The following is a 40,889-nucleotide window of genomic DNA, read 5'->3' on the forward strand; positions in this document are numbered from 1 at the left end:
ATAATCGTGGCTGGACTTTCACCAGCTAGAAGTGCACCATGCCCGGTACACATCAAAAACGCTGATCCTGTGTGGACCAGCGTTTTTTTTGCATTCCGTCATGTCCCGACTGCAGCCATGCACAGGCACGCTGATCAGGACAGGCAGCAGGAATCAGCCGGCAACGGCATCATTCAGGAAGAACTGCACAGTCAGACAGCTTTGTTTCGGAAACTGAAACCGGTCTCTTGCACGCTTCGATGGGGCAGAAACCGTTGGCATTGGAGAGAATCTGCTGGTACAAGGGCCTATGCCAGTGCCTGAGACTCTGTCTGCCACCTGCACTCAGGCGCAATATGGTCGTTTCCGCGGACGCCAGCCAGGTTACAGCGGTTCGTCAGCTGTTACATCTCTGTGGAAAAAACTGCCAAAATGTAGGAATAATATAGGATTTCAGCCCGCTGAAAAGTGCATACAGCTCCCAGAACTGATTCCATATCCGCAAATGAAAGCGATTCCGGTTTCCAGGTATCAGTACTGCAGGCAGACTGCGCTGCTTCATTCACAGCAGGAGTGTCACATGCAAGGAATTTGCTTAGATTTCACACATTATTCCATAAAAAGGCAGACCCCCCTTTACCTAAAGGAGGTTAGACAAAACGAACGCCAAAAATTACAGGAAATTTGCCATTTCGTACTTTGTGAAAATTTGCCCTCGTTTCTTTTTTTTGTTATCTTGTCCTAGGTCAAAACGAAAACGACAAACATTGTTAAAAAAGACAACTAAAACACGCTATACAGACCAGTAAAGGAGAAACGAAATGAGAAACATGAAGATAGTTATCACAAAAGCTGCCCTGGCAGCAGCCATGATCCTGCCCTGTGTCCAGGCCGCTCCTGTACAGGCTGCAGAGACAGAGAAAACCCGGCTGATCGAGGTTGTGACCAGCTCCATGGCGACCGTTCAGGAAGAGGTAAAAAACGCTCAGAGCGAAACCAGAGAAAAGAAAGCTGCAGAATCCAGAAACTTCGGCCAGAAAATTGCCAACGCTGCCATTGCCCAGATCGGTGTCGGACAGGACTGCACCATGCTGGTCACCAATTCCCTGAAGGCTGTCGGCATCAATTTCCACGGTGCGCCGGCTGCCTATGCATCTCTTGGTGAATGGACCTCAGACCCTCAGCCCGGCGATGTCATCGTATATTCGGGTCATGTGGCGGTATACATTGGCAATGGCAAAGCCATTCACGGTGGCTGGAATGGCGGCACCACAATCGAATGGACCGTGGAATGTTCCAATCCCCTGGTTGGATATATCCGGGTAAACCGGGCGGCGTAATGATACGCCTTTTTTATTTCCTGTTTCCGTCTTCTCAGAAGGATTATTCCAGGTGTGTCTTCAGGCACTCCTGACATCAGTGATAAGATGAGAGCATGAAAAAGAAAAAGGAGCAGCGACTGATTCAACTGCGGAGCATTCTGCAGGAACAGGGGAAGGTGCGAACCAGGGACCTGGCAGCGATGCTGGCGGTCACACCGGAAACCATGCGCAGTGATCTGGATCTGCTGGAGAGTCAGGGCCTGATTGTCCGGGAACACGGGTTTGCCAGACTGAGTCTGAAGGACAAGGAAACACCGCTGGAATGGCGGATATCCGAAAACCGGGAAGAAAAAGTGCGCATCACCAACCGGGCTCTGGATGAAATCAAGGATGGTGACATTGTTTTCATCGATGCAGGAACCACCCTGCTCTCGGCGCTGGGAAATCTGGCCAGTCTGCGGGACCTGACCATCATCGTGAATTCTCTGCCTGCGGCTGAGGCCTGCCTGAAGATGGGATTCCGCTGTATATTCATTGGCGGGGAAATGCTGCGCAACGGACAGCACACTTATGGATACTTTGCCGAGGAGATGGTGGATCATATCTGCATCGATGTGAGCATTCTGGGTTCCACCGGCATTGAAGGGGCGGATGGCTTCTGTGTGTATTCCATGAAGGAAGTGGGAATCCGCCGGCATCTGATCCGGCAGTCCAGAAAACTTGTGATCATCATGGATGAACACAAGTTTTCTCAGCAGGGGTATTACCGGTTCTGCACGTTCCGGGAAGCCGATCTTCTGATCACCAACAAGCTCAGTCCGGAGCAGAAAGAGCGTCTGGCGGAAGTGAGACACATCATAGAGGTGTAAAACGGGAAACGCAGTCAGTTTCCCGTTTTTTCCCTGTTGCTGTCTTTGACTTCTCCGGTGATGAACCCCTGGCTTTTCAGCCATTCGCTCAGGCTGTTCTCCCGATGGTCCTTCAGAATGAAATCCGCAGCTGCCCGGGCATCCTGATCGGCCCAGGGCATGGCGGCGGAAATCCGGGCATCCCGGAGCATGCCTGCATCGATCTGAGTATCACCAAAAGCCAGATACGATTGCACCGGCAGATTCCAGTGCTCCATGAGCCTGTGTATCCCCTCCGGCTTGTCCAGTCCATCCGGCCGCATATCCACATTCACCGGGCCTCCTTTGACGAGCAGAAGACCGGGAATCTGCGAGAAAACGCGGATGGCATTGTCTGTATCCTCCGTGATGGTGGTCACCAGGGGTGTATGCTCCCCGTTCCAGGGGCGGACACCGTCAATGGAAATATGGTATTTCTCCAGAAATGCAGGAATCAGCGGAGTGGACGCGGTGATGAGGATATCGTCTCCGGCCATATACAGGGGGATATCGTTCTGCACAGCCAGACTGGTGATCTGGCGAAGCTGGGGGATGGAGAAAGACGCGTCATAAATCAGCTTCTGGTTTCCGTCATAGACCAGACCGCCGCTGGCGGTGACGTATCCATCCAGGTCCAGATCCAGCAAGCCGGGAATTTCGGCCATTGTCCGCCAGGGACGGCTGGTGGCGACTGCCACTTTCAGTCCCCTGGACTTCAGTTCCCTGATGGCACTGACTGTACTGGCTGACAGGCTGTGGGTTTCAAAATCCAGCAGCGTTCCGTCGATGTCGAAAAACACGGCGGAGACAGGAATTGTGTTGGCTGTTTTACTGTTGATCATGTCCCCAGTATAAACAGGCACTACGAACCGGTCATGAGGAAAAACGGTGTCTGGACAAAAACAAACGTGCAGCTTTCTGTTCGGAAATCAAAGGAAGCGGACTCAAAAAACCGCTGCCGCTGCGGTCTGCTGCCTTCTTATGCAGCGGATCCCGGCTCAGAATCTGCACCCGGCGGCGGTACTGTCATCAGGCAGGGAAAGAAACCCGGATGATGCCGCAGAGTTCAGCCAGACTGCAAGGCTGTTTCCAATACACATCAGCAGGATTGAAAATTTTCAGAAAACTGTTGAAATGAAAATGAGCAGGGTCTATAATCGGGACTATCAAATCGGTGATCGGAAGCAGTACCTGAATGCCAAAGCAAAGAGAACCGCCGGATGGTGCAAGGCGGTGTGCGGCAGGCAGGGAACGTGTCCGGGAGAGGAACTGCGAAGGAAACCAAGCGGCTCACGCGCCCCGCGTTACAGGGAAGGGCTCCTGTCATGCACAGGAGAATCAAGGTGGTACCGCGATCAAGTCGTCCTTATGCAGGACGGCTTTTTTTCTTGAAAGGGGTGATTCCATGTCCGAAGACCGACGATGCCTGCTGTCACAGCATTTGTATATGGATCATGCCTGTTCCGGGATCCTGTGATCACGGACTGTCCTTTCGGGGACCTGAGCAAGCAAAAAGAGCCGGCTGAAACCGGCAGAAATGAGAGGAATCGAATATGAGCAACCTGCACAATGAAAACAAACACTACAACAAAATTGTCCTGGCTTATTCTGGTGGACTGGATACATCTGTTCTCATTCCCTGGCTCAAGGAGCATTATGGAAACTGCGAAGTAATCGCAGTTTCCGGAAACGTCGGACAGGGAACCGAGCTGGATGGGCTGGAAGAAAAGGCACTGGCCACAGGCGCATCCAAACTGTATGTGGAAGATCTGACTGATACCTTTGTGGATGATTTCATTGTTCCTTCGATCAAAGCCGGTGCATCGTATGAGAAGTATCTGCTGGGGACCTCCTTTGCAAGACCCATCATCGCCAAGCGGATCGTGGAAATCGCCAAGGCGGAAGGCGCTGATGCCATCTGCCACGGCTGCACAGGAAAGGGAAACGACCAGGTGCGGTTTGAACTGGCCATCAAAGCCTTCGCGCCGGACATGGACATCATTGCTCCCTGGCGGTTCTGGGAGCTGGATTCCAGGGAAAAGGAAATTGAATATGCCGAAGCCCACAACATCCCTCTGAAGATCAGCAAGGAGACCAACTACTCCAAAGACAAGAACCTCTGGCACCTGTCCCATGAAGGTCTGGATCTGGAAGATCCCGCCAATGAGGCACCCATCAACCGGGAAGGATTCCTGGAACTCGGGGTTTCCCCGGAAAATGCACCGGACAAACCCACATATGTGACGATTCATTTTGAAAAAGGCATTCCCACAAAACTGGACGATGAGGAGCTGTCAGCCAAGGACATCATTCTGAAGCTGAATCAGATCGGCGGTGCCAACGGCATCGGCATTCTGGATATTGTGGAAAACAGACTGGTGGGCATGAAATCCCGGGGCGTGTACGAAACACCCGGCGGTGCGATTCTGTATGCAGCTCATGCCAAACTGGAGGAAATCACACTGGACAAGGACACGCAGCACTACAAGGAACAGGCGGCGCAGAAATTCGGGGAACTGGTCTATGACGGGAAATGGTTCACACCGCTGAGAAAGGCACTCTCCGCCTTTGTGGACAGCACCCAGGAAACCGTGACCGGCGATGTGACACTGAAACTGTACAAAGGAAACATCATTCCCGCTGCAGTAACCAGTCCCTTCTCTTTATACAATGCGGGCATGGCCACCTTCGATGCGGACGACTGCTATGACCAGAGCGATTCCGCCGGCTTCATCAACCTGTTCGGGCTGCCGATCAAAGTGCGGGCTCTGAACAGCGATGCACTGGAGAAAGAGACCGGCATGACTTTCTCCAGCGTGGAATAGCACGGAGGATCCCAGTCAATGGCCAAGCTCTGGGCGGGACGGTTTTCCAAAACCACCGATGAAACCGTCAATGATTTCAACTCTTCCATCCCCTTTGACAACCGGCTCTATCCTCAGGATATCGAAGGGTCGCTGGCTCACAGTGAAATGCTTGCCAGACAGGGCATCATCACACCGGTGGACCGTGACCAGATTCACAACGGGCTGAAGGAGATCCTGCAGTCCATGGACGCCGGAGAAGTGGAATTTGATCCGGCGCAGTATGAGGATATTCACATGTGTGTGGAACAGCTGCTGACCAAGCGGATCGGGCAGGCGGGAAAACGCCTGCATACCGGACGAAGCCGCAATGATCAGGTGGCGCTGGATATGCGGCTGTATGTCCGGCAGGAAATCCTGGAAGTCAGAGACCAGGTTCTCCATCTGATCGAAGTGCTGACAGATGTGGCTGAGAAGAACACCGCCACGATCATGCCGGGCTATACCCATCTGCAAAGGGCCCAGCCGGTGACTTTTGCCTATGTCCTGCTGGCGTATGTCTCCATGCTCAAGCGTGATGTACGCCGGCTGGAAAATACGCTGGATGGGCTGGACGAATGCCCCCTGGGATCCGGCGCTCTTGCCGGAACCACCTATGATCTGGACCGACATTTTACTGCGGAAGTGCTGGGGTTCTCGCAGCCCTGTGCCAATGCCATGGACGGAGTCAGTGACCGGGATTACTGTCTGGAGTTTCTGTCCGACCTGTCCATTCTGATGATGCACCTGTCCAGACTGTCCGAAGAAGTCATTTCCTGGTGCAGCTGGGAGTTCAAGTTCATCGAACTGGATGATGCCTTTTCCACCGGCAGTTCCATCATGCCTCAGAAGAAGAACCCGGATATCTGCGAACTGATCCGGGGGAAAACAGGACGCGTCTATGGAGATCTGATGACGCTGCTGACGGTCATGAAAGGACTGCCCCTGGCCTATGACAAGGACATGCAGGAAGACAAGGAATGCGTGTTTGATGCGATAGATACCGTCACGATGTGTCTGAAAGTCCTGCCGGATATGCTGTCGACGATGACTGTGCTCACAGAAAACATGGCAGCTGCAGGCAGAAAAGGATTCATCAACGCGACGGACTGTGCCGATTATCTGACCAAAAAAGGGATGCCCTTCCGGGATGCCTACAAACTCACCGGCGGTCTGGTGGCCCGCTGCATACAGGAAGGCCGTACACTGGAGCAGCTGACTCTGGAGGAACTGCGCGAAGAGAGCAAACTGTTTGATGAATCATTCTATGAAGCCGTGGATATGCTGAATGCGGTGAAACGCCGGAACACATTTGGCGGACCGGCGCCGGAGCAGACGGAAAAGCAGATTGCCATGGCCAGGGATTTCCTGCAGGAACACAGAAAGCAGGACGAATCATGACCAGACCAAAAATATACATAGACGGACAGTCCGGAACCACCGGTCTGGAGATAAGACAGAGACTGGCGGATCGAAGCGACATTGACCTGCTGATCATCCCGGAAGACAGGCGCCATGAAGAAGCTGCACGGAAACAGATGTTTGAAGAAGCCGATCTGGCATTTCTGTGCCTGCCGGATGAAGCTGCCAGAGAAGCTGTTCAGCTGGCGGAAGGCACCGGTGTCCGGCTCATTGATGCGAGCACAGCCCACCGTACAGCGTGGACTTACGGATTTCCGGAACTGGACCGGAACCAGGAAGAGCGGATCCGCCAGGCAGACAAGGTAGCCAACCCGGGCTGTCATGCCACAGGGTTCATTGCTGCTGTGGCACCGCTGAGCCGCAGCGGGCTGCTAGATCCGGAGACAGTGCTGACGGCTTTTTCTCTCACGGGATATACCGGCGGGGGAAAGAAAATGATTGCCGCGTATGAAACCGGAAAAACCCCGCAGATGGAGGCCCCGAAAGCCTACGGACTGGATTTGAACCACAAGCATCTGCCGGAGATGATGACCATCTGCCAGCTGAAACAGCCACCGCTGTTTGTGCCGGTGGTGGATGATTATCCCCGGGGCATGCTGGTGCTTGTGCCGGTATCGGCTTCCCAGCTGACACGGAAGCTGACTCTGGAAGAGCTGCAGTCTTATTTTTCCAGATGGTATGAAGGGACGGCTGTGCAGGTGCATCCTGGGAACCCCTCGCTGTTTGCTGCAGACAAGGCCGGTACTGATGATCTGGAACTCTTTGTCAGCGGTAATGATGACGGGACAGGTTTTGTCATCGCAGCACGGTTCGACAATCTGGGAAAAGGTGCCTGCGGGGCTGCCATACGGAACATGGAAATCATGCTAGGACTGCCCCGGCAGGCATAGAAAACACAGGCTGACAGCTTTCCTGCTGCAGGAAAGCCGGTACAGCCACAAAGGAAGGAAACAGCAGAATGAAAGGAATCGAGGGAGGAATCACAGCAGCTGCCGGGTACAGAACCGGTGCTGTGCACAGTGGAATCCGGGGGAACCAGGCCAAAAAGGACCTGGCCATCATCGTATCCGATGTCCCCTGCCAGGCAGCGGCTGTCTACACCAGCAATATTGTCAAAGCCGCGCCGCTGCACATCACGAAGCAGCACCTGGCGGATGGTCAGGCGCAGGCCATTGTGATCAATTCAGGCAATGCGAATGCCTGCGCCCCCAGAGGCGAGGAAAACGCGGAGCGTGAAGCAATAGCGGCAGCCCGGCTTCTGGGACTGAAACCGGAAGCTGTGCTGGTCGCGTCCACCGGGGTGATTGGCCAGGAGCTGCCAATCGAAGTGATTGAGTCTGCAGCCGGTCAGATTGTGCTGGGAACCGACTCGGCGGACACAGCCAGGGCAATCATGACCACGGACACGAAGATCAAGCAGGTGGCAGTGGAGTTTGAGCTGGATGGAAAAACCGTGCATCTTGGCGGCATTGCCAAGGGATCGGGCATGATTCATCCGAATATGGGAACGATGCTGTGCTTCGTGACAACTGATGCCGCCATCAGCCATGAGGCTCTGCAGGCTGCGCTGTCGAAGACGGTGAAAACCACGTTCAACCGGATCAGTGTGGATGGGGATACTTCCACCAACGACATGTGCATTGTCCTGGCCAATGGTCTGGCCGGCAACCGGGAAATCACGGGAACAGATCCTGTCTTTGATCAGGCGCTGGAAACTGTCATGCGGGAGCTGGCGGTGATGATTGCCTCTGACGGGGAAGGAGCCAGCCGGCTGATTGTTTCCACGGTGGTCAATGCCCGCGACGAACAACAGGCGGAAACCCTGGCAATGTCCGTGGCTTCCAGCTCTCTGTTCAAAGCCGCGATCTTCGGCAGTGATGCCAACTGGGGACGCGTTCTGTGCGCCATGGGCTATTCCGGTGCGGAATTCGATCCGGAGAAAGTGGATGTGACATTCCATTCGGAAGCTGGCAGCATCACCGTTGCCAGAGACGGCAGAGGTCTGCCGTTTGATGAAGATCTGGCCAAACAGATCCTGTCCCGGGATCAGGTGCAGGTCATCATGAACCTTCATGAGGGCAGTGCTTCGGTGACATGCTGGGGCTGTGACCTGACCTATGAGTATGTGAAAATCAACGGAGATTACCGGTCATGATAGCGCCGGAGACCAGGGCGAACATTCTGATTGAAGCCCTCCCCTACATCAAGGAATACAACGGAGAAATCATTGTCGTGAAATACGGCGGCAATGCAATGATTGATGAAAGTCTCAAGCAGGCAGTGATTCAGGACATCATGCTGCTGCACCTGGTGGGGATTCATGTGGTGCTGGTTCATGGCGGCGGACCGGATATTTCCCGGATGCTGACCAAAACCGGGACCGAGTCCCACTTCATCAACGGTCTGCGCTATACAGACAAAGAGGCCATGGAAATCGTTCAGATGGTTCTGTGCGGCAAAGTCAACAAAGATCTGGTCAACCTGCTGGAGGGCAAGGGCATCGGACTGGGCGGCATGGATGGCGGACTGTTCCGGGCGGTGCAGATGACCGATCCGGAAGGCACGGATTATGGCTATGTCGGGGAAGTGGCGCAGGTCAATCCGGCTATCGTGCAGGATGTGATCGAACGGGGATACATCCCTGTGATTTCCTCTGTGGCAGCCGGCCTGAATGACAGTCATCTGTACAACGTCAATGCAGATACAGCGGCAGCCAAAATCGCTGTGGCGCTGAAGGCCAAAAAGCTCATCCTGCTTACGGACGTGCGGGGTGTGATGCGGGAGCCGGGAAATGACGAATCCCTGATCCGGGACATCAAGGTTTCCCAGGTTCCCGCGCTGACCATGAGCGGTGCCATCACCGGAGGAATGATTCCCAAAGTGGACTGCTGTGTGGAAGCTGTCCGTTCAGGTGTCGAACGGGCCACGATTCAGGATGGACGGGTTCCTCACGCCATTCTGATTGAGCTGCTGACCAATGAAGGAATCGGCACCATGTTCCACTGACTGACCTTTGCGGCGCTGAAGCTGCCGGCTGCAGTGCACAACCCTCAGCCAGTCAGCAGGGACTGCGGAGAACGGACAAGTCTTCTGCCGGCATTCTTGTTGACTGGACTGAACCAAGCCCCGGCAGGAAGGAAGGATCTTATGGATTTCAATACACTGAAGAAGAGGGAAAACAAGTCCCTGATGCATACCTATGGCCGCTTTGACATTGCCCTGGATCACGGGAAAGGATCAAAGCTCTACGATCTTGACGGAAACGAATACATTGATCTGACTTCGGGCATCGGTGTCAACGCCCTGGGCCATGGACATGAAGCCCTGGTAACAGCCATCCGGGAACAGGCCGGCAAACTGATGCAGGCATCCAATCTGTTTTACACAGAACCCATGGTGGATGCAGCGGAACGGCTGGCGGACAGCACCGGGATGGCAAAGGTGTTTTTTGCCAATTCCGGAGCGGAAGCCAATGAAGGCATGATCAAAATCGCCCGGAAGTATTCCGCGGACAAATACGGACCCTCACGGACGAAAATCCTGACGCTGAAAAACTCCTTCCACGGGCGTACTGTAGCTACGCTGGAAGCCACCGGCCAGGATAAGTTCCATCAGAATTTCTATCCCTTCACCGGAGGATTTGACTATGTGGAAGCCGGCAGTCTGGAAGACCTGAAACGCATGATGGATGATCCGGCGGTTGCCGGCATCATGATGGAACTGATTCAGGGAGAAAGCGGCGTGCGGCCGCTGGATCCGGCTTTTGTGCAGGAAGCAGCCCGTCTTGCCAGAGAGAAGGACATTCTGTTCATGGCAGACGAAGTCCAGACCGGTATCGGACGGACGGGAAGTCTTTTCTGCTGGCAGCAGTATGGCATTGAGCCGGATCTGACAAGCTGTGCCAAGGCGCTGGGCGGCGGTGTCCCAATCGGGGCAGTCCTGGCTGCAGACAAAGTGGCAGATGTTCTTGAGCCAGGTGATCACGGTACCACCTTCGGCGGCAATCCGCTGGCCAGTGCCGCTGCCAGAACCGTTCTGGATATTGTGGACCAGCCGGCATTCCTGGCGGATGTCAAAGAGAAAGGGCAGTACTTCATGGACCGGATCCGGAACCTGAACAAGGAATCCGTCCAGGATGTCCGGGGGCTTGGCCTCATGATCGGCCTTCAGGTGGGAGCGGACAAAGTTTCAGAGTATCTCGCCGCTCTGCAGAAAAAAGGTGTGCTGGCTCTCAAAGCCGGTACCGATACCATCCGGCTGCTGCCGCCGCTGATCATAACGAAAGAGGAAATCGACCAGGCTGTTGCAGCCATGGACGATGTATTTGAATAGACAGGAAAGGGAACTCAGACATGAAACATCTTCTGACGCTGATGGATCTGGAGGATCAGGAAATTGTACAGCTCCTGGATCTTGCGGATCAGCTGAAGTATGAAAAAAAGCACGGCATTGCGCATCCGCACCTGAAAGGAAAGTCCATCGGACTGATTTTCCAGAAAGCGAGCACCAGAACCCGGGTATCCTTTGAAACCGGCATGCATCAGCTGGGGGGACAGGCCCTGTTTCTGTCCAGCCGCGATCTGCAGATTGGCCGGGGAGAACCGGTACAGGATACAGCCCGTGTTCTTTCCCGGTATCTGGATGGCATCATGATCCGGACCTATGAACAGAAGGAAGTGGAGGATCTGGCCAAATACGGCAGCATCCCCATCATCAACGGGCTGACAGACTACTGCCATCCCTGTCAGGTGCTGGCGGACCTCATGACAATCCGGGAGCACTACGGGTCTTTGAAGGATCTGAAAATGGCTTATATCGGTGATGGCAACAACATGGCCAATTCGCTGATTGTCGGTGCCCTGAAATCCGGCATGAAGATGGCCTGCGCTTCTCCGGAGGGATACCAGCCGGATGAGAAAGTGCTGGCTTTCGCCGGTGAATATGGCGACCGTTTCCAGCTGACCACCGATCCCGCTGAAGCCGTCAGGGAGGCGGATGTGGTTGTAACAGATACCTGGGCATCCATGGGACAGGAAGCCGAGAAGGAAGAACGGAAGAAGGCTTTCGCCGGTTATCAGGTCAACAGCGAACTGATGAAAAACGCCCGGGAAGGCGCCATGGTCCTGCACTGTCTGCCGGCGTACCGGGAACAGGAAATCACGGAAGAAGTCTTCGAACAGCACGCGGATGAGATTTTCGAGGAAGCCGAGAACCGTCTCCACGCGCAGAAAGCCGTCATGGTCACCCTGATGAAAGACTGATCAGCACTACCCCGGAAGCAGTTTCGGGGTTTTTGCTGCAAAGAAAATGGACATCGGCTGGCTGGCGGTTCCGGAAAGCTTCTTTCGGCATCCGGCAGTCAGTCCTGCAAGGATACAGACAGAAAGGATACCGTGCTGTTGCATACACCTGATGATGGAGCCAGTATACTGGCCGGAAAGGGAGGAAAGGATGGATCTGTCAAAAATCAGATATTATTTCAAAGCCGCTGAACTGCAAAATGTGACCCAGGCAGCCAAAGCCTGTCACCTGGCGCAGACATCCATGAGCAAGTATCTCTCCAATCTCAAACGGGAGACCGGTGTGCTTCTCCTTGACCGGAAAAAGAACCGGCTCATTCTGAACGAAAGCGGCAGCCGGTTCTATCAGGAGATGAAGAAGATAGATGGAACCTACCGCAATCTCTGCCAGTTACTGCAGCAGAACCGGACAAGCCGTCTGAATCTCGGGGTTGTGACCAGTGATTACAGTGAGTTTGATCTGATTGAGGGATTTGAACGGACACCGGAGGGCATCCAGGTGTTCTGTCAGGAAGATGAGACAGTCTTCAGGCTTCAGCAGAAAGTGGTGGATGGATCCTGCCTGCCACCCTCCGCTGTCTGCAGGATGGCTGCATTCAGATTTCATTTGTCATCATCACGGTCATTGCCAATTCCCGGGGCGTTGAGATTGCAGCAGCAGTCAGCTATTCCTTCAGCGGTTTCTTCACGGCGTATGGCTGGTCAATCGTTTCCTTTCTTCACAACCTGCTGTCCATCCTGCTGATCCGGGTTCCCGGCACCTTGCTGATGTCAGTCCTGTTTCCGGATTCTCTGTTCTGGATGGGGCTGGCATCTCCGGCTGGTTCGCTGTTTTCTGCCTGCATCTGCATCGGGGTTTATCTGTATCTATTGAAAACACACCGCCTGTTTTCCCATGAAGTTGGATAAAGCGATGCGGGAATACCCAGGGTGGAGAACCTGCAGAGGGCAGCCCGCTGATTCTGCCGGGGCAGTCATGAATCATACTGGCAGCTGGCAGTTCTCCCAGGATGCGGGAGAGCTGAAAACAGTTCGCGGTGAACGGGATACCTGCCGGTTCTTCCCTGTGATTTGAATTCGTGATTTGAATTGAATGAAACCCTTTTCAGGAACAGTGTGTGATATACTATAATATTCCTTCGGGAAATGGAGGTATTTTATGATGTGCAAATCAAGTCACGTACTCCGCCGCTGTGACTGCCAATGCTGTGCGCTGCTGGTGGAAAAGCAGCAGTATCCCGGTGAAGATCCGCAGTACAACCTCTCCATTGTCGACTCATATTACGATCCGGGTCCAGGCAGTCTGCGCAGCAGGATCCGGAATGCCTGGAAAGTTCTGACGGGTAAACGGGTGTATTACAATGATCTGTTCATGCAGGATCCAGCCGATTTCCAGTCTCTGGTCCGAGAGCTGCAGGAACTGGCGGAGGCTGAACTCTGAAGGGCTGGGTTTTCAGAAAGTTCAGATACTGTGTTATAAATTACTCTACAATGGTCTCAAGAGAAAGTGAGGATCAGCATATGAGTCTGACAGTGAATCTGTATTACACCGGTGAAAACGGCAGTGCGCTGGCGTTTGTCAGGGAAATGGAAGAATCGGGAATCGCCAGGGCAATCCGGGAAGAAGAAGGCAATGAGAAATATGACTATTTTCAGTCGGTCAGAGATCCGGAAACGGTGCTGCTCATTGACCAGTGGCGTGATCAGACAGCGCTGGATGCACACCATGCAACACCCATGATGCAGCAGCTGGCTGCGCTGCGGGACAAATACAATCTGCATATGCGTGTGGAGCGCTACAGAGATGCTGAAGAAAACCCCGCGGATGAAGCCTTTCTGCGCCGCTGACGGAGAGAATTCCAGTGGCATTTGATTACAAGAAGGAATACAGAGAGTATTACCTGCCTGGGAAAAAACCGGCAGTGGTGGATATTCCGCTGATGAATTACGCCGCTGTCCGCGGCAGCGGAGACCCCAATGAGCCGGAAGGAGCCTATCAGAAAGCCATCGGGCAGCTGTATGCGGTGGCTTATACCATCAAAATGAGCAGAAAGGGATCTCATCCGATCAGCGGATATTTTGATTATGTGGTTCCGCCCCTGGAGGGATTCTGGTGGCAGCAGGGCGGCAAAGCCATGAATTATGCCGACAAAGCCGGATTTCAGTGGATATCTCTGATTCGTCTGCCGGATTTTGTTACCCGCCAGGATTTTGAATGGGCGGTACAGGAAGCAGAACGGAAGAAAAAAACAGATCTGTCTGCTGTAAAGTTTCTGAGTCTGGGGGAAGGCTTGTGTGTTCAGTGTCTCCATACAGGTTCCTATGACAGCGAGCCGGAGACCATCCGGATGCTGGATCAGTTTGCCCTGGAGCAGGGATATGAACCGGATTTCTCTGAGATGCGCCATCATCACGAGGTCTATCTCAGCGATCCGCGGCGGACTGCACCGGAAAAACTGAAAACCGTGATCCGCCATCCGGTCAGGAAACGGGAATGCTGAACCATTCTCTGACCACGCTGGCCCCAAGGTCTGCGGCTGTATCTGCAGCCGGATTCCAGACACGCCCTCCTTCACCGATTCTGTACAAATTCCCGGTCAAACTGTACAATCAATAATGATCATCAAAGGAGCAGATATCAATGTATAAACGGGTATTACTGAAGCTGAGCGGAGAGGCGCTGGCCGGCGACGGACAGGCGCTGGACGCACATACTCTCAAGCGTCTGGCGAAGGAGCTGAAAAACATCCAGGCTTCCGGCGTGGAACTGGCCATCGTTGTCGGCGGCGGCAACTTCATCCGTGGAAAGATGATGGCGGAGATGGGGATGAACCGGGCTCAGGCAGACTATATGGGAATGCTGGGAACCGTCATCAATGCCCTGGCAGTGCAGAATGCCCTGGAGCAGGAAGGCGTGGATACACGTGTTCAGACTGCAGTGGAAATGCAGAAAGTCGCAGAACCCTATATTCTGAGACGGGCTCTGCGGCACCTGGAAAAAGGCCGGATCGTGATTTTCGGCGCCGGAACAGGATCTCCGTATTTCTCCACGGATACCACGGCGGCTCTGCGTGCATCGGAAATTGGGGCAGATGTCATTCTCATGGCGAAAAACGGTGTGGATGGTGTCTATGATTCCGATCCGAAGAAAAATCCGGAGGCGAAGAAATTCGAAGAACTGTCCTATATGGATGTGCTGAACAAAGGCCTGCAGGTCATGGACTCCACGGCAATTTCCATGTGCATGGACAATGATATCGACCTGGTTGTCTTCAACATGAACGAAGAAGGCAATATCGAAAAAGCAGTGAAGGGAGAAGCCGACGGCACTGTGATCAGCAAGTCGGCAAAGTAACATCATGAGTGATTATCTTGAACGCGCAGAAGAAAAAATGATGACGGTCATCGAAAACCTGGAAAGCAATTTTGCCACCATCCGCACAGGCCGGGCCAACGCCAAGATCCTGGACCGGGTACGTGTGGACTACTATGGCGAACCGATGCCCATCAATCAGATTGCAAGAATTTCCGTTGTGGAAGGTACGCAGCTGGTGATCAAGCCCTATGACCGGACACAGGTCAAGCCCATCACCCACGCCATTTCCGCAGCAAACCTGGGCCTGACACCCCAGGCGGAAGCGGATTCCATCCGGATCCTGGTTCCCCAGCTGACGGAGGACCGCCGGAAACAGCTGGCAAAGGAAGCACAGAAATACGGAGAAGAAGCGAAAGTGGGAATCCGGAATGTGCGCCGTGACTGCAATGACTGGATCAAGAAAGACAAGGAACTGCCGGAAGATGAAGCCAAGGGTCTGACAGCCGATACGCAGAAGCTGACAGACCGCTACATCAAGGACATTGACGGACTGGTCAAAGCCAAGAAAGACGAAATCCTGGCGGTTTAGTTCCGTTTCCGTCTCCGGTTTTCCCGGGTGTTATCTGCGGGGGATTCCGGTTACAATAGAATGTGTGAACAGCCCGGCTGCCGCCGGGCTTTTTCAAAAGGAAAGCAGACAATCTGCATTGCAGAAAGGATCGATACTATGCCCGAGCAGATCAGCACCGCAACAGATACCGGAATCCTTCAGGTTCCGGAGACCATTGCCATCATCATGGATGGCAATGGCAGATGGGCAAAAAAACGGGGACTGCCCCGCACCGCCGGCCACAAAAAAGGAGCGGATACCATTCATACCATTGGCCTGGAAGCCAACAGACTCGGGGTGAAGAAACTGATTCTGTACGCTTTCTCCACCGAGAACTGGAAGCGTCCGGAGGATGAAGTGGGCTACCTGTGCAAGCTTCCCGGTCTGTTTTTTGACCGGTATATCCGGGACCTGATGAACAACAACATCCGGGTGACCTTTGCCGGAGAGCTGGAACGCTTTCCCGAATCCACGCAGAAGATGATCCGCAAAGCCGTGCAGCAGACAGAAGCCAATACCGGTCTGGAGCTGTGCATCGCCATCAACTACGGATCCAGACGGGAACTTCTGCTGGCTGCCAGACAGTATGCCGCAGATGTGCAGGCAGGAACAAGAGACAATGACCTGACGGAAGAGGAATTTGCGGACTATCTCTTTGTGCCGGAGAATGTGGATCTGCTGATCCGCACCAGCGGCGAGGAACGCATATCCAATTTCCTGCTGTGGCAGCTGGCATACAGTGAGCTGATTTTCACGCCGACTGCGTGGCCGGATTTTGATGAAAACAGTCTGCGGGAGTGTCTGGAGGAATTCAGCCGCCGCGACCGCCGGTTCGGAGGAATCAAAGCATGAAGACCCGGGTGCTGACAGCCATTGGCATTATTGCCGCCGTGGCTGTTCCTGTGGCGCTGGGGGGGATCTGGCTGAATCTTCTGGCGGTGTTTATCCTGGTCAGCGGGCTCTGGGAATGGACACGAAACCTGGAGGGGTTCACCACCTGGGGCAAAGGGGTTCTGCCTGTGCTGATCCTGCTGACATTTCTTTCCCGGTGGATGATGCCGGTGACCGGCTACGCCTGGCTGGCAATCTGCGGGGTGATTCTGTGGTCCGTTCCGGTTTTCTGCGAGTCTTTCACTGTCCAGGATTCCTGGAGCACCCTGTCCGCATTTCTGTTCATGACCCTGGTGTGGCTTGCCATCGGGGTGCTGGCGCAGGAACCCCGCTATCTGTGGACATTGTGCTTTGCAACCTACGGCTCGGACACCGGTGCCTATTTTGTCGGTTCGAAACTGGGACAGCACAAAATGAATCCCCGGGTGTCGCCGAAAAAAAGCTGGGAAGGATTTTTCGGAGGCATCATCTCCGGCATGGTCCTTTCACTTGTCTTGTCCATGTTCTACAGTCAGGGTCTGAATACGGAACTGAATACACTGCTGTGCCTTCTGTGTCCGGTAGTTGCAGAACTGGGGGATCTGTGCTTTTCCGTGTTCAAACGGGCGTATTCTGTCAAGGATTTCAGCAATCTGCTGCCCGGACATGGAGGGATTCTGGACCGGGTAGATTCGCTGCTGTATAATATAATTCTCTTTGGCATTCTGTTTCAGCTTCTGTTCTGATCCGGACGCTGCCGGAGAGCCACAACTGTATCGCTGTCCGGCATACCGGGACCAGGCATGCCGGACTTTTTTGAAACCATCTGCCTGCAGGATCAGCAGGATTTACAGGCAGAGACAGGAAAATGGAAGCTGCATAAGGGGGATTGGAAATTGAACATGATTGTGGGACTGGTGGCATTTGTATTCATGCTGGGGGTCATTGTGCTGATTCACGAGTTTGGTCACTACATTGCCGCCAGACATTTCGGCGTATATGTGCGGGAGTTTTCTCTGGGCATGGGCCCGGTTCTGTGGCAGAAACCCGGGAAGGAAACGCTCTTTTCCATCCGGGCCATTCCCTTTGGCGGATACTGCATGATGGCCGGCGAGGCGGACAATCCGGAGGATGACCAGGATGAAGAGGACTGGCTCCATGATGTGCCGGAAGACCGGCGTCTCAACCACAAAAAAACCTGGCAGCAGATCGTAGTGATGGCTGCGGGAGTCTGCATGAACTTTCTGCTGGCGGCGCTTCTGTACATTGGTATTTCGCTGTGTCAGGGATACACCGTGGTGAGTGAACCGGTGGTCAGCGAGGTCATTGCGGATACGCCGGCTCAGGCTGCCGGGATGCAGACTGGGGACCGGATCACCCGGATCCAGGCAGGAAGCGACGTGCAGGTTGTCGAGTCACAGACAGATGTCACGACATTTGTCAATCTGCATCCCGGAGAAGAGGTGCAGGTTACGGTGGACAGGAAAGGAAACGAAGAAATCCTGTCCCTGACTCCGGAACTGGATGAAGCGTCCGGTGTCTATCTCATCGGCTTTCGGTCCACTGCCAGAGCTGTGCCCATTCCCTGGTATCAGAGCATCCTGGAAGGGCTGAAAACGATGTGGGAGAACACAACGCTGATTTTCCGGTCCCTGGGCATGCTGTTGAGCGGCAGGGGCTTCGAGAATCTGTCCGGTCCCATCGGCATTCTGGATGTGACGACCCAGACAGCTTCCATGGGGCTGCTGCCGTATCTGAGTCTGTTTGCTCTGATCAGTCTCAATATCGGAATCTTCAATCTGATTCCGATTCCGGCCATGGACGGCGGCCGGATCCTGATTCTGGGTCTCGAGCGGATTTTCAGAAGAAAAATCAATCCGAAAATCGTGGAAAATGTCATTGCAGCCAGTTTTCTGCTGCTGATCGGGCTGTTTCTGTATGCCAGTTTCAATGACATCATGCGGCTGATTGGATAACGGCCGGTCCGGGCGGATACACATGCGTCAAAAGCTTCATCTTCGGCAGGTGAAGCTTTTTTTCAGCGGCTGAATGTCTGCAGCCGGTCAGCTGCCGGACGAAGTCATCTGCCTGAAAACGGATGGGCAGGTTACAATGAGTTCATGAAGATTGAAGAAGCATTCCGTTCAGCATCTTTTTCCGGGGCGGAAGAACAGGCAGCAGCCTGGATGATGGAACATCCCCATCAGGCAGCCGGCATGACTGTCCGCGAGCTGGCTGCAGAAGTCTATGTTTCTCCGGCGACGATTCTTCGTGTGGTTCACAAGTGCGGCTATCAGGGATGGCGTCAGTTTTCAGCGGATCTGCTGCTGTATTCAGAATCAGTCAAGTAGCAGCCTGTATCCATCAATATGTCCCGGCCGTTTGGACAGCAGGGATCAGCAGCAGCCATTGTCTCTTCCATCAGGTCTTTGTTTGAACAGACAGTCCGGGAAGCAGCTGCCCTGATTTCCCTGAAGGATGTGGAGCAGGCTGCAGGCGTTCTTTCACAGGCTGACCGGATCTTTGTTTTTGCCAGAGGCGATTCTTCGCTGACTGCCCGGTCTTTCATGAACAAGCTGGTGAAAGTGAACATCCATCCCATTCTGGCCACGGAATATGGTCAGGAAATCGAGGAAAGCTGCAATATGCGTGCCGGAGATGTGGCCCTCTTTGTGTCCTATCACGGTCAGACCCGCAGTCTTGTACGCTGTGCATCCATCCTCCGGGAAAAATCCGTTTTCTCCATCCTTGTGACAAAGGAAGGAATCAGCCCGCTGGCACAGAAGTGCAGGCTGGTGCTGCCGGTTCCAGCCCATGAAGAGATGCGGCGGATTGCCAATTTTCACTCCCGCATTGGCATGGAATTCATCCTGGATGTGCTGTTTTCCGTGTTTTATCAGCGCAGTTATGTCCGCTTCGAACAGCACAAATCCATGCTGGATCAAAGCCGCTGAAACATTGTTTGAAGTTTCAGCGGCTTTTTGTCTCTGCCGGCAGAACATTCAGCCAAATCAGCCGGCACACCTTTTTTTCCGGAGTGCTGGAAGGATATGGTGTGGGTGCAGAAATCACCTGGAAGATGGACAAAGGAGGAAACGACATGTCATACAGCAGTTTGATGCACATTGCTTTTCATACAGACCGGATGGATGAAATGGTCAGGTTCTATACTGAGGTTCTGGGCGGAAAGCTGAAAGTGGTGACCAGATTCGGTGCCTACCTGGAGCGGGATGACCGTCCGGCCATGCAGGCGGTGGCCAGACTCCGGCCGGATGATGTATTCAATGTCTATGTGGAACTCGCACCGGGTCAGTTCATTGGATTTTTTCCGAAGAAACCGGGTCAGAAGGACCATACCGGCTTCAACGAACACCTGGGATATTCACACTTTGCCCTGTGTATCCCGGATATCCGCACAGCTATCCGGGAACTGGAGAAGAGGGGATTGTCCTTCGACACATCCCTTTCCAAAGGACCCTCGGAGACCTGGCAGATCTGGGCACATGATCCGGATGACAACAAGTTCGAGATCATGCAGTTTACAGACAGTTCCTGGCAGGTGACAGGACATGGAGTGACGGAATGAAACTCGGAATCATAGGAACCGGGCAGATTGTGCAGGAGTTCCTGCCGGAACTGGTGAAGCTTCCGGGACTTGAGGTAAGAGCCCTGCTTTCCACACCAGGATCTGTCGGAAAAGCCACCGACCTGGCGCAGGCCTGGGGCGTTTCCGTCGTGGTGACAGATTTCCAGGATCTTCTCAGTCAGGGAATCGATACCGTCTATATTGCAGTTCCCAACCATCTGCATTTCGACTATGCAGTGAAAGGGTTGCAGGCAGATCTGCATGTGATTGTCGAGAAACCAATGGCGGCCAGTGCCCGGCAGGCAGAGATCATGGCGGATCTTGCAGACAAAAACAGAAAAATTCTGCTGGAAGCCGTGACAGTCGGCACGCTGCCTGCTTTTGAAAAGATCCGGAACTGGTTGCCCCGGATCGGTGAAGTGAAAGCTGTCTCCTGTCAGTATCTCCAGTATTCCCGGCGGTACGATGCGTTCAGAAGAGGGGAGATCCTGCTGGTGTTTGATTCTGCCAAAGCCGGCGGGGCATTGATGGATCTGAATACGTACAACCTGCATTTTGTGCTGAATCTGTTTGGCCGCCCGCAAAGCACCCGCTACCGGGCTGTGGTGGAAAACGGCATCGATACAGGCGGCACACTCCTTCTGACGTATCCCGGCTTTCAGGCGGTCTGCACAGCAGCCAAAACCTGCAGTGGACCTGGTCAGTGCATCATTGCCGGGACAGAAGGAACCATCGTCACCTCACAGGCTGCCAGCGTCCTGGGAATGGTGGAGCTGACGTTGCGTACCGGAGAGCGGGAAGTGTTTGAACCGGCAGCTCAGTCCCGGGTTGTGCCGGAATTCCGGCGGTTCATGGAAATTGTGGACGGTTACCGGCTGCAGGAAGGGAAGGAACGCCTGGCAGTGTCACTGGCAGCTGCTGCCATTCAGACAGTGTCCAGAGAACAGACTGGCATCCTGTTTTCCGGGGATCAGGGATGAACGGGAAGCCGGAGAAATCCCGGGCGGCATGCTGAAACCGGAAATCTGAAAACAGAAAGCCGATGGAGAACCCGAATCCTCCATCGGCTTTTGAAACCGGCTGGCTGGTCAGATCCAGCCTTGTTCTTTGCAGTAGCGCCAGATTCCTTCTTCCCAGACAGCCGGACAGATGTCATCCGCAGCGGCTTTCAGTTCCTCCAGCGCATTGCCCATGGCTACACCGGTTCCCACTGTCTCCAGCATGTCCAGATCATTGCAGCCATCACCGAATGCCGCAGCCTGAGCCGGATCCAGATGAAAGTGATCCAGAATGGCCCGGACACCTGCTGCCTTGCCGCCGTTTGCCGGAATCACATCCACTGCCCGGTCCCACCACCAGGTGATCCGGGAGCCGGGGGCGTTTTTCACAAGACCGGGCCAGTCTTCCGGTCGGCAGCCAATCATCATCTGGAATACATCCTGTCTGCAGACCTGTGCAAACCGGCTGGAGACTTCCGGCGTGATGTTCGCCACCTGCAGATACTCCCGCAGGTCATCATCCAGACCATTGGCCATGATCTCCTGCAGAGTGGCAATGGAGACCGGCCGGCCGATATCAGCCGCATTGGCAATGACCTGCTGCACATCTGCCGCTGGTATGGGATTGCGCCAGATTACCTGATCGGACGAATAACACAGAGAGCCATTGAAGGTCAGGGTCGCATCGAATTCCAGTCCGTCGAATTCCGGCAGTTCCATGGGTGCCCGTCCCGTTGCCAGCGCGATGCGGATGCCCTTCTGCTGCAGGGCTTTCAGCGTATCCTGTGTCCGCTGTGTCATCCGATGGGTCTGCGTATCAATCAGTGTTCCATCTATGTCGAAAAAAATGATGGCTGGTTTTTTCATATCTGCACCTCTGTCTTTTCCTCCTGCAGCAGTTTCCGGATACCGGCTGCAGGGTGGAAACTGCTGTACCTGTCAGGATATGGACTTTTTTATCTTCCGGCTATCGCAATCATGCCTGGTTGTATCGGATTCCTGCCATCTTTTCCTCCAGTTCCCGGGTGTACAGCCAAATGCACAGCGAAACTGACTGGAAAAACAGCTGGCGGATGCAAAACCGCAGTCGGCGGCAATCCGGGTGATGGAGTCCGGAGTCTGCACCAGAAGCCGGCAGGCTTTCTGAAGCCGGAGACTGCGGATGTATGACAGCGGTGTGGACTGCAGACAGTCCCGGAACAGCCGGTAACAGCTGCGTTCGCTGATGTGGGCTGACAGGGCCAGATCATGGACAGTCAGCGGCTCTGTCAGATGCTCCTGAATGAAAACCAGGATGGTTTTCAGCTGCAGATCTTCCGCTTTCTCCCGGCTGCGGGTCATGCTGCCGCAGCTGACTGTGACAAACGGAAGCAGATCCAGCCAGATGTCCGTAAGCTGCCGGCGTCGCAGCAGTTCGTAGCCGAAGATGGATTCATCCAGATCAAAGGACTCTCTGATTCGCCGTATGATGCGGGTGCACTTCGGATCCTCCGGCAGCAGGCAAAGCAGCTCCAGTCCGGAACTGTCTGTCACTGGCTGAACATAGCGGGCATACAGCTGCCCTGGAATCTGCGGGGTGATCAGCTCCGGTTCAAACAGATGGAGCAGCTGAATCACCGGTTTGCTGTCTGCAGGAACCTGCGTCCGGTGGAGCACACCGGTATTCACCAACCCGCAGGCCCCTTCCGGCAAGACAATTTTCTGATGAGCGGTTTGGTATTCCAGAGATCCCTGTTTCAGATAAAACAGTTCCAGTGCCCGGTGCCAGTGCCAGCAAACGGCATCCGGATGATCTGCATCCAGTCTGACGCAGCTTGAAAGACAGGGAAAATCCGGGAGACACACCGGCAGGCGTTCCTGATTGCCGGAACCCATCAGCTGTACGCTGGATACTGTTTCCATGGTTCCACCTCCTGCAGGCTATTGCTGCTGCTTTAATCAAATATCAGAAATCCGGGATTGGGAAGGAAAAACAGAATGACTTTTCCAGACCTGGTCTGGCTTGACTTGTGACCGGGCAGTGATAAGATGACCTCAGATAACAAATAATCGATATGTTATGTAAAGGGCCAGCCGCACGTATCAGTCCGCTGACCGGAAGACAGGGAGGACACCATATGCCTGTGGATACCACACTCAAAGCCCTGGATGATCCCATCCGCCGGAGAATCCTGCATCTGCTCAAAGATCACGCCATGACCGTCAGCGAACTGGTATCGCATTTTGACATATCACAGCCAGCCATATCCCGGCACTTGTCGATCCTGAAAAAAGCCGGTCTCATCCGGGACAGCCGCCAGGGAAAATATGTGCTGTATTCCCTGAGCACCTCGGTCCTGGAGGAAATGATTCTGTGGATCCGGGAGCTGAAAGGAGAAGCCGATGAAACAGCAGTTTCAAACGTACAGGAAAGAGCTCATCGCTGAAAGCCTGATCCTGCTTCTGCCATCCCTGGCTGGCCTGGTCCTTCCCGGTTCCCGGTCCGATTTGCTGCGGCTGGAATGGCAGTGGTTTCTGCCTGCCTTCAATCTGGCCGTCTGCTGGGACACCTTTCTGATTGCTGCAGCTCTTCCGTCATGCGGAACTCTGCCCCCGAAAACCCTCACGTCTTTCTTCCGACTGCTCACCGTCTTTCAGACCGCCATCTGCCTGATCATGATGGCGCTGGATTACGGCAGTCAGTTCAATGTCATGACCCTGGTCAACGGCATCACCGCTCTGCTGTTTCTGCTCATCGGCAATCTGCTGCCGAAAACCGGCCCGAATTCCATCGTTGGCATCCGCACCAGCTGGGCCCTGCAAAGCGAAGACTGCTGGAATCATACCCAGAGACAATCCGGAAAGCTTCTGGTGTTCTGCTCCCTGATCATGCTTCTGTGCTGTTTCATGCCCGGCTGGCAGCCGCTTGCTCTCTACTGGACAGCGCTGACGGCAGCCCTGGCCGGATCAGTCTGGATCTCCTGGAACTATGCGAAGAACCACCCTGCCACACCGGCTGCCTCCCTGCAGAACCCGCAGGAGAAAAAAGCGGAAAAAACAGCAGCCATCATCACAACGGTTCTGCTGCTGTTCGTGGTTCTGAGCGTAGGGGCGCTGATTGCATTGTCCGATTACCAGGTGGAGTTTCTGCCGGACCGGCTGGTCCTGGATGCCAGTACGGCGTCTGATGCCTCAGTGCAGTATGCGCAGATCCGGTCCATGGACCTGGTCAATCCAGAGGATCCGCAGGCGGCTGCCGGCTCGAAGGTCATCGGCTACAATGGATTCGGTCTGGAGATGGGAACCTTTGACAACAGCCTGTACGGGCGGTATCAGCGCTATGTACGGGGGGATGGACCTGTGATCGTCATCCGGAGCAAACAGGAGACCATCGTCTTCAGCGGCAGAAACGCCGGTGAGACCCGTGAGATGTTTGAAGAACTGGAAAGCCGGGTCCGGAACGCAGTTCACTGAATCCACCCAGGCGTCTTTATTCTCTGCTTTGTTCTCTGCCGTTCTGACAAATCTTCAGTTTCTCTGTACGAACACACAGCCCGCCGGTACACTGAATGCATGACACATTCTCTTTATATTAAGCAGAAACTGTTTTCTCTCTGGGGCCGCTATACCGTGGAAAATGCCGCAGGTCAGGTCGTATACACAGTCCAGGGCGAACCTTCTCTGACCCGAAGACAGAAAATCTTTGATGACAGCGGCCATCAGGTGGGCGAACTGCACAAAGCCCTTCTTTCCTGGCTCGACCGGTTTGAAATCAGCATTCATGGCAGGCCGGCGGGAACGATTCAGCAGAAATTCGGATTCCGGCCGAAGCTGGAACTGGATTATTTCGGCTGGCAGGTCCGGGGAGATATCTGGGGCTGGAATTATGACGTCCAGGACAGCCGGGGTGCGGTCATTGCCCGAATCCGCAAGGAGCTGTGGCATTTGACAGACCACTATGCGATTCATTACGACGATTTGCAGTGCGGCCTTCCGCTGCTTCTGCTGGCACTGGCCATCGACTGCATCTGTGATGCCAATGCAGCTGCCGCAGGCAGCTGAGAGCCGGGGCATCCATTGCCACCGGAAAACCGGTTCTGACTCGCTGTGAGAAACAGAACCGGTTTTTTTGCATGCTGCCACGAACGGACAGCCGGGATCTACATGAAATACAGGATCGCAATCAGATGACAGATGCTGGCCAGCACAATGAAGATGTGCCAGGTGAAATGGAAAAACCGTTTCTGGGGATTGTTGTAGAAGAACACCCCTATGGTGTACATGACGCCGCCCAGGACGATGAAAAACAGAAACAGCCAGCTGGATTCCCGGAGCAGAGTCGGCAGAATGGCCAGAGCCAGCCATCCCATGATCATGTAAATGGTCAGTGACAGCGCCTTGAGCCGCTTGTTGGTCAGGGACTTCAGGAGAATGCCGGCCAGCACCATGCTCCATTCAACGGCAAGGACTGTCCAGCCGATCCAGTTGTTGAGCATGACCAGACAGATCGGCGTGTAGGTCCCTGCAATCGCCAGCAGGATCATCATGTGGTCCAGGCGCCGGAATACGGATTTGTAGGGTGTGCCGTAGGGCATGATGTGGTAGAGGCAGCTGGTGCCGAACATGAACATCATGGAGATGAAATAAATGGAAATGCCCCAGGCACCGGGTACATCCCACATCAGATAGGCGCGGATGGCGTAATAAGGGAGGGTGAAAAGCAGTGCGAACATCATCACACCGTGACTGATGGCATTGCCGACTTCTTCCCCAAAGGACAGCCGGAAGGGCTGATCCATTCGTTTGGATTCTTCGTGTTTCATGTAAGGGAATATATCATCATCTGGTATTGAAAACAAGATATGCGGATATTGGATAATGTCGGTTCTGCCAGGTGTGCATCAGCCCCCCGCAGCGTCACGCCCCGGCAAGTCTGCCGATTCCTTTTTGCGGGAGAATTCCCGGCAATGGTATACTGTTTTTTCAGGCAGGAGGTGGCCAATTGTTTCTCAAACGCATAGAACTGCAGGGTTTCAAAAGCTTTGCGGACAAAACCGTGCTGCAGTTCGATCAGGGTGTGACAGGCATCGTAGGTCCCAATGGCTGCGGCAAGTCCAACATCAACGACGCCATCCGCTGGGTCCTGGGCGAGCAGAGCACGAAATCGCTGCGGTCCGGCTCGGCCATGAGCGATATCATATTTTCAGGCAGCGAGGTGCGCAAGCCGGTGAACCTGGCCAGTGTGTCCCTGGTGTTTGACAACACAAACCGGGTGTTTGCCACGGATTTTGACGAAGTGGAAATCACCCGGGTCATCCGCCGGAACAAGGATGCACAGTACCTCATCAACCGTACGCCCTGCCGGCTGAAGGATGTGACGGACCTGGTCATGGATACCGGACTGGGCCGGGATTCGCTGTCCATCATTACCCAGGGCAACATTTCCTCCTTTGCGGATGCGCGTCCCGAGGAACGCCGGAGTCTGTTCGAGGAAGCTGCCGGAGTGGCAAAGTACAAAAAGCGGAAGAAGACCTCTCTGGCAAAACTGGAGCAGACCCAGGCCAATCTGGACCGGCTGCAGGATATCCTGGATGAACTGGAGCGGCAGCTGGGTCCACTGGAAAAACAGGCGGAGAAAGCCCGGCGCTATATCACGCTGCGGGATGAACTGGCGGCAATCGAAATCACGGTCCTGGCAGACGAGATCGGAACCCTGAAGGATCAGGTGGATGCCCTGGAACGGGACATCGAACAGAGCCGTCAGGAGGAAAACCGCCTGGGCAGCGAGATCACCCTGCAGGAATCCCGCATTGAATCCCTGCGGCAGGAAACCGCCGCACTGGATGTCCGGATTCTGGAGGTTCAGAAGCAGTATGCCGCCAGTCTGCAGGAACGGGTGGGGCTGGAAAAGCGCAAGGCCCAGCTGGATGAACAGCGCAGACGGCTGATGGAAAGCGGATCCGACGAAGACCGCCGGCAGCAGCTGCAGGCGCTGGTGCAGGATGCCCGGATGGAATACGAAGACCGGCTGGACCGGCTCAACGGGCTGCAGAAACAGCGGCACCAGAAGGAAAAGGAACTGCAGGAGCTGCAGGAAGAACAGGAACGCTGGATGCAGAAAACCGCGGGTATCCGGAACCGGCTGCAGGATCTGCAGAGGCGGCAGGATACGATACAGGCCATGATCCGGCAGCCCTATGCCCATCAGCAGGGGGTCAATGCAGTGATGAAAGCCCGGCAGTCGCTGCAGGGCATTGAAGGCACTGCAGCCGGTCTGCTGCATCCCTGCCAGGGAATGGGGGCTGCGGTGAATGCGGCTCTGGGCGGCGCTGTTTTCAACATCATCACGGAAGATGAAGCCTCGGCCCGTCAGGCGATCCGGTTTCTGAAGCAGAACCGCTCCGGCCGGGCGACGTTTCTGCCCATGAGCGTCTGCCGTCCCCGGTATCCTGGCAAAGATCAGGAAACAATTGCGGCTTCGGCTCCCGGGGCTGTGGGCTGGGCTTCGGATCTGGTCACCTGCGATGCGCGTTATGAGAGTGTCCGGGACCGCCTGCTGGGGAATATTTTTGTGTGCGACACCCTGGAGCACGCCAACGAGACTGCCCGCCGGCTGAAATACAAGATCAAGATCGTGACCCGGGACGGGGACATTGTGCATACCGGCGGTTCCATGACCGGGGGCAGTCAGAAACAGGGAAGCAGCCTGCTGACGCTGCAGGATGAGAGCCGGAATCTGGAGCAGAAAATACAGGAAGCCGAGGCCCGGGCGGATTCCTGCACCGAAAATCTGGAACCTCTCAGACGCCAGGAGCAGACGCTGAAGGAAGAACTGGTGGGGCTGCAGGTGGAGGCGGCGAAGCTGGAAAACATCGCCGCTTTGAAAAAGGAAAAATATGAAAACCTGAAGAGCCAGCTGGCGGCGGCGGGGGAAGAAGAGGACAGACAGACAGCCAGCGACAGTCTGACAGCCGAACTCTCCGCCATGCACCGCCGGATTGACGAACAGGAAGCCGACATGAACACGCTGCAGCAGCGCCGGCGGGAAACAGGGGAAACCCTGTCCCGGGCAGAAGCCGAAACCCGGCAGCTGCAGCAGTCCCTGAACCGGATCCGGAACGAAAGCCACAAGGGGGAAGTGGCGGCAGCTGGTCTGAAGTCAAAGCTGGAAAGCCGGCTGATGCGGCTGAACACCGACTACACCATGACCTACGAATATGCGCTGACCCAGAAAAAGGACGTGAATCTGGATCAGGCCAGAGCCCGGGTCGGTGAACTTCGGCAGGCTCTGCGGGAGATCGGAGCGGTGAATCTGGATGCACCGGAAGAGTACGATCAGCTCAATGCCCGCTATACCGATCTCTGCCGGCAGAAGGAAGACCTGGAAACAGCCGGCAGCCAGATCCGCAGCGCCATCAGCGAGATGGATGAAACCATGGCCACGCAGTTTGAAGAGATGTTTCACAGGATCGACAGCGAGCTGGACGGTGTCTTCTCGGCAATGTTCGGCGGCGGACACGCCCGTCTGATTCTCACCGATCCGGAGGATCTTCTCAATTCCGGTGTGGATATTGATGTGCAGCCTCCCGGCAAGCGGGTGAAAAACATCCAGACATTCTCCGGCGGGGAAAAGGCGCTGATCGCGATTTCTGTTCTGTTCGCGATTCTGAAAGCCCGCACGATGCCCCTGTGCATTTTCGATGAAGTGGAAGCGGCGCTGGACCAGGCCAATGTGGAACGGTTTGCCCGGTATCTGTCGAAGTTCAAGTCGGATTCCCAGTTCATCGTGGTGACCCACCGGCCGGGAACCATGGAACAGTGCGACGACCTGTACGGCGTGACGATGCAGAAAGACGGTGTGTCCACGATTCTGAAAGTGAAGCTGGAGGATGCCAGGGCACTGGCCCAGGACAACGCCTGAGGATCCATTCCGGATTGATGCACATGCCTGTTTTAGCCATAATGATAAAGGCACACCAGCCCGGCCTGGCCGGGAACATGAGAGGAGTACAGAATGGGCTTTTTTTCCAGACTGAAGGAGAAGTTCTCCCGCAGTGAAGACAAGGACAAATACCTCAGCGGTCTGACGCCATCCCGAAAAACCTTCGGCGACCGGATCCGGGCTCTGAGCAACAACTATCACGGCATTGACGATGAGCTGCTGGAACAGCTCATGATCATTCTGCTGGAAAGCGACGTGGGAATTCACGCCGCGCAGAAAATCGTGGACAATTTCGAGGAGCGCTCATCGGAAATCCGGAACTATGGCTCCATGGAGGAATACTTCATTCAGATCCTCCGGGACTTCTATGATGAAAGCATTGTCCTGCCCCTGAACATGGAGCAGGATGTGCCGGTGGTCATTCTGATGGTGGGCGTCAACGGTTCGGGCAAAACCACCACCACTGCCAAGCTGGTGAAGTATTACCAGGATCAGGGAAAGAAAGTCTGCGTGGCGGCAGCGGATACCTTCCGCGCGGGTGCAGTGGATCAGATCGACACCTGGGCACAGAGGCTTGGCGTGGAATGCATCAAGGGCCGCGCCAATCAGGATCCTTCCAGCGTGCTGGTGGATGCCTGCCGCCGGGCGAAGGAGATCAATGCGGACATTCTGATTGCCGATACCGCCGGCCGGCTGCAGAACAAGCAGAATCTGATGAACGAGCTGACCAAAATGCACCGGGTCTGCGAGCGGGAAATCGAAGGTGCACCTCACGAAACCTGGCTGGTGCTGGATGCCACCACCGGCCAGAACGGCATCATGCAGGCCCACCAGTTCACGGAAGCCACCAACGTCACGGGCATCATTCTGACCAAGATGGACGGCACCGCCAAAGGCGGCGTGGTCATGGCCATCCGGGATGGTCTGGAACTGCCGGTGCGTTTTCTGGGTCTGGGGGAAAAGCCGGAGGATCTGCGGCCTTTTGACCTGGATCTGTATCTCTACGGCATCACGCAGGGACTGGAAGATGACGCGGATCGAAGCGAATGACCTGTTCGACATCTACGGCGGACTGCTCACAGACCGGCAGCGTCAGATCCTGACGCTGTCCATCCAGGAAGATCTCAGCTTCGGGGAGATCGCCGCGGAGCTGGGCATTTCCCGGGCGGCGGCGGCAGATGCGGTAAAGCGGGGAGAGACGCTGCTTTGCCAGTATGAGAAGCAGCTGCACATTCTGGCTGTCAGACAGCAGGTGCTTGCACTGGTGGCAGACCAGCCAGCACTTCAGGACAGGATCCGGCGGCTCTATGCCACCGGGACTGCAGAACTGTTGATTGACTGAAGCAGAAAGGCGCCCGGTTTTCCATGAAGGAACCGGGTGCTTTTTCCATGGGCGGCAGCTGATGATGCGGGATACAGACTGCTGCCGGGTTCCGGCTGACTGGTGAAAAAACGGACAAATGAAAGCCCGTGACAAGGGTGTTTCAATCGCCTCACTTCTTTATGATCCCCTTGCATCAGGAGTATAATGAGATGGATATGAATAAATAAGGAGGAAACTCTATGAGTATCGTCATGAGTGTAAATGCGGGAAGTTCGTCCCTGAAATTTCAGGTGTTTTCCATGCCTGAAGAAAAAGTGCTGGCCAAAGGGCTGGTTGAGCGGATCGGACTGCCGGATTCCATCTTTTCCATTACTGTGGATGGCAAAAAAACAGAAACCGTCTGCGATATCCCCGACCACAAAGTGGCTGTGGACATGCTGATCAAGGCCCTGATTGACAGAGGTGTTGTGAAGGATCTCAGCGAGATTGAAGCCGTTGGTCACCGGATGGTGCATGGCGGCGAATACTACAGCGATTCCGTCAAGGCTTCCCCGGAAGCGGAGGCAAACTTCGAAAAATGCATTCCGCTGGCACCGCTGCACAACCCTGCCGGTCTGGTGGGCTACCGCAGTTTCCGGGATGCGCTGCCGGAAGCCAGCCACACCTTCGTGTTTGACACCGCCTTCCACCAGACGATGCCTGAAGAAAACTATATTTACCCCATTCCCTACGAATATTATGAAAAAGACCACATCCGCCGCTATGGCATGCACGGGACAAGCCACAAGTATCTGACAGAACGCCTGGCCGAGATCCTGGACAAGCCGGTGGAAGAGATGAACATCATCACCTGCCACCTGGGCAACGGTGGCTCCATCACCGCAGTCAAGAACGGCAAGTCCTTCAAGACATCCATGGGTTTCACACCGCTGTCCGGCATCATGATGGGCACCCGGTCCGGTGACATTGACCCGGCCATTCTCGTGTATCTCCAGAAGCAGTACGGTTACACAGCGCAGGAACTGGATGACATTCTGAACAAGAAATCCGGCATGCTGGGTGTATCCGGCATTTCCTCGGATTCCCGGGACATTGAAAACGCAGCGGAAGAAGGCAATGAACGGGCGATCCTGACCCAGAAAATCTTTGCGGACCGCATCATCGAAACCGTAGCCGGCTACTATGGTCTGATGGGCGGTGCGGATGCCATCGTCTTTGCAGGCGGCATCGGCGAAAACGCTGCCGGTGTCCGGGAGATGGTCTGCGATGGCCTGAAAGCCATCGGTGTCGAACTGGATCACGAAAAGAACAATGTCCGGGGCAGGGAAGTGCTGCTGTCTCCGGAAGATGCAAAAGTCAAGGTATGGCTGATTCCCACCAATGAAGAAGTCGTACTGGCCAGAGATGCCTACAAGGATCTGCTGAATGCTTGAAGAAATCTGGGAAAAAATCCAGGCAGCACCGGTCATCACGCTGTTTCGGCACGTGAATCCTGATCCGGATGCGCTGGGTTCCCAGCGGGGACTGAAACGGGCCCTGGAACACATTTTTCCGGACAAGCAGGTCTATGCTCTGGGAGATATGACCAAAGACGGCTATGAGATGGATCAGGTGCCGGATGAGGTGATTTCCGGTTCCCTGGCCATCCTGCTGGACACCAGCAACCGGGAACGAATCGATGCCGGGGACAAATATGCCCTGGCTGCCGAGACCATCCGGCTGGATCATCACGTGAAAGTGGAGGATCTGGCACAGCTGGATTATGTGGATGACAAGGCCTGCGCCACGGGGGAAATCGTGGCACAGCTGCTGGAAGCCAATGGGCAGCATCCCGGCGCTGCGTCTGCACAGGATCTGTACCGGGCTCTGGCGGCGGACAGTCAGCGGTACACCACCAGCAACACCCGGCCGGAAAGTCTGATGGCAGGCGCCTGGCTGATCCGGGAAGGGGCCGATGTGGTCCAGGATCTGCTGGCGGCAAACAGAACCACCATGGAAACCTGGCGCTATCAGAACCTGATCCGAAGCCGGAGTACGTGTATCGGAAAGTTCCTGTTTTCCGTGATGGAACCACAGGACTATCTGCAGCAGGGACTGGACGAGACTGCTGCCAGGGAAAATGTGTTTGCCCTGTCCGGCTGTGCCGAAGTAAAAATCTGGGCACTGTTCACCCGGTGCGTCGATGGGTCCTTCGCAGCCAGCCTGCGGTCCAGACAGCTGGAGGTCCGGGACATTGCCGAGACCTTCGGCGGCGGCGGTCACATCTGTGCTGCCGGGATCAAGGGACTGGACAATGGACAGCTCACGGAACTGATTGCAGCCCTGGCGAAACGAAGTCTGGAGCAGCCTGCGGCAGACTGAGTGCCTGAATACATTACAAACAGAAAATGGCCGGACACCCATGTATCGGAAACCGGCGGGTGTCCGGTTTTTTCTGCGGATTCCGGAAGCGGCTCGGTTACTCGCTGTATGCAACGGTCTCCGGATATGTGTGACAGGTCTTTTATTGCATACTGAAAAAGTATGGTTTCACCGGGTATCTGATGCTGATTGTCATGAGTGAAAGCGTACAATGCGGTAGAAGAAAGAAGGCGCATGAGATGGACAGCACCATTCAGACATATGACACAGACAAGCTGGTTCAGGAGGCAAAACAGGCGGGCGTGCCTGTCATTGATGTGCGCCCGGCGGATATGTACGAAGAAGGTCACATCCCCGGAGCAGTGAACATCCCTCTGGATCAGATCAAAAACGCAGATGTCAAACCCGGCAGTGTTCTGTACTGCATGACCGGCTATCATGCCGGCATGGCACAGGAAATCCTCCGTCGCCGGGGGATCAAAGCCACGGATATCGGCGGCATGGAATTTTACCACGGTCCGGTAGAGGCATAATTCCGGATTTCTTCTGAACAGACTGGATTCCTGGCCCGCAGCTGCTGCAGGTCAGGCTTTTTTGATCGTGACGCCCTGTCCAGGCAGCCGTGGCTGCCGGCATCGGCACTGCCAACCCGGTGCTGCCGGGGCGCAGGCTTTGTTTTCACAGAGTCCTGATTGCGTCAACAACCGGTTTTCGCTACCATAAAGATATGCTACACCTCCATACCCGGTCCTGCTGTTCGTTCCTGGAAAGTCCGCTGCGGCCGGCTCAGATAGCTGCCTGTGCCCGGGCGGCTCATATGACGGCGGCTGCCATTACCGACCATGACGCGATGTACGGTGTCATGGAGTTTCATCATGCCTGTCAGCAGGCACAGATCAAGGCTGTCTACGGTCTGGAAACGGAGGTGGATGGGGTCCGTCTTCTGCTGCTTGCCCGGGATGATGCGGGTCTGCAGACACTGTATGCCTGGAATTCCCGGACGATGGAAAACCGGGTGATGCCTGCGGATAAATCCGCCGTGCAGCCGGATGAGACCCGGGAGCCGGCTGGTCAGTTTCCGGTATTTCCACATTGCATCACGATTGCTCTGGGTATCCGGGACCGGCTGGATGAGGCGCTGGCCCGTCAGGATGAACAGACGATACGTCAGATTCTCACCGGTCTGAAGGAGACGCAGGAAGAATTTGTCATGGCGGAGGCCATGATGGATGTGTCCGCCAGAAGGAACCGCCAGCTGTGGCTGGATGGCATTCTTCAGGATATGCAGCTGCCCAAGGCAGCGGTGTCCTATGTTCTCTATGAAAAGGAAGAGGATGCTGCGCAGCTCCAGGTGCTGCGGGCCATTGATCAGAACAAGCTTGCTTCGGATCTGACACTGGATGTGGCCTGGCACCGGCAGTTCCGGTCTCTGGCGGAAATGGAACACCTTTATTCGGCGGAAGCGCTGGAAACCGCCGCTGCACTGGAGGCCCGGCTGAACGTGACCATGTCCATGCAGAAAAGCAGTCTGCCGGCTTTTTCCAACAGACTGCATCTGGACAGCCGGGAGTTTCTGATCCGGCTGGCAAAAACCGGTCTGAACCGCCGGCTGCAGGGGCATGTACCGGACCGGTACCGCTCCAGGCTGGAGTATGAGCTGGATGTGATCACCCGGATGGGGTTCACGGACTACTTTCTCATTGTCTATGACATGATCCGCTTTGCCCGGTCCAGGGGCATGCTCACCGGTCCCGGGCGTGGAAGCGCCGCTGGCAGTCTGGTGGCCTGGAGTCTGGGCATTACCCACATCGATCCGGTGGCTTCCGGCCTGCTGTTCGAGCGGTTTCTGAATCCTGAACGGATTTCCATGCCGGATATCGATACGGATTTTCCGGATGACCGCCGTGAGGAAGTGGTGGCATATCTGCGGGAAACCTACGGTCCGGCTCATTCGGCGCAGATTGCGGCGTTTTCCAATCTGAAAGCCCGGGCTGTGCTGCGGGATGTGGCGAAAGCCTACGGGGTGCCGACGCGGGTAATTGATCCTGTCACCAGGCTGATTCCCAATATGCCCGGGATGACCATGGACAGGGCCTGGCAGACCATTCCTCGGCTGCGTACGCTGGTGGAAGTCAAGCCGGATCTGCAAAAGACCTGGGCCATGGCCCGGCAGCTGGAAGGTCTGCCCCGGCACATCACCACTCACGCTGCCGGCGTTGTGCTCTCGGATCAGGATATCCGGCATGTGGCGCCGCTGGTGTGGATGGACAGCCGCACCTGTGCCACGCAGTTTTCCATGGATTATCTGGAGGAGCTGGGTCTGATCAAAATCGATGTACTGTCCCTGCGCAATCTGACCATTGTCCGGGAAATACTCGATCAGATCGACCATCCGCCGGATCTGTACACCATGCCCACGGATGATGAAGCCACCTGGGCGCTGCTGGACCGGGCGGATACCACCGGTGTGTTCCAGCTGGAAAAAGAAGGCATCCGGCAGCTGCTGCGGGATATGCATCCCCGGCGGTTTGAAGACGTGGCTGTGGTGCTGGCACTGTATCGTCCGGGGCCCATGGCGGAAATTCCCCTGTATCTGCGAAACCGTGCCCATCCGGAATCCATCGTCTATCCCCACCCGCTGCTGGAGCCGGTGCTGAAGGAAACCTTCGGGGTCATGATCTACCAGGAGCAGATCATGGAAACAGCCCGGATCATCGGCGGGTTCACTCTGGGACAGGCGGATATTCTGCGCAAGGCGATGTCCAAGAAGAAACAGGATGTGATGGGGCGGTACCGGAATCAGTTCATGGAAGGCGCCGCTGCCAGGGGCATCGGGCCGCAGCAGGCGGCGGAGATTTTCAGCCTCATGGAAAAATTTGCCGGATATGGCTTCAACAAATCCCATTCCTATGCCTACGGACGGCTGGCCTGGGCCATGGCCTGGCTCAAGGCCAATCACCCGTTGCCGTTTTATCAGAGCATCCTGAATCATGTGATTGGTGCGGAGGTCAAAACCGGTCAGTATCTGTACGAGTGCCGGCAGAGGCAGATTCCGGTGCTGGGACCGGATATCCGCTTTTCCAAAGATCGCTGGCAGATTGAAAACGGCGGACTCCGGATGCCGCTGACGGTCATGAAAGGCATCGGTCAGGCGCTGATGCCCCGCATTGAGGCTGTGCAGCAGGCAGGTTCCTTTCCCGGGATCATCGACACGATTGCCAGACTGTGGGCGCAGAAGGTCAGCGAAAGTCAGCTGCGGACGCTGGCAGATGGCGGTGCCTTCGATTTCTACGGAGTGAACCGGGCTACACTGCAGGAAAACATGACCCGGATCCTGAACTATGTGCACATCATCCGGGTGGAGAAGGAAGAAGTCCTGTTTGACTATTCCATTGCCAGCGAACCGACACTGGTGAAGCACCGGGAAGATCCACTGGAGAAAAGCGCCAGGGAAAAGGCGGTCTTCGGATTTTACTTCTGCGAGCATCCGGTGCAGATGCTGCGACGGGGCCGCTTTGCCGCAGCGGACACCATTGCCGGGATCCAGGAACGCACAGGCTTTGTCCGGATCCTGGGCCGTGTGGCTTCCTATCATCCTCACAAGACAAAAAAAGGCGATCTGATGTGCTTTGTCACGGTGGAGGATGAAACCGGTCAGATCGATCTGGCTGTCATGCCGGATACATTTGCCAGGCAGCGGGAGCTGATTCTGGAAGGAACGCTGCTGTACATCCAGGGAAAAAAGGACCGCCCGGGATCTGTGCTGGTGCGGTCCATGGAAAAAATCGTACCGGCGCAGTATGCTCAGCCGGAACCGGGACAGGGCTGATCCCGGGCAGGGGAGTTGCCTCTGACCATGGTGGTCAGCCGGAAACTGCGGCCGGAGAAAACCGGAAGCCGGAGCAGCGCAGCTTCGGCTTCCGGTTTTTCTGAGAGACGCCTGCAGAGCTGAGGATATCCTGTTTCAGACGATGTGCAGCAGACCCAGTCCCAGCATGAGTCCCCCGGCAATGACCATGACCTTCACGGCACCCAGCCGGGTTTTGCGCAGCAGCACAAAGGAGAGAAGGAACAGAATCAGGGCCCAGCTGTCAAAGGAAGACAGCCCTTTGGGAAACAGAGCCGTCAGCAGCAGCTGGAGTCCGGCAGCGGCGATCAGTCCGGTGACTACCGGGCGCAGAGTTTTCAGGGTGGTATCCCACCAGATGCTGCCCCGAAGTTTTTTCCAGAGCAGCGCCAGCAGGGAAACGATGATCACGCTGGGGAAGATGCAGCCCAGGGTGGCAGCAATGGCCCCGGGAATCCCGGCAGTCTGCATGCCCACGAACGTGGCGCTGTTGATGGCAATGGGTCCCGGGGTCATCTGAGAGATGGTGACAAGGTCGGTGAACTGCGAAGTGCTGAGCCAGTGGTGGACCGTGACGGTCTGTTCCCGGATCAGCGGCAGGGCAGCATAGCCGCCGCCAATGGCGAAAAGCCCCACCTGGAAGAAAGCGAAAAACAGTTCAGCGAGCATGAACCTGCCTCCAGGCCCCTGCCAGTCCCAGCACAATGGCCCCCAGGATGATGTACATGACATTCACGCCCGCCAGGGAAAGCCCGCAGGCAACTGCAGCCAGCAGCAGCCAGAGGACGCTGTTTTTCTGCGGCAGGATCATGTCGGTGACGGCAGAGACAATCACTGCCGTCACCCCTGCCTGCATGCCTCGGAGCAGAAGTGCGGCATAGCGGTTGGAGATGAATGCCTCGTAAAACCGGGAAATGACACCGAGCACCAGCAGCGGCGGCAGAATCGTACCCAGCACCGAGACAAGCATGCCGGCAAATCCGGCGGTTTTCCAGCCCACCAGGATGGCGGTGTTGACGGCAATGGCGCCCGGCGCCGACTGTGCCAGGGCGATGATGTCCAGCATTTCCTCGTTGTCGATCCAGTGCAGCTTGTCCACGAAAGAATCCTTCATGAAGCCGGCAATGACGTATCCGCCGCCGAAGGTGCACAGACTGATGGTAAAATTGGTCCAGAATAGTTGAAAAAGCCTGTTCATGCAACAATTCTAGCAAACCGGTCCTGTCAGGGAGAACAGGAATACACTCTGCGGCCGGCAGCCGGCGGGCAGGGGGATAGGAGGCGATCCGGTCATGAAGACAAAGGAAGGAAAACGGTGGATATACACGCTGCTGACCCTGCTTGTCATGGCAGCCATCTGGCTGTTTTCCAGCGCCGATGGAACGCTCTCCGGCAGTCAGTCAGGCATGCTGGCCCGGCTGCTGTTCTGGATGGAGCCTGATCAGGCATGCTTTCTGGTCCGGAAAACGGCACATTTCACGATTTACCTGATTCTGGGATTCTCCATGAGCGGCGCCCTGAAGGAATGGGGTCTGAAACACAGGGGATGGCGACTGCTGCTGACGGTGCTGTGCTGCTTTCTCTATGCCTGCAGCGATGAATGGCATCAGACGTTTGTTGCAGGCCGGGCGGGGCAGTTCCGGGATGTCTGTCTGGATACGGCTGGCAGCCTCACCGGGAGTCTGCTGCAGCTGCCCGTATGGCAGCATCACTGGCGGCGAAAAAGCGGACCGGCTTGCGGCTGAGGAAAAGAAGCAGGATCATTCCCCGGAATGTTTCAGTTTGCAGTTTTTGTGATTGCGTTTGTCTGCGGCGCCTCCTATAATAGAAACGTTGCAGACTGTACTAACTGCAACCGCACAGAAAAGGTTGAAGCGGCCTGGCCGCACCTTGATGGCGAGTATCAGAATGAACAGGAGGTGCACAAGATGTACGCAATTATCGAAACAGGCGGAAAGCAGATCAAAGTGGAAGACGGCATGGAAATCTTCGTTGAGAAGCTGGATGCTCAGGAAGGCGAAACTGTAACGTTCGACAAAGTCCTCTACGTGGATGGCAAGATCGGACACCCCTTTGTGGAAGGCGCCAAAGTGACCGGCACAGTTGAAAAGCAGGGCAAGGGCCAGAAGATCACAATCGTGAAATACAAGCCCAAGAAATCTTCCACACGCCGGAAGCAGGGTCACCGTCAGCCTTATACGAAAGTGAAAATCGAAGCGATCCAGGCTTAAATGGTGCATGTGAACATAGGCGTATCCGGAGAAACCATCCGGTCCGTTTCCGTTTCGGGGCATGCCTGCAGCGGAGAATACGGACAGGATCTCGTATGCGCCGGCGTTTCCAGCATCATGACCGGAGCGCTCAATGCTCTGGACATTCTGTTTCCTGACCAGTGCCGGCTTGTCATGAGCGGCAACAGGATGGAAGCAGCCGCAGCATCCGGGAACAAACAGCTTCAGGCTGTGCTGCGGGCCATCGAAATCCAGCTGGAGACGATGGCAGAACAGTTTCCGGACAACATCAACGTCATAAGGAAAGAGGTGTAATCATGCGTTTTACATTAGACATTCAGTTCTTTGCCTCCAAAAAAGGTGTAGGTTCCACGAAGAACGGTCGTGATTCCCACTCCAAGCGTCTTGGCGCAAAACTGGCCGACGGACAGTCCTGCCACGCAGGTTCCATCATCTACCGTCAGCGCGGCACAAAAATTCACCCGGGTGAAAACGTTGGCCGCGGCGGTGATGACACACTGTTCGCGAAGGTTGACGGCGTAGTCAAGTACGAGCGGATGGGCAAGGACAGAAAGAAAGTTTCTGTTTACCCCGCGTAAGCAACCAGGCTGCCTTCCGGCAGCTTTTTTCGTGCGGTCATATGCTGGCGGTTGGCAATTTGGCGGCAGGGTACGTATCATTAGTGTGATTGGAGGAATTCCACCATGTTTACAGATCAGGTCAAGATTCACTTGAAAGCCGGCAAGGGCGGGGATGGTCTCGTCAGTTTCCGGCATGAAAAATATATTCCCTATGGCGGTCCTTTCGGCGGAGACGGGGGCGACGGAGGCGACATCATTTTCGAAGCCGATCCCGGCCGGACCACCCTGCTGGATCTGCGCTACAACCGGAAGATCATCGCAGAACCCGGCGGCAAGGGCAAAAACAAACGGATGCACGGCGCCAACGGTGAGGACAAAATCGTCAAGGTTCCTCTGGGCACCATCGTGCGCCGGGCGGAAACCGGACAGATCGTGGCGGATCTGACGGAAGCCGGACAGCAGGCGGTGGTGGCCAAAGGCGGCAAGGGAGGCCGGGGCAACTGCCACTTCAAGAGCAGCCGGAACACAGCACCGAAGTATGCGGAAGACGGCAAGCCGGGTGATGAATTCGATGCGCAGATCGAACTGCGCGTTCTGGCGGATGTGGGGCTGGTGGGATTCCCCTCCGTTGGCAAAAGCACCATGCTGGATGCTGTATCCCGGGCCCGTCCGGAAATCGGCGATTATCCCTTCACCACGATTCATCCCAATGTTGGTGTGGTGGAAACCGGCGATGGCCGTTCCTTCATCATGGCGGATCTGCCCGGGCTGATTGAAGGTGCCAGTGAAGGCAAGGGACTGGGTCATCAGTTCCTGAAGCACATTGAACGCTGCCGGGTCATCGTCCATGTGATTGACATGGGCGGAGAAGAAGGCAGGGATCCAGTGGAAGACTACCGGATCATCAACGATGAGCTGAAGGATTATCATCTGCGGCTGCTGGACCGTCCCCAGGTCGTGGTGGCCAACAAAATGGATGAGGAAAAAGCACAGGAGAACCTGAAGCGGTTCCGGGAAGCCTATCCGGATGTGGAAGTGTTCGAAACCACAGCCATCATCCACGAGGGACTGGATCCCGTGCTCAGACGGGCAGCCGATCTGCTGGCAACCACACCGGCGTTCCCCATTGAAGGCACGGAGGAAAACCAGGAAGGCGTTGTATACACCTTCGAAGAAAAGAAAAAGGAAGTTGTCATCGAGGAAGTGGAACCGGGTGTGTGGCAGCTGTCAGGTCCGCGGATCGAACGGAACTTCAACATCAGCAAGCTCAACACCGAAGAAGACTACTATCTCTTTGCGAACCGCATGCGCTATCTGGGCATCGACAATCTGCTCCGGGAAGCCGGCGTCAAGGACGGGGATACTGTCCGGATCGAAAACTTCGAATTCGAATTTGTGGAATAGTCAAAAGCGCTCACCCTGTCTGAGGATGAGCGCTTTCTTTGTGTGCCCGGCATGGCACATATCTGGGTGGTGAAAGTCCACTATGGG

Annotated in this window: 43 protein-coding genes and 2 other annotated features; of the genes, 37 read left to right on the forward strand and 6 right to left on the reverse strand. The window is 55.3% G+C overall.

Annotated features, from left to right (window positions below):
* Positions 1-800 precede the first annotated feature (800 nt).
* Together QZ305_RS07405 and QZ305_RS07410 are read left to right on the forward strand one after the other, a co-directional pair.
* Positions 801-1,319 carry an NlpC/P60 family protein gene (locus QZ305_RS07405; RefSeq protein ID WP_294731089.1) on the forward strand — a complete coding sequence of 173 codons (519 nt, stop codon included), beginning with the start codon at positions 801-803 and terminating at the stop codon, positions 1,317-1,319.
* A gap of 95 nt (positions 1,320-1,414) precedes the next feature.
* Complete coding sequence (locus QZ305_RS07410) at positions 1,415-2,170, forward strand: DeoR/GlpR family DNA-binding transcription regulator (protein WP_294731090.1); 756 nt, start codon at positions 1,415-1,417, stop codon at positions 2,168-2,170.
* Positions 2,171-2,184: 14 nt separating this feature from the next.
* Here QZ305_RS07410 and QZ305_RS07415 read toward each other — a convergent pair whose 3' ends face one another.
* Positions 2,185-3,030: an HAD-IIB family hydrolase gene (locus QZ305_RS07415; protein ID WP_294731091.1), complete on the reverse strand. Its 846-nt coding sequence runs from the start codon at positions 3,028-3,030 to the stop codon at positions 2,185-2,187.
* A gap of 323 nt (positions 3,031-3,353) precedes the next feature.
* Positions 3,354-3,559, forward strand: a binding site (T-box leader).
* A 182-nt stretch (positions 3,560-3,741) separates the two neighbouring features.
* On the opposite strand from QZ305_RS07415, the gene QZ305_RS07420 reads away from it, so the two are divergent.
* The 20 genes from QZ305_RS07420 to QZ305_RS07515 all read left to right on the forward strand — a co-directional run bounded on the left by QZ305_RS07420 (position 3,742) and on the right by QZ305_RS07515 (position 21,115).
* On the forward strand, positions 3,742-5,013 hold the full coding sequence (locus tag QZ305_RS07420) for an argininosuccinate synthase (RefSeq protein WP_294731092.1): 1,272 nt from the start codon (positions 3,742-3,744) through the stop codon (positions 5,011-5,013).
* Positions 5,014-5,031: 18 nt separating this feature from the next.
* Entirely contained in the window at positions 5,032-6,432 is a 1,401-nt protein-coding gene (gene argH, locus QZ305_RS07425) for an argininosuccinate lyase (RefSeq protein ID WP_294731093.1), read from the forward strand.
* Positions 6,429-7,343, forward strand: coding sequence for an N-acetyl-gamma-glutamyl-phosphate reductase (argC, locus tag QZ305_RS07430; RefSeq protein ID WP_294731094.1), 915 nt, complete (start codon positions 6,429-6,431; stop codon positions 7,341-7,343). Before argH ends, argC begins: the two co-directional genes overlap by 4 nt.
* A 68-nt stretch (positions 7,344-7,411) precedes the next feature.
* Complete coding sequence (argJ, locus tag QZ305_RS07435) at positions 7,412-8,608, forward strand: bifunctional glutamate N-acetyltransferase/amino-acid acetyltransferase ArgJ (protein WP_294731095.1); 1,197 nt, start codon at positions 7,412-7,414, stop codon at positions 8,606-8,608.
* Complete coding sequence (argB, locus tag QZ305_RS07440) at positions 8,605-9,459, forward strand: acetylglutamate kinase (protein WP_294731096.1); 855 nt, start codon at positions 8,605-8,607, stop codon at positions 9,457-9,459. Before argJ ends, argB begins: the two co-directional genes overlap by 4 nt.
* Positions 9,460-9,600: 141 nt before the next feature.
* Positions 9,601-10,785 carry an aspartate aminotransferase family protein gene (locus QZ305_RS07445; RefSeq protein ID WP_294731097.1) on the forward strand — a complete coding sequence of 395 codons (1,185 nt, stop codon included), beginning with the start codon at positions 9,601-9,603 and terminating at the stop codon, positions 10,783-10,785.
* A gap of 20 nt (positions 10,786-10,805) precedes the next feature.
* Positions 10,806-11,714, forward strand: coding sequence for an ornithine carbamoyltransferase (gene argF, locus QZ305_RS07450; protein WP_294731098.1), 909 nt, complete (start codon positions 10,806-10,808; stop codon positions 11,712-11,714).
* 190 nt (positions 11,715-11,904) lie between these two features.
* Complete coding sequence (locus QZ305_RS07455) at positions 11,905-12,498, forward strand: LysR family transcriptional regulator (protein WP_294731099.1); 594 nt, start codon at positions 11,905-11,907, stop codon at positions 12,496-12,498.
* 414 nt (positions 12,499-12,912) lie between these two features.
* Complete coding sequence (locus QZ305_RS07460) at positions 12,913-13,194, forward strand: hypothetical protein (RefSeq protein ID WP_294731100.1); 282 nt, start codon at positions 12,913-12,915, stop codon at positions 13,192-13,194.
* 80 nt (positions 13,195-13,274) lie between these two features.
* On the forward strand, positions 13,275-13,601 hold the full coding sequence (locus QZ305_RS07465; protein WP_294731101.1) for a putative quinol monooxygenase: 327 nt from the start codon (positions 13,275-13,277) through the stop codon (positions 13,599-13,601).
* Positions 13,602-13,615: 14 nt separating this feature from the next.
* A complete protein-coding gene (locus tag QZ305_RS07470) occupies positions 13,616-14,254 on the forward strand; it encodes a GyrI-like domain-containing protein (RefSeq protein WP_294731102.1) in 639 nt (212 codons plus the stop codon).
* A 140-nt stretch (positions 14,255-14,394) separates the two neighbouring features.
* Positions 14,395-15,108 carry a UMP kinase gene (gene pyrH, locus QZ305_RS07475; protein ID WP_294731103.1) on the forward strand — a complete coding sequence of 238 codons (714 nt, stop codon included), beginning with the start codon at positions 14,395-14,397 and terminating at the stop codon, positions 15,106-15,108.
* A 4-nt stretch (positions 15,109-15,112) separates the two neighbouring features.
* Positions 15,113-15,658: a ribosome recycling factor gene (gene frr / locus QZ305_RS07480; protein WP_294731104.1), complete on the forward strand. Its 546-nt coding sequence runs from the start codon at positions 15,113-15,115 to the stop codon at positions 15,656-15,658.
* Positions 15,659-15,796: 138 nt separating this feature from the next.
* A complete protein-coding gene (locus QZ305_RS07485) occupies positions 15,797-16,531 on the forward strand; it encodes an isoprenyl transferase (protein WP_294731128.1) in 735 nt (244 codons plus the stop codon).
* Complete coding sequence (locus QZ305_RS07490) at positions 16,528-17,295, forward strand: phosphatidate cytidylyltransferase (RefSeq protein ID WP_294731105.1); 768 nt, start codon at positions 16,528-16,530, stop codon at positions 17,293-17,295. The genes QZ305_RS07485 and QZ305_RS07490 overlap by 4 nt, the downstream gene beginning before the upstream one ends.
* Before the next feature lie 156 nt (positions 17,296-17,451).
* Complete coding sequence (gene rseP, locus QZ305_RS07495; protein ID WP_294731129.1) at positions 17,452-18,525, forward strand: RIP metalloprotease RseP; 1,074 nt, start codon at positions 17,452-17,454, stop codon at positions 18,523-18,525.
* Between the two features lie 144 nt (positions 18,526-18,669).
* Complete coding sequence (locus QZ305_RS07500; RefSeq protein WP_294731106.1) at positions 18,670-18,900, forward strand: MurR/RpiR family transcriptional regulator; 231 nt, start codon at positions 18,670-18,672, stop codon at positions 18,898-18,900.
* A 78-nt stretch (positions 18,901-18,978) separates the two neighbouring features.
* Positions 18,979-19,503: a MurR/RpiR family transcriptional regulator gene (locus QZ305_RS07505; RefSeq protein WP_294731107.1), complete on the forward strand. Its 525-nt coding sequence runs from the start codon at positions 18,979-18,981 to the stop codon at positions 19,501-19,503.
* A gap of 146 nt (positions 19,504-19,649) precedes the next feature.
* Complete coding sequence (locus tag QZ305_RS07510; RefSeq protein ID WP_294731108.1) at positions 19,650-20,135, forward strand: VOC family protein; 486 nt, start codon at positions 19,650-19,652, stop codon at positions 20,133-20,135.
* Positions 20,132-21,115 carry a Gfo/Idh/MocA family protein gene (locus tag QZ305_RS07515; RefSeq protein ID WP_294731109.1) on the forward strand — a complete coding sequence of 328 codons (984 nt, stop codon included), beginning with the start codon at positions 20,132-20,134 and terminating at the stop codon, positions 21,113-21,115. Before QZ305_RS07510 ends, QZ305_RS07515 begins: the two co-directional genes overlap by 4 nt.
* A gap of 108 nt (positions 21,116-21,223) precedes the next feature.
* On the opposite strand, the gene QZ305_RS07520 is transcribed toward QZ305_RS07515, so the two are convergent.
* Complete coding sequence (locus QZ305_RS07520; protein WP_294731110.1) at positions 21,224-22,000, reverse strand: Cof-type HAD-IIB family hydrolase; 777 nt, start codon at positions 21,998-22,000, stop codon at positions 21,224-21,226.
* Positions 22,001-22,072: 72 nt separating this feature from the next.
* Positions 22,073-23,035, reverse strand: a complete 963-nt coding sequence (locus QZ305_RS07525; RefSeq protein ID WP_294731111.1) for an AraC family transcriptional regulator — start codon at positions 23,033-23,035, stop codon at positions 22,073-22,075.
* 215 nt (positions 23,036-23,250) lie between these two features.
* On the opposite strand from QZ305_RS07525, the gene QZ305_RS07530 reads away from it, so the two are divergent.
* The 3 genes from QZ305_RS07530 to QZ305_RS07540 all read left to right on the forward strand — a co-directional run bounded on the left by QZ305_RS07530 (position 23,251) and on the right by QZ305_RS07540 (position 25,174).
* Positions 23,251-23,559 (forward strand): autorepressor SdpR family transcription factor, encoded by a 309-nt coding sequence (locus tag QZ305_RS07530; RefSeq protein WP_294731112.1) that lies wholly within the window; start codon positions 23,251-23,253, stop codon positions 23,557-23,559.
* Entirely contained in the window at positions 23,516-24,586 is a 1,071-nt protein-coding gene (locus tag QZ305_RS07535; protein WP_294731113.1) for an SdpI family protein, read from the forward strand. The genes QZ305_RS07530 and QZ305_RS07535 overlap by 44 nt, the downstream gene beginning before the upstream one ends.
* Positions 24,587-24,649: 63 nt before the next feature.
* The gene (locus QZ305_RS07540) at positions 24,650-25,174 is read left to right on the forward strand and encodes an LURP-one-related/scramblase family protein (protein ID WP_294731130.1); all 525 of its coding nucleotides are present in this window, start codon (positions 24,650-24,652) and stop codon (positions 25,172-25,174) included.
* A 98-nt stretch (positions 25,175-25,272) separates the two neighbouring features.
* Here QZ305_RS07540 and QZ305_RS07545 read toward each other — a convergent pair whose 3' ends face one another.
* Positions 25,273-25,935, reverse strand: a complete 663-nt coding sequence (locus tag QZ305_RS07545) for a hemolysin III family protein (RefSeq protein WP_294731114.1) — start codon at positions 25,933-25,935, stop codon at positions 25,273-25,275.
* 179 nt (positions 25,936-26,114) lie between these two features.
* Here QZ305_RS07545 and QZ305_RS07550 point away from each other — a divergent pair, with 179 nt between their 5' ends.
* From QZ305_RS07550 to QZ305_RS07580, 7 genes are all read left to right on the forward strand, one after another.
* Positions 26,115-29,033: an AAA family ATPase gene (locus QZ305_RS07550; protein ID WP_294731115.1), complete on the forward strand. Its 2,919-nt coding sequence runs from the start codon at positions 26,115-26,117 to the stop codon at positions 29,031-29,033.
* Positions 29,034-29,126: 93 nt separating this feature from the next.
* Positions 29,127-30,104 carry a signal recognition particle-docking protein FtsY gene (ftsY, locus tag QZ305_RS07555; RefSeq protein WP_294731116.1) on the forward strand — a complete coding sequence of 326 codons (978 nt, stop codon included), beginning with the start codon at positions 29,127-29,129 and terminating at the stop codon, positions 30,102-30,104.
* Entirely contained in the window at positions 30,082-30,396 is a 315-nt protein-coding gene (gene ylxM, locus QZ305_RS07560) for a YlxM family DNA-binding protein (protein WP_294731117.1), read from the forward strand. Before ftsY ends, ylxM begins: the two co-directional genes overlap by 23 nt.
* Positions 30,397-30,617: 221 nt before the next feature.
* Positions 30,618-31,811 (forward strand): acetate/propionate family kinase, encoded by a 1,194-nt coding sequence (locus QZ305_RS07565; protein ID WP_294731118.1) that lies wholly within the window; start codon positions 30,618-30,620, stop codon positions 31,809-31,811.
* A complete protein-coding gene (locus QZ305_RS07570; RefSeq protein WP_294731119.1) occupies positions 31,804-32,739 on the forward strand; it encodes a bifunctional oligoribonuclease/PAP phosphatase NrnA in 936 nt (311 codons plus the stop codon). The genes QZ305_RS07565 and QZ305_RS07570 overlap by 8 nt, the downstream gene beginning before the upstream one ends.
* A 239-nt stretch (positions 32,740-32,978) precedes the next feature.
* Positions 32,979-33,272, forward strand: coding sequence for a rhodanese-like domain-containing protein (locus tag QZ305_RS07575; protein ID WP_294731120.1), 294 nt, complete (start codon positions 32,979-32,981; stop codon positions 33,270-33,272).
* A 194-nt stretch (positions 33,273-33,466) separates the two neighbouring features.
* Positions 33,467-36,568 (forward strand): DNA polymerase III subunit alpha, encoded by a 3,102-nt coding sequence (locus tag QZ305_RS07580; RefSeq protein ID WP_294731121.1) that lies wholly within the window; start codon positions 33,467-33,469, stop codon positions 36,566-36,568.
* Between the two features lie 135 nt (positions 36,569-36,703).
* On the opposite strand, the gene QZ305_RS07585 is transcribed toward QZ305_RS07580, so the two are convergent.
* Both QZ305_RS07585 and QZ305_RS07590 read right to left on the reverse strand, forming a co-directional pair.
* A complete protein-coding gene (locus QZ305_RS07585) occupies positions 36,704-37,255 on the reverse strand; it encodes a chromate transporter (RefSeq protein ID WP_294731122.1) in 552 nt (183 codons plus the stop codon).
* Positions 37,245-37,784 (reverse strand): chromate transporter, encoded by a 540-nt coding sequence (locus QZ305_RS07590; RefSeq protein WP_294731123.1) that lies wholly within the window; start codon positions 37,782-37,784, stop codon positions 37,245-37,247. Before QZ305_RS07590 ends, QZ305_RS07585 begins: the two co-directional genes overlap by 11 nt.
* 94 nt (positions 37,785-37,878) lie before the next feature.
* Between QZ305_RS07590 and QZ305_RS07595 the strand changes: the two genes are divergently transcribed.
* From QZ305_RS07595 to obgE, 5 genes are all read left to right on the forward strand, one after another.
* A complete protein-coding gene (locus QZ305_RS07595) occupies positions 37,879-38,331 on the forward strand; it encodes a VanZ family protein (RefSeq protein WP_294731124.1) in 453 nt (150 codons plus the stop codon).
* A 98-nt stretch (positions 38,332-38,429) separates the two neighbouring features.
* Positions 38,430-38,500: a sequence feature (ribosomal protein L21 leader region), on the forward strand.
* Between the two features lie 14 nt (positions 38,501-38,514).
* Positions 38,515-38,817: a 50S ribosomal protein L21 gene (gene rplU, locus QZ305_RS07600; RefSeq protein WP_294731125.1), complete on the forward strand. Its 303-nt coding sequence runs from the start codon at positions 38,515-38,517 to the stop codon at positions 38,815-38,817.
* Entirely contained in the window at positions 38,818-39,132 is a 315-nt protein-coding gene (locus tag QZ305_RS07605) for a ribosomal-processing cysteine protease Prp (protein ID WP_294731126.1), read from the forward strand.
* 2 nt (positions 39,133-39,134) lie between these two features.
* Positions 39,135-39,416 (forward strand): 50S ribosomal protein L27, encoded by a 282-nt coding sequence (gene rpmA, locus QZ305_RS07610; RefSeq protein ID WP_067556119.1) that lies wholly within the window; start codon positions 39,135-39,137, stop codon positions 39,414-39,416.
* A 105-nt stretch (positions 39,417-39,521) separates the two neighbouring features.
* Positions 39,522-40,802 carry a GTPase ObgE gene (gene obgE / locus QZ305_RS07615; RefSeq protein ID WP_294731127.1) on the forward strand — a complete coding sequence of 427 codons (1,281 nt, stop codon included), beginning with the start codon at positions 39,522-39,524 and terminating at the stop codon, positions 40,800-40,802.
* The last annotated feature ends 87 nt before the right edge of the window (positions 40,803-40,889 follow it).

Origin of the sequence: uncultured Faecalibaculum sp. (assembly GCF_910588395.1) — a bacterium.
Classification (GTDB): domain Bacteria; phylum Bacillota_I; class Bacilli_A; order Erysipelotrichales; family Erysipelotrichaceae; genus Faecalibaculum.

Excerpts from the sequence above, each read along its gene's own strand:
- QZ305_RS07500 (WP_294731106.1), top strand. The coding sequence starts at position 18,670 with ATGAAGATTGAAGAAGCATTCCGTTCAGCATCTTTTTCCGGGGCGGAA.
- argJ (WP_294731095.1), top strand. The coding sequence starts at position 7,412 with ATGAAAGGAATCGAGGGAGGAATCACAGCAGCTGCCGGGTACAGAACC.
- argH (WP_294731093.1), top strand. The coding sequence starts at position 5,032 with ATGGCCAAGCTCTGGGCGGGACGGTTTTCCAAAACCACCGATGAAACC.
- ftsY (WP_294731116.1), top strand. The coding sequence starts at position 29,127 with ATGGGCTTTTTTTCCAGACTGAAGGAGAAGTTCTCCCGCAGTGAAGAC.
- QZ305_RS07520 (WP_294731110.1), bottom strand. The coding sequence starts at position 22,000 with ATGAAAAAACCAGCCATCATTTTTTTCGACATAGATGGAACACTGATT.
- frr (WP_294731104.1), top strand. The coding sequence starts at position 15,113 with ATGAGTGATTATCTTGAACGCGCAGAAGAAAAAATGATGACGGTCATC.
- pyrH (WP_294731103.1), top strand. The coding sequence starts at position 14,395 with ATGTATAAACGGGTATTACTGAAGCTGAGCGGAGAGGCGCTGGCCGGC.
- QZ305_RS07585 (WP_294731122.1), bottom strand. The coding sequence starts at position 37,255 with ATGCTCGCTGAACTGTTTTTCGCTTTCTTCCAGGTGGGGCTTTTCGCC.
- QZ305_RS07445 (WP_294731097.1), top strand. The coding sequence starts at position 9,601 with ATGGATTTCAATACACTGAAGAAGAGGGAAAACAAGTCCCTGATGCAT.
- QZ305_RS07420 (WP_294731092.1), top strand. The coding sequence starts at position 3,742 with ATGAGCAACCTGCACAATGAAAACAAACACTACAACAAAATTGTCCTG.
- QZ305_RS07530 (WP_294731112.1), top strand. The coding sequence starts at position 23,251 with ATGCCTGTGGATACCACACTCAAAGCCCTGGATGATCCCATCCGCCGG.
- QZ305_RS07455 (WP_294731099.1), top strand. The coding sequence starts at position 11,905 with ATGGATCTGTCAAAAATCAGATATTATTTCAAAGCCGCTGAACTGCAA.
- QZ305_RS07510 (WP_294731108.1), top strand. The coding sequence starts at position 19,650 with ATGTCATACAGCAGTTTGATGCACATTGCTTTTCATACAGACCGGATG.
- QZ305_RS07590 (WP_294731123.1), bottom strand. The coding sequence starts at position 37,784 with ATGAACAGGCTTTTTCAACTATTCTGGACCAATTTTACCATCAGTCTG.
- rpmA (WP_067556119.1), top strand. The coding sequence starts at position 39,135 with ATGCGTTTTACATTAGACATTCAGTTCTTTGCCTCCAAAAAAGGTGTA.
- QZ305_RS07525 (WP_294731111.1), bottom strand. The coding sequence starts at position 23,035 with ATGGAAACAGTATCCAGCGTACAGCTGATGGGTTCCGGCAATCAGGAA.
- QZ305_RS07465 (WP_294731101.1), top strand. The coding sequence starts at position 13,275 with ATGAGTCTGACAGTGAATCTGTATTACACCGGTGAAAACGGCAGTGCG.
- rseP (WP_294731129.1), top strand. The coding sequence starts at position 17,452 with ATGATTGTGGGACTGGTGGCATTTGTATTCATGCTGGGGGTCATTGTG.
- argC (WP_294731094.1), top strand. The coding sequence starts at position 6,429 with ATGACCAGACCAAAAATATACATAGACGGACAGTCCGGAACCACCGGT.
- QZ305_RS07405 (WP_294731089.1), top strand. The coding sequence starts at position 801 with ATGAGAAACATGAAGATAGTTATCACAAAAGCTGCCCTGGCAGCAGCC.
- QZ305_RS07575 (WP_294731120.1), top strand. The coding sequence starts at position 32,979 with ATGGACAGCACCATTCAGACATATGACACAGACAAGCTGGTTCAGGAG.
- QZ305_RS07460 (WP_294731100.1), top strand. The coding sequence starts at position 12,913 with ATGATGTGCAAATCAAGTCACGTACTCCGCCGCTGTGACTGCCAATGC.
- obgE (WP_294731127.1), top strand. The coding sequence starts at position 39,522 with ATGTTTACAGATCAGGTCAAGATTCACTTGAAAGCCGGCAAGGGCGGG.
- rplU (WP_294731125.1), top strand. The coding sequence starts at position 38,515 with ATGTACGCAATTATCGAAACAGGCGGAAAGCAGATCAAAGTGGAAGAC.
- QZ305_RS07570 (WP_294731119.1), top strand. The coding sequence starts at position 31,804 with ATGCTTGAAGAAATCTGGGAAAAAATCCAGGCAGCACCGGTCATCACG.
- QZ305_RS07545 (WP_294731114.1), bottom strand. The coding sequence starts at position 25,935 with ATGAAACACGAAGAATCCAAACGAATGGATCAGCCCTTCCGGCTGTCC.
- QZ305_RS07410 (WP_294731090.1), top strand. The coding sequence starts at position 1,415 with ATGAAAAAGAAAAAGGAGCAGCGACTGATTCAACTGCGGAGCATTCTG.
- argB (WP_294731096.1), top strand. The coding sequence starts at position 8,605 with ATGATAGCGCCGGAGACCAGGGCGAACATTCTGATTGAAGCCCTCCCC.
- QZ305_RS07415 (WP_294731091.1), bottom strand. The coding sequence starts at position 3,030 with ATGATCAACAGTAAAACAGCCAACACAATTCCTGTCTCCGCCGTGTTT.
- QZ305_RS07580 (WP_294731121.1), top strand. The coding sequence starts at position 33,467 with ATGCTACACCTCCATACCCGGTCCTGCTGTTCGTTCCTGGAAAGTCCG.
- ylxM (WP_294731117.1), top strand. The coding sequence starts at position 30,082 with ATGACGCGGATCGAAGCGAATGACCTGTTCGACATCTACGGCGGACTG.
- QZ305_RS07595 (WP_294731124.1), top strand. The coding sequence starts at position 37,879 with ATGAAGACAAAGGAAGGAAAACGGTGGATATACACGCTGCTGACCCTG.
- QZ305_RS07565 (WP_294731118.1), top strand. The coding sequence starts at position 30,618 with ATGAGTATCGTCATGAGTGTAAATGCGGGAAGTTCGTCCCTGAAATTT.
- QZ305_RS07535 (WP_294731113.1), top strand. The coding sequence starts at position 23,516 with ATGAAACAGCAGTTTCAAACGTACAGGAAAGAGCTCATCGCTGAAAGC.
- QZ305_RS07490 (WP_294731105.1), top strand. The coding sequence starts at position 16,528 with ATGAAGACCCGGGTGCTGACAGCCATTGGCATTATTGCCGCCGTGGCT.
- QZ305_RS07605 (WP_294731126.1), top strand. The coding sequence starts at position 38,818 with ATGGTGCATGTGAACATAGGCGTATCCGGAGAAACCATCCGGTCCGTT.
- QZ305_RS07515 (WP_294731109.1), top strand. The coding sequence starts at position 20,132 with ATGAAACTCGGAATCATAGGAACCGGGCAGATTGTGCAGGAGTTCCTG.
- QZ305_RS07485 (WP_294731128.1), top strand. The coding sequence starts at position 15,797 with ATGCCCGAGCAGATCAGCACCGCAACAGATACCGGAATCCTTCAGGTT.
- argF (WP_294731098.1), top strand. The coding sequence starts at position 10,806 with ATGAAACATCTTCTGACGCTGATGGATCTGGAGGATCAGGAAATTGTA.